Source organism: Shewanella algidipiscicola (assembly GCF_900380485.1).
Taxonomy (GTDB): Bacteria; Pseudomonadota; Gammaproteobacteria; order Enterobacterales; family Shewanellaceae; genus Shewanella; species Shewanella algidipiscicola.
Window position 1 is genome coordinate 1 of the sequence record NZ_OXJV01000002.1, and the last position, 57,671, is coordinate 57,671.

The window sequence follows — 57,671 nt, forward strand, 5'->3', positions numbered from 1 at the left end:
ATGTATTCATGTTGTGATACATGCTTATGCATGTGGGTTTCCCCATTCGGACATCGTTAGCTCAAATGCTTGTTACTAGCTCGCCAACGCTTTTCGCAAGTTACTACGTCCTTCATCGCCTCTGACTGCCAAGGCATCCACCGTATACGCTTAGTCACTTAACCATACAACCCAAATGAGTTTCACAAGGAAACCAACTCTTTCAAGCGGGTAAGCTTGAATGTTGTATCGCAACTAATGGTGTTTACTTTCGCCAAAAGAATACTCATGAATTATCATTACAATAATTCGGCACTTGATTTAAGTGTTTGAGAACTCAATTTTAATTTTCGCGTCAATGCTACAAATAANCACGTACAAGTACGCCATTATCCCTTTCACATTAACACTATCAGCTTTCCAAATTTTTAAAGAACAAGCATCGCCGTTAAGACGTGCCACCTGCTCTAACAAGAACAAGTTATCTGTGTGAACACTCAGCAAACATTAAGTTAGTCGTATAGGTAAGGAGGTGATCCAGCCCCAGGTTCCCCTAGGGCTACCTTGTTACGACTTCACCCCAGTCATGAACCACACCGTGGTAAACGCCCTCCCGAAGGTTAAGCTATCTACTTCTGGTGCAGCCCACTCCCATGGTGTGACGGGCGGTGTGTACAAGGCCCGGGAACGTATTCACCGTGGCATTCTGATCCACGATTACTAGCGATTCCGACTTCATGGAGTCGAGTTGCAGACTCCAATCCGGACTACGACAAGCTTTGTGAGATTAGCTCCACCTCGCGGCTTTGCANCCCTCTGTACTTGCCANTGTAGCACGTGTGTAGCCCTACTCGTAAGGGCCATGATGACTTGACGTCGTCCCCACCTTCCTCCGGTTTATCACCGGCAGTCTCCCTAAAGTTCCCACCATTACGTGCTGGCAAATAAGGATAAGGGTTGCGCTCGTTGCGGGACTTAACCCAACATTTCACAACACGAGCTGACGACAGCCATGCAGCACCTGTCTCAGAGTTCCCGAAGGCACTAAGCTATCTCTAGCGAATTCTCTGGATGTCAAGAGTAGGTAAGGTTCTTCGCGTTGCATCGAATTAAACCACATGCTCCACCGCTTGTGCGGGCCCCCGTCAATTCATTTGAGTTTTAACCTTGCGGCCGTACTCCCCAGGCGGTCTACTTAATGCGTTAGCTTGGGAACCCAGTGTTCAAGACACCAAATTCCGAGTAGACATCGTTTACGGCGTGGACTACCAGGGTATCTAATCCTGTTTGCTCCCCACGCTTTCGTACCTGAGCGTCAGTCTTTGTCCAGGGGGCCGCCTTCGCCACCGGTATTCCTTCAGATCTCTACGCATTTCACCGCTACACCTGAAATTCTACCCCCCTCTACAAGACTCTAGTNTGCCAGTTCGAAATGCNATTCCCAGGTTGAGCCCGGGGCTTTCACATCTCGCTTAACAAACCGCCTGCGTACGCTTTACGCCCAGTAATTCCGATTAACGCTTGGACCCCTCGTATTACCGCGGCTGCTGGCACGAAGTTAGCCGGTCCTTCTTCTGCGAGTAACGTCACACCTAAACGCTATTAACGCTTAAGCTTTCCTCNTCGCTGAAAGTGCTTTACAACCCGAAGGCCTTCTTCACACACGCGGCATGGCTGCATCAGGCTTGCGCCCATTGTGCAATATTCCCCACTGCTGCCTCCCGTAGGAGTCTGGGCCGTGTCTCAGTCCCAGTGTGGCTGATCATCCTCTCAGAACAGCTAGGGATCGTCGCCTTGGTGAGCCATTACCTCACCAACTAGCTAATCCCACCTAGGTACATCCAATCGCAGAAGGCCCGAAGGTCCCCTCTTTTCCCCCGTAGGGCGTATGCGGTATTAGCAGTCGTTTCCAACTGTTATTCCCCTCGACTGGGCAGCTCCCTAGGCATTACTCACCCGTCCGCCGCTCGTCAGCAAATTAGCAAGCTAATTCCTGTTACCGCTCGACTTGCATGTGTTAGGCCTGCCGCCAGCGTTCAATCTGAGCCATGATCAAACTCTTCAATTAAAGTTTTGGTGAAACCCGAAGGTTTCGGCTCAATGAATTCTGATTCCGTTTCAAAGACTCGGAAGAATCTTAAAAACGTTGTACATATTGCTATGAACACTCATTGTTACATTGATTTAATTCTTTGATTGCCAACCCGAAAGTTAGGCAATTTCGATTAACTCAACACCTGTGAGTGTCCACACAGATTTCTTGTTTCATCTTGTTAAAGAGCGTTGCTAACATGAGAGAATCAATCTTTCATTTAGCGGCCGTTGACGCTAGGTCTTTGGCTTAGGGATGCGTATTCTACACTTCCCGTTGTTTCTGTCAAGTGATTTTTAATAAGCTTTTCAACTTGTTCACTTTAAACTCAACTTGCTGATTCACTGCATTCATGTCGCTTAGCGACGCTGTTTGCCGTGTCAGTGGGGCGCATTATAGGGCGTTATCAATTACGCGCAAGGGCTTTTTTAAAGAAAACTATTACTTTTGCACTGTTTGAATGCTTTTTAGCCTGACTAGCTACTTTTTACCCATTATACTGCTAGATTCTCGCTATTTTAGCCGTGTTAAGGACTACCCAATGGCAAATTGTTTACGATCTTATAAGGGTATCAGCCCGCAGTTTGATAACAGTGTCTATATTGACCAAGCTTGTGTATTGGTTGGCGACATTTTTTTAGATACCGATGCTAGTGTTTGGCCTTTAGTGGCAGCTCGTGGCGATGTGAACCACATAAGAATTGGTAAGCGCTCAAATATTCAAGACGGCACTGTATTGCACGTGACCCGTAAATCGGCCGCGCGTCCGCAGGGTCATCCGTTGATTATTGGCGATGATGTCACTATTGGTCATAAAGCCATGCTGCATGGTTGTCAGTTGGGGGATCGTATTCTCATTGGTATGGGAGCGATTATTCTAGATGGGGTGATCATTGAAGATGATGTGATCTTGGGAGCGGGCTCTTTGGTTCCTCCTAATAAGACGCTTGAGAAAGGCCACCTTTATGTGGGAAGCCCTGCGAAAAAGATCAGAGCCTTGACCCAAGATGAATTGAACTTCTTACCACAATCGGCCGACAACTATGTGCGGTTGAAGAATGAGTATATAGAAGAAGCGCTACAGAACTTACCGACTTAAATTGAATTAATCACTAAACAGCCCTGCTCATCGACCGCTTCCCGGTCGATGAGCTCTTGTGCTGTATCCTCTATATCGAAGCGAAATTGTTCAAACAGGTCGATAGCCTGCTGAGGCTGACCCCCTTCCGTGCCTGATAATGTCTGCAGTACCGCTAGGCTAATATAACAGTCGATCGTCATCCCTTGTTGCTGCGCGACAAAATGAATGGCGCTGCGCTCTGCATCCCATTGGCAACTGTCGCTAAATATGACGCTTTGATTCATGCCCTACCCTTTACCACTTTAAAAAATTACTAAATTACAGGTTTTACTGCGCCTAGTGCTAGCTTAATTGCTCGCGCAAGCTAGCGAGTACTGGGATAACATCAGGTTCGACTCCACGCCACAAGGCAAAGCTTATAGCCGCTTGGCCGACAAGCATCCCGAGACCATCAATCACTTGCTTGGCACCTTGCTTCCGCGCCCACAGATTAAAGGCGGTAAGCTGCTTGGCATACATCATGTCGTAACAAGCGGTATGAGTACCGACTACCGAGCTTGGTAATGCAGGAGCTTCACCGCTTAGGCTCGATGATGTGGAGTTAATCACCAGATCAAAAGGCTGCTCTAGCTCATCTAGTCCCTTAACCTGAATATCGCCAAAGGGAGCAAATAGCTTGGCTAAAGCGATGGCTTTCTCATGAGTACGATTATGGATAACTATTGAGTCGATGCCACTATTCAGTAAAGGAAGGATAGAGCCTCTTGCCGCACCACCAGCCCCCACGAGTAATACTTTCTTGCCATGAAGCTTGCCGAGATGACGCTGCAGATCGGCAACCAGCCCGATGCCATCGGTATTGTCACCTCTTAATCGACCGCCTTTTAATACGCTTAAGGTGTTCACTGCGCCAGCCAGTTTGGCCTCTTCGCTAAGTTCATCGCATAAGGCAAAGGCCTGCTCCTTAAAAGGCACGGTAACATTGGCCCCTTTGCCACCATTAGCAATAAATTGCCGTAAACAAGACTCAAAGCCATCGATTGGCGCGAGTATCGCTTCATAACTTACTGCTTGCCCTGTGGCTGCGGCAAACGCTTGATGAATCGCGGGCGATTTACTGTGACCTATTGGATTACCCAATACGGCATATCTGTCTGTCATCGATTGACTCAGTTTTTTGACGATGGCATCAGTCTACCCATGGTTTATCTGTGAATCAAAGCCAAAAAACCAAGTGTTACTTATTTATAAGCTGCCATTGAAGCGCTAAAGGCGCTGGTTGATCGCTTTGAACGAATAAGCTAGTGTGCGCTACCTATAACAAGGCTAAGGTAGTGGCAATTTTGGCAATGAAGTGGTTAACAAAGTTAATATCTAAAAAGCAGGAGCAACGAGATCCACAGCAGTCGAATGCTTACGATCGTATCGGTGGTGAGAAAGTCATTGCGGCATTAGCAAAACAGTTTTATGTGCAGATGCAGAGCAATCCTGAAACTCAGGCGCTGTTAGCGATGCATCGCTCACCTATCGCCGAATCGGAGCAGAAACTGTTTGAGTTTTTAAGTGGCTGGCTAGGTGGCCCACCGCTGTTTGAGCAAAAATACGGTCATCCTGCTCTTAGGGCAAGACATATGTCTTTTGCTATCGATAGTGACATGCGCGATCAATGGTTACTGTGTATGAAACGCGCTATTGAGCTAGAGATTAAACAGCCCCAACATAAAGAAGCCATCTATCAAGCCATATCGACTCTTGCCGACCATATGCGTAATCGATAAAGATGACGTAATAACCCACAAAAAAGGAGCTTATTAGCTCCTTTTTACTGTGTTACTTAGCGCCTAACCAATCTCTTGGCGCGAGGTAATCGCTATAAAGCAGCGCCTCTGGACTACCCTCTTCAGGGGTGTAAGCATATTGCCAACGCACTAATGGCGGCATAGACATCAAAATAGACTCGGTACGACCACCGGTTTGCAGCCCAAATAAGGTGCCTCGGTCATACACTAAATTAAACTCGACATAGCGCCCGCGACGATAAAGCTGGAAGTTACGCTCGCGCTCACCATATTCAGTGTCTTTGCGGCGTTCAACTATAGGCGCATAGGCGTTTAAAAATCCCTTACCCACCGCTTGCATAAAGGCAAAGCTCGTATCGAAGCCTTGCTCATTGAGATCATCAAAGAACAAGCCACCAACACCACGGGTTTCGTTGCGATGTGGCAAGAAGAAATAGTCATCACACCATTTCTTGTATTTAGGATAAACATCATCGCCAAAAGGCTCACATAACTCTTTGGCACTTTGATGCCAACCAATGACATCTTCTTCAAACGGATAATAAGGAGTGAGGTCGAACCCACCACCAAACCACCATACTGGATCGGCGCCCTCTTTTTCGGCAATAAAGAAACGAACATTAGCGTGTGTGGTTGGGATATAAGGATTTTTGGGGTGAATAACCAATGACACGCCCATCGCTTCGAAACTACGGCCCGCCAACTCAGGACGATGCGCCGTGGCCGATGCAGGCATGGCGGCTCCCGTCACATGGGAAAAATTAACCCCGGCCTGTTCGAACACTTGTCCATCGGTCATCACACGACTGGTTCCGCCGCCCCCCTCTTCTCGCGTCCAAGAGTCAGCAATAAACTCAGCCTTACCATCGAGGCGCTCTAAACCTGCGCATATCTGCTGTTGCAGACCGAGTAGGAATGCTTTGACCTCACTGGTAGTTGGCTTACTCATATTTAGTCCTTGTTATGGTTTTATCTGATTCAACGTAAAAGCAGTTTTATCTCAAAATCTTGCCGCTGTTTTATCTCAAAATCTTGCCGCTAATGGCATCGATTATCGTTGAGGGCTTTAGCTCACGGCCTAACTCGCCTGTAACCAGCGCATCGATTTTGCCATCAAACTGCAAAATCACCTCTGCTGCCGTCATCGCAGGATCTTGGCCCGTCAAATTGGCGCTGGTCGAAACAATGGGTTTACCCAGAGCTTGGCATAAGGCTTGTACACCGGGATGATTAGAGACCCTTACCGCCAATGAATTAAATTGGCCGCAGAGTAACTGAGATAAGTTAGGTTTAATGGGCATGATAAAGGTGAAGGGCCCAGGCCATTTGTCGAATGCTTGTTGCAACTGCTCGGCACCAAGCTGCGATTCGTCAATGTAGGGCTTTAGCTGTGAAAAATCGCTAGCCACTAAGATCAGCCCTTTTTGCCAAGGCCTTTGCTTTAATTCAAGCAACTTTTGGATGGCGCTGTCATTATCAGGATCGCAACCTAAGCCATATACCGCCTCTGTTGGGTACGCGATGACACCGCCTTGTAAAACAACATCAACTACCGCATGGGGATCTTGCTGCAACATTTAGCCTAACCTTCTCGTCGAACTTATTTAGACGCATTATCATTTTCAATGAGTCGAGATTATACAGAGATGGCTAATACTGACAACGCTGTAAACATAAGCGCCTATAAAGGGCGTTTATATTTACATGCCTTTTGCGGGCATTCCACACGCATACCGGCCGCGCCTTTACGCTCGACCAAGATACCAAACCCACAGTCAGGGCAGGTTTCTGCCACTGGAGGATAATTGACTAAGAATTTGCATTTAGGGTAAGCGCTACAGGCGTAAAATGTTTTACCGAAACGACTGGTTCTATGCTCTATGACTCCCTTTTTACAACTGGGACAAGCAATCTGCGCCTGCTCATCGTCATGATCATGCTTTTCAATATGAGTGCACTCGGGATAACGAGTACAGCCGATAAAAATACCAAAACGACCGGATTTAACCGCTAACTCAGCACCACAGTCAGGGCATTCAGACCCCTCAATGACCTGACTCTCTATCGACTCATGATGCACCAATGGCCGAGTGTAATCGCAAGAGGGGTAATTATTACAACCGACAAACCCACCATGCTTACTGTTTTTTATCGACAACTCACAGCCACACTTAGGGCAGAGTTCATACTCTTTTTCTAACGCGTGCTCGTGAGAGCTAAACAGTTGTTGATCTATTTTAGACATGCTTTCCTCAATGGGCGCTGTTGCTGATATTCAGGTATTTTAATCCCTAGGGTATGATGTTAATCAATGATCATCTGCCACTAAACCTATGGTGATTTAAACTCAAAAAGGAGGCTATCGCCTCCTTAATGTGTTGCCATTGCTATGTCGATTATGAATGGAACCGACCATCTGGCTGCTCAAAAATCAGATCTTCCATCTGCTCATAGGCAGATTCGTTACCTGGCACATTAAATAATACCATTAAGATAACCCACTTGAGATCTTCTAAAATCAGTACAGGTTCATCCAGTTCCATGACGCGATCGATCACCATCTCACGGGTTTCGACGCTCAATACTTTTATCTGCTCTAAAAACAGCAGAAAGCCTCGACATTCGACATCGAGTTTTTCCATCTCATCTTGGGTATAAATACGAAATGACTGCTGATCATGATTGCACAAATAGGGCTGATCGCTTTCTTGCAATGAAGCCAAATGCTCTAACCAAGACAAGGCCTTGATAATTGCAGACTGATGAAAACCAGCGCGGGTTAACTCTTGCGTCAACTCATCCTCGTCGACCAACAGCTCAACTTCACCGTGAACATAGTTTTCAAATAGATACATGAGGATATCAAACATGGCTAGCTCCTCTTAAGTCTTATATAACCACCGGGTACCGCTGAAACCCAACCTTGCAGTTCAAGTTCAAGCATTTGCTCTAGTACTAGCTCTATCGTTTTTCCACTATGTTCGACCACCACATCTAATGGTGTGGCCTCATAACCTACACTAGCTAACAGTGAGGTAAATGGCAAATCAGAAGCTAACTCCCCCCCTATATGGTGGCGACGATGCAACTCTTCAAGGTGGAAATTCGATAAAGGTGCCAGCTCTTCAATAATATCGGCCGCACACTCGACAAGTTTGGCACCATCACGCAGTAAATCATGACAACCTTGGTGATCGCCGGCCAAAATATTCCCCGGCACAGCAAACACTTCTCGCCCCTGCTCTAATGCCAACCTAGCGGTGATTAACGAACCACTTTTACGCGTGGCCTCAACCACGAGTACACCTAACGACAGGCCGCTAATTATACGGTTACGTTTAGGGAAGTTACCAGCATAAGGTTTCATATCTGGCCAAAACTCACTGATCACGCATCCTTGCTGCACAATCGCCTGATATAACGTCCTATGGCGCTTAGGATAAACCACATCGACCCCAGTCCCCAGCACGGCGACCGTAGGCCCCTTTACATCAATCGCCGCCTGATGGGCCGCACCATCAATACCTGCAGCCATGCCGCTTACTACAGCAATGTGTGCATGGCTCAGCTCGGTTGCCAATTGGTAGGCGGTTGAAAGCCCCGTTTGAGACGCAGCACGACTGCCTACAACAGCAATACTTGGATGCAGTAAAACAGTTGGTGAACCTTTAACAAAAAGTAAAGGAGGAGGATCTGTGATATCGAGCAGCAAACTGGGATAAAGCGGGGAAGTTTGACAAATAATATGATGATTATCGGCTTTAGCCAGCCAGTTGAGCGCCGCTTCGACACGGTTAAAATCAGGCGCAAACGAGCGGTTAAGCAGCTGCTCTGGCAAAGGTAGTGCATGTGGTTCATGCTCTACCCTATGCCTGAGCTCCTCTACTTCCATGTAGTTTAATAATTGTTTAATCCGAGCGGGTCCAAGCCCAGATACCGCACAAACAACTAGCCAATCGACCAGTTTGTCGTCTATTTATTCACCTTGTAATAACGTGTCGGGTTGCAGCAACTTGTCGTTCACCCGCACTGGCTTTTTATTGAGTAAAATCAATCCAAGACTCACCTTGTCAAACACTTTAAACACCATGAGTTTGCCATGATAGATATCAGGCATCTTAATTTCGTTATCGGCAGAGAGACTTGAAAGAAGGTCTTCATAGGTGCTGCGATCTTCAGGTTTTACCGGCATCCCATCGCCGTCGATCACTATGCCTTGGCCATCTCTGAAAATTGAATATACGTGACCGGGCTCGACACCACTGTTACTGCCTTGATCGAGATACACCACATCGAGTTTACCCACTTCACGAAGATTACCTTCAGCAGCCAATACCGAAGCGGTCGTTGTCGCGGCTTTAGGCATAAAGTAAGCCGACATTAACGAGTCATCATCAATAGGTAAAATACGGTAACCCGCTTTGGTCTCTCGAATATTACTCAACAAACGGACTTTTGATATTGGACCAGACTCGACCACACGACCACTGGCGGTCATGATCACCTCTTGGCCTAAGTTATCGCCCGACTCCTGCGCCACAAACTGACGTCCAGGCGCATACACGCCCAATTTATCACCCACGATAAGCTCAGCTTGAACATAAATAATGTCATTAATAATGTGATGCTTAGATTCACTTTCTCCCCCCATTACCATGGGTTGTTGCTCAAACCAACGGCTATCAACCACTCGGTTTTGTACTAGATACGCTTGGATTAAGGATAAATCAATCGCCGGAATGGCACCATCTTTGGCCATGATGCGCCCTTCAGGGCTTTTACGCACATGGGGTTTAACCACTAATCTGGGTTCACCATCGATAAAGACTAACGTCAGCCTGTCACCAGGATAAATTAAATGGGGGTTGGCTATTTGTGGGTTTGACCCCCACAATTTAGGCCAACGCCAAGGATCATTAAGGAAGTGTGCCGAAATATCCCAAAGGGTATCGCCTTTCTTTACTATGTAGGAGTCAGGATGACCAGACTTCAATGTCAAAGTATCAGCGAAGATAGAGGAACAACTTAATATCAATAAACCGAGTAAAATTAGTCGTTTCATGGGGGGTATCCATGCTGTTTGCTCTTTAAATAGAGCTTTTGCTGTTATTGAATGCCACTAAGGATTAAAATTAATCTATTAGCTTGAGTCAGTATAACTAACTGGCTCAAATTTGACAGACTTGTTAAGAGTTTATGTATGAGCTTACTAAAAGTATTACGTTTTCCAGATGAACGCTTACGCACTATTGCGGAGCCAGTGACAGAATTTACCCCCGAGCTGCAAACACAGATCGATGATATGCTCGAAACCATGTATGAAGAAAAAGGCATCGGGCTAGCGGCCACCCAAGTCGACTTTCATAAGCAACTAATAGTCATGGATCTACAAGATGATATAGAGCGACCCAAAGTCTTTATTAATTTAGAAATTCTCGAAAAAAGCGGTGAATTTACCAATGAAGAGGGCTGCCTATCGGTACCTGGGATTTATGCTAAAGTCGATCGCGCCGAGTATGTAAAAATAAAAGCCCTCGATCGCCATGGTAACGAGTTCACTTTAGAGGCTGATGGGCTATTTGCTATCTGTCTGCAACATGAACTTGACCACCTCAATGGCAAGTTATTTGTCGATTATCTGTCGCCCCTGAAACGGCAGCGCATTAAACAGAAGCTTGAAAAAGCCGCCCGTCTCGAAGCCAAGCAAGGATAAGTTGCACTTGAAACCACTCAATATCATTTTTGCGGGCACGCCAGACTTTGCTGCCCGCCACCTACAAGCGCTGATCGAATCTGAGCACAATGTCATCGGGGTTTATTCTCAACCTGACAGACCCGCAGGGCGCGGTAAAAAGCTGCAAGCAAGCCCAGTGAAAGCATTGGCACTTGAGCACAATATTCCGGTGTACCAACCTAGTAGTTTGCGCACACCAGAGGCACAAGCTGAATTGGCCTCATTGAATGCCGATATCATGGTAGTGGTCGCCTACGGATTGATTTTGCCGCAAGTGGTACTCGACACACCACGATTGGGTTGTATCAATGTACACGGCTCAATACTGCCTCGCTGGCGAGGTGCAGCGCCTATCCAGCGCGCACTTTGGGCGGGCGACGGCGCCACTGGCGTGACCATAATGCAGATGGATATTGGCCTAGATACCGGTGACATGCTGCTTAAAACCCATCTGCCCATCGAAGATAGCGACACCTCGGCGACCCTCTATGAAAAGCTCGCTCAACAAGGGCCAGGTGCACTGATTGAAGCGCTAGCAGGGATAGCTCAAGGCACGCTCATTCCAGAGCCACAAGATGAGACTCTGGCCAATTACGCTGAAAAACTCAGCAAAGAGGAAGCGCTGCTCGACTGGAGTAAACCTGCCGTACAACTGTGGCGTGAGATCCGAGCCTTTAATCCTTGGCCAGTAAGCCACTTCAATCATATGGATGCCAGCATTAAGGTATGGCAAGCCGCCGTTGGAGAGCATTCAACTGACGCCTTGCCAGGGACCATTTTAGCCGCCGATAAACAAGGTCTTACCTTGGCGACGGGTGACGGGACCTTAGTGCTACAAACCATACAGCTCCCAGGTAAAAAAGCGCTGCCTGTGGCCGAGATCCTAAACTCTCGCGCCGACTGGTTTACTCCCGGCACTCGACTGCACAATGGCGCAGACAACCTTGAGGCTAACTCGTGATGAATTTACGCGCGTTAGCGGCCAAAGTGATTTTTCAGGTACTGGAAAAAGGCGTGTCATTGTCAGTCGCTCTGCCCGAGCAACAGCAGAAACTGAGTAGCGCTAAAGACAAAGCCTTATTGGCCGAACTCAGCTATGGCGTGATGCGTCATTTGCCTCAGTTAGACAAACTAGTGAGCGATTGCATGAGCAAGCCGATGAAAGGCAAGCAACGTATCGTCCACCAGCTGCTATTAATTGGTTGCTACCAACTGTATTTCACTCGTATTCCAAGCCATGCGGCCATTTCAGAAACCGCCGAAGCCTGTCGACAGCTTAAATTCGATGGTTTAGTCAAAGTGGTTAATGGTGTATTGCGTAACCTACAGCGTAATCAAGCACCACTGCCAACCGATAACGACACCCTGGCCTTTAATACGCCGGCGTGGCTGATCAAACGCCTTAAAGCAGCCTATCCAGACACTTGGCAACAGGTGATAGAGCAGAGCCATCAACGTCCACCTATGTGGCTGCGTAATAACGCGTTATCACAAACGCGCCAGCGCTACCTAGAATTACTCGCTGAGCAAGAGATTGGTGCCACTGCAGGCAACAGCGACAACGCCATTTTACTGGACAGCCCTAAAGATGTGGCCCTACTGCCCGGCTTTAGCGACGGCGCAGCATCGGTACAAGATGGCGCAGCCCAATGGGCGGCGACCTTACTGGCACCGCAGGCCAACGAATTAATACTCGATGCCTGTGCCGCGCCCGGGGGCAAAACCTGTCATCTGCTAGAAATCGAAAACAGCATAGATCTCGTCGCCGTAGACTTTGACGCCAAACGACTCGAACGGGTACAGCAAAATCTAGACCGTTTGTCACTGCACGCCAAGGTGATCCACGGTGATGCCGCCAATATTGACTCGTGGTGGCAAGGGGACAAATTTGATCGCATCTTACTCGACGCCCCCTGCTCCGCCACTGGCGTAATACGTCGTCACCCCGATATTAAGTGGCTTAGGAAACAAGCGGATATCGAAGAGTTAGCCACGCTGCAATCACAAATTTTAGATCACTGCTGGCAGTGGCTAAAACCGGGTGGCACACTGCTATACGCAACCTGCTCTATTTTGCCGCAAGAAAATGCCGAGCAAATCAGTGCCTTTGTGGCCAGAACGGCGGACGCCACGCTCGAGCCCATCACGCAGCAGACTCATCGCGACGATATCGGCTGGCAAATCACGCCAGGACAAGACAATATGGACGGGTTTTATTACGCACGTCTGCTTAAAGGGTAACGTTAGTTTATGAAAATTATCATATTAGGTGCAGGGCAAGTTGGCGGTACATTAGCCGAAAACTTAGTGGGCGAAAATAACGATATCACTATCGTCGATAACGACAGAGAAAGATTGCGTTCCCTACAAGACAAGTACGATCTTCGCGTTGTACTCGGTCATGGTGCCCACCCCGGCGTACTCAAAGACGCGGGAGCCGAAGACGCCGATATGTTAATTGCAGTAACCAATAGCGATGAGTGCAATATGGCCGCCTGCCAGATAGCCTATTCACTTTATGGCACCCCGACGAAAATTGCCCGTATTCGCTCAGAACAATATCTTGCTCTGCGTGACAAACTGTTTATTAACAGTGAAACCAAAAACAGCGAAAACCGCCCACGTGGCGGCTTTATTATCGATGAACTCATCGCGCCAGAGCAGCTGGTCACCTCCTACATTCGCCGTTTGGTCGAATACCCGGGGGCATTGCAGGTACTGGAGTTTGCCGAAGGGCGCCTAAGCTTAGTGGCAGTGCGCGCCTATTACGGTGGCCCGTTAGTCGGTAATGCATTAGCGGCACTGCGTGAGCACATGCCAAATATTGATACTCGGGTTGCGGCTATCTTTAGGCAAGGCCGCGCGATTATGCCGCGCGGCACCACGATTATCGAAGCCGACGACGAGGTCTTTTTCGTAGCCGATAGCCGCCATGTACGCGCGGTGATGAGCGAAATGCAAAAGCTCGATAACAGCTATCGCAATATCATGATCGCCGGCGGGGGCAACATAGGCCTAGGGTTAGCGAAACAGTTGCAGCGCAATCATTCGGTCAAACTGATTGAGCATCGACAAGATCGCGCCGAAGCGCTATCAGAAAAGCTAGAAAACACCACGGTATTTTGCGGTGATGCATCAGACCAAGAGCTGCTGCTTGAAGAACATATAGATCAAACTGATGTCTTTATTGCCGTAACCAATGACGACGAAGCCAACATCATGGCAGCACTGCTGGCTAAACGTATGGGCGCGAAAAAGGTGATGGTGCTGATCCAGCGTGAAGCCTATGTTGATATTGTGCAAGAGGCCAATATCGATATCGCTATTTCACCCCAACAAGCTACTATTTCGGCACTGCTTACCCATATTCGTCAAGGGGATATCTGTAACGTTTACTCCCTCAGACGTGGCGCAGCTGAAGCCATTGAGGCCATTGCCCATGGCGATCCCAGCACCTCTAAAGTGGTGGGTAAACAGATTGGCGAAATCAAACTTCCCCCGGGTACAACCATAGGCGCCATTGTAAGAGATGAAGAGGTCTTGATGGCCCACGATAGAACCATTATCGAACAGGGCGACCATGTCATCCTTTTCTTAGTCAATAAGAAGTTTGTCGGTGAAGTTGAAAAACTGTTTCAACCTAGCGCCTTCTTCTTTTAATCGTATCTTTAACTCAGCGGCAGCTCAATATGCTTAATATTCGGCCATTACTGTTCATATTAGGTGTTTTTCTGTCGACGCTGACCGCCTTTATGTTTATCCCGCTGCTCTTCGCCCTATTCTATGGTGAAGAAACAGTGGGAGCCTTTATGATCGCCTCATTGGTTACCGGCACTTGTGCAAGCGCCTCGATGCACCAAGGACACAGAGACAAATTGCGTCTTAATATACGCGATATGTTTCTGCTCACCAGCCTCACCTGGCTGATTGTTAGCTTGTTCGCTGCCATGCCTTTTACCCTGTATCACGGCATTAACTACACCGACGCGTTCTTCGAAACCATGTCGGGGATCACCACCACAGGCTCGACGGTACTATCTAACTTAGACACCATGGATCACAGCATCCTTATCTGGCGATCACTACTGCAGTGGCTCGGCGGCATTGGCTTTATTGTAATGGCAGTGGCTATTTTGCCCTTCCTTAACGTCGGTGGCATGCGACTATTTCGTACCGAGTCATCAGACTGGGGCGAGAAAGCCGTGCCCCGCACGCAGAATATGGCCAAACAGTTATTTTTTGTCTATGTGGGGCTGACTGTAGCTTGTGGCGTCGCCTATCACCTCGCCGGGATGACCTGGTTTCAGGCCATAAACCACGCCATGACCACCCTTTCGACTGGCGGCTACTCTACCTCCGACAGCTCGATGGCGGCCTTCTCGAACTCGGCGCATTGGGTTGGCACTCTGTTTATGGCAGCGGGGGGACTACCGTTATTAATGTTTGTGCATTCGCTGTCGCAGCGTTCGGTAAAAATATGGGATGATGATCAGGTTAAAGGCTACCTATTATTTTTGCTGTGCGTCTCTTGCAGCCTCGCCTTTTGGCTTTGGCAAGGACACGAAATGACGCCTATCGATGCCTTGCGCCTAGCCAGCTTTAACGTGGTTTCCGTAGTCACCACCACAGGTTATGGCCTCACTGACTATACCGCCTGGGGAGCGTTAGCCAACGTTGTCTTTCTGTTTTTAATGTTTGCCGGTAGCTGCTCGGGATCGACATCGGGGGGAATTAAAATTTTCCGCTTCCAAATTGCCATCTCCATCATGCGCGAACAACTTAAGCAGCAGTTCCACCCTAACGGCATCTTCAAGGAACGCTACAATGGTCGCGCTATTAGCGAAGATATCATACGTTCACTAGTCACCTTCGTACTGCTGTTTATGCTGGTTATCGTGACACTGTCGGTCATACTCGTGATGACAGGGCTCGATCCGACCACCAGCTTTACTGGTGCGATCACCGCTGTGACCAATGTCGGCCCTGGGCTTGGGCCTGTCATCGGCCCCGCGGGAAACTTTGCATCACTGCCAGATGTGGCTAAATGGGCATTGGCGATCGGCATGTTACTGGGGCGCTTAGAAATTTTGACCGTGGCCGTACTATTCCACCCGCATTTTTGGAAATATTAACCTCAGTCTTAGCCGCGAAATTTATGCCACATTTGTCGCTGGGGTGGGGTGAGAAAGCTCCACGCCAATACCCGCGTTAGCTTATTGCCTTGGGTCATCTCTATGGTTTTCACCGTGACGGCGCCGAGCCGTTGCAGCGCGTTATAGCAAGGCGTTACGTTCTCTTTTTTAGACACTAAACTGCTAAACCATAAGCATTGCAAGGCAAAGGTTTTACTCTCATCGATCATATCCAATAAGAACCTCAGCTCTCCCCCTTCACACCATAACTCCGCCTTCTGACCACCAAAGTTAAGCTTAGCCGTAGGCTTGCTGGCCGATGTTGCGTGCCCTTTAGCAAGACGGTTGGCAGCAAGGTTCGCCAACTTGCGCTCACTACCGGCAGCGGCCTGCGCCAATGAGGCATGAAATGGCGGGTTACACATGGTTAAATCGAAGCGCTCCTGTGGCTTGATAACGCCATTGAAGATGGCCTTGGGTGTGCTCTGCAGACGTAGGTTGACCTTCCCCTGTAGCGACGGGTTACGATCAATAATAGTGTGTACATTAGCTATCGATAGGGGATCGATGTCGCTGGCCACGAAACGCCAGCCATAGGTTTGTGCACCTAAAATAGGATAGATGCCATTAGCCCCAGTGCCTATGTCTAACACCTGAATTTTTGTGCCTTTCGTTGGTTTAACTTGAGGACGGTTTCGATGTGTATCCGCTGTACTGTCCTCGGCTAAGAGATCGGCTAAGTGGTGCAGATAATCGACCCGCCCCGGGATGGGGGGACACAAAAAACCGGCAGGGATATCCCAATAATCGATACCGTAATGCAACCGAAGTAAGGCTAAATTCAAAGTTTTAACCGCCTGTTCATCGGCGAAATCGATCGACAAATTACCGTAAGGATTCGGGCGTACAAACGGACTTAGCTGCTCCGTCTTGGCGCTCAAGGCGTTAAAGTCATAGCCATTACCATGCACGTTTCGCGGATGAAGCCCCTTGCCACCTTGAGCCTTGCTAGCTGGCATCTGGTTAGGTTTTTTATGTGATGATAGCGTCTTTTTCACTAACTTAGCCTTATTGGTTGGCTTAATCTAGCTCGATTTCGCCGATGTTGGTTTAGATTTACGGTGGGCACTTGGGGGGGGATTCGTCGCGTGCCAAGGTTTATCAGGCAGAGTCATAAGCCATTACCATTAAAGAGGTGTCCACGCAGGATAGGCTACGTGGCCACAGACAATGCTGAGTTAACTAACCGCAGTCAGTCATACAGATATTTGGTAAACAACATATTGACGACCAAAGGTTTACCCACCTCTTGTTGCAATAGTCGATTGACAGCCTCATAGCACTCTCGACGGATCTCCTCTTTGCCCACTAATGATTTCACCTTGTCTTCTGTTTGAGCGCCTAATATCTCTAAAATTGCCGCTCGCAGCAAGGGATCGTGATGTTGCAACACCACGAGGTCTTCTGGGGCTTTAACCATCAGCTCGACGCTAATTTTAACAAAGCCAAGTTTCTTGCGATTGGAGATATAGTTGGTGACAATATCGGGGGTAAAGCCGTAATAAGCATAAGTATCGACAACATCATCTTTGGCGGCAAAAGCGCTATGGCTCATGCTACAGCTCGCCAACAGTAACAGTAACAATGCAAACTGTTTCATCTTTGGTGGGTACTCCCTAATTGTTTAAGCTCGCCATTGTCAGCTGAAGCGGCTTTGTCTTGATTCTATTGATACTCAATTATCGCCACATTTTGCCAATACTTTAATTACCGACATCATAGTTCCAGCATGATAAACTGCTGACGTTTGGGAGTATAGTACCGAGAATCCAATGAGTGTAACGAAATTAAGCTTTCCCTATGGTGAATCTCTTCACTGGTATGCCGCTGATAAGATTCCGCACCTGCCGCCTTCTCCCCTCAAAGATTGGCTACTCGCCCCGGGTAGTTTAACCCAAAAGCTTAAGTCTCACTGCGGTCAATTTGAGGTAAAAGTCTTGGGTGAAGATATTCTCAGCCCCTTCGCAAATGAGATGCCACAGCAAGAACAGGCCTGGATTAGAGAAGTACTACTGTGCCTTGACGGTTTACCTTGGGTCTTTGCCCGCACACTAGTCCCCGGCGGTATGCTCGACAATGCTCAGTCTGACTTTTTAACCTTGGGTAATCGCCCCCTTGGCGAACTGCTGTTCAACAGTGGTGAGTTCATGCCAGGTAAAATTGAAGTGGGTCAGTTTAACGCCTGCAGCAGCTTAGCCAAGCTTATCGAGTCCCTGCACCAAAGCAGTGAACATACGCTCTGGGGCAGAAGGCGTTATTTCAGCCATAACGAGCAGCAGCTTATCGTCAGCGAAATCTTTTTACCGGCGGCGCAGCGCCTTATCGAACAACATAGACTCGAATAACCCTTATTGCTGCTTACGCCCACAAAATCGATAACCGAGCAATAATAACAACGACAGCGCCATCCAGCCCAAACTACCACCGCCGCCAGAGTCGGAACCGGTATCGTCATCACGGATCGTCGCCACGATAACCGTTTGCGTCACACTCGATTGATTATTGCTGCCATCGGTAACCGTTAATGTCACCTGATAGCGCCCAGTATTGGCGTAGGTATGAGTAGGAGAGATATCGGTACTGCTACTGCCATCGCCAAACGCCCACACATAGCTAAACGGCCCACTGCCACCGGATGTGGTATTGCTAAACGCGACCCTTAACTCGGTCGCCACATAATCAAAATTAGCACTGGGCAGGTTGACAGATTCACTGCGGTATTCAAACCGCACCCTAGCAACGCTAGAATCTACTTGCTGTTCAATAACCTCCATAGTGAGCCCTAATACTGGTAACACTAAACCTGACTGTGGTTGTAAGGGCGCACTGTAATCACGGCGATCATCGAACAAACTGATAGCCGATAGGTGATTGTCATTAAAATAGCGTGATTGATTGAACATGCTGAAAGTCGCATCGCGGATCTGCACTTGCGTGGCGGCGTTGCCAATTAAGTTTTGATCTGCGTCCACCACGCCAATCAAGCCTCTGCCCGGATGATTGCTGACGTTGTTATCGACCTCACTCAAGTTTTCCAACCATAACAGCACACCGGGCTCATAATCGCGACTGGCCAATCCGGCATCGAGACCATTATGGCTGCGAAGTTGCACTAGGTAACGGCGCTCACCACCGGGGCGATTGTTATCAATTCGCACAAACCCCCCGGTTAACTGCATCACTCCGGCAGCTTCTGCGCCATCGAAATAGAGGCGATTATTACCATCAAATAAACCAATATCGTCAACCACCAAACCATATCCACCCACAGCTTCATCTGTGCGGTACACAATACTTAGTTGCCTACCCGTACTGCCAGCGTATCCAGAAACATCAAACGTCAAGTCGACCCAATTATCCACGCCCTCAGCCGCGCCGATATCCGCCGATGTGCCGGTGATAATATTGGTCGCACCATTAATCCCATTACTGGATCGAGTGTAATTACCCTTAAGCACTACACCATCGATCATCACCTGAGCATAATCATAATTAAGCTCAATATCCCAATGCGCCTTCATCTTAAGGGTCAAATTATTACTTGCTGGAAAATCGATATTCACCGCTGCCGCGGTACTCAGTAAATTGCCTTGATTGGAATAGTATTGATAAGCGCCAGAATAGGGCGCCTTAAAGGTAATATCGACCGCGGGTAGCCTCAGGGCAATTTGATTGACTTGGTCATAATTAACCGCCTCGACAAGGCGCACCTCTTGACCACCAACAGGGATGCTGTCGAGATCGACTTGTAACTCTCTCACCCAGTTACCCCGATATTTATCCTGTAGATAAGAGCGAGCATAGGGACTAAAACCCACAGGCTGGGTACCAGCAAGTTCACCCGACCAGCTGCCACTCGACATGATCGACCAATCCCCCACTGGCGAACCATCGCCAGTGTTGGTGGTGTCATATTCATCGGGCAAACCCAGTGCATGGCCAAACTCATGCACGACAACGCCAGCGGCGGCATCTATGGGCTGAATCGTATAGCCAAACACTTTCTTGTTAGTGCCGGCAATGGCATATCCTGGAGCACCGGCGTGATAGACAAAATAACGATGCGACCAAATGGCATCGCGCCCCAGCACGCCACCCCCCGCCTCTTCACCAATACTGGAGTGAAACAGCATCACATGATCGATATCACCATCGGCCTCATTAAGATTACCATCGCCATCCAGATCATATGGGTCTTCCACGTCATAGGTGTCGATTTCGGCTGGAGTCATATTAGCTAAGGCCTGCGTCACCGCCTCTTTAACTAATTCAGGCACGGCTTGATCGTTATCACTATTATTGGGGTCATTTTCACCATAGTAAGCCGCATTTTGGCTAGCGGTATACCAGCCCTTAACGTTACCCGTAAAAAATAAACTGCCGCCAGAAGCCGCTTGATAATATTGATAAGCACTGATGAGGTTTTGCCCCTGCGGCCCAGCAAAGCCCGAGGTGGAAAACATCAGATCTTGATAATGAGCCCGCGGATAACTGGGATAATACATGCTGGTATCGCCAGCAGATAAGCGATTGTTGTCGTAGGGTAGATCGGGGAAATCAATCAAGATACCTAGCACTTTAACGGTTTTACTTATATCCGTGTCGGCGCGGGCGGCGGCAAAACTCATGGTGCGAGTGGATGGCTGACTCTTAGATCGCAATCTTTGCTGGCGCTCAAGGCGGCTCAAGATAACAGCCGTATTCTGCGGGTAGCCCTTAGCTCTGGCCGTAAAGGCCGCAAGCGCATCACGGCGCTCGGCGTCACTGGCATCACTGGCCAATTCACCTCGTTTGACCAGCCAATAGAGAATGCGCTGCTGATTGATCACCCCTGCATCGGCCAATCCCCCAGAAGCATCGCCACCGCGCACGAGCGGGGCGGCAAAGCTACTTGAAGCCAGCAAAAGTCCTGCCCAAAAAAACGCCGAGAGTTTTCTTGCAACACACTGATACTTCATTGTATTCCCCCCACACCGAGCGGTAATAAATCACCACAGTCATGAGCTAATCTGCACCAGCAGATATGCCGTATAGATTGGTTTATAGTGTTTATTCTAGTCTGCTAGGCACTAAAAGGATCACTATCACAGCCAATACACCATTGTGACGCTATGGCAATGGTTAGGGGGTAGTAGACAAAAAGGGGATTAAATAGTCACAGGGCTTAGGGTACGCGTTAACACAAGGCTTACCACATTTGCAGGCAAGCCTTGATACTACAACTAGTTAACTTGCCCCGTGTGCGCCATATAACTGGCTATACCATCGAGGAACATCTGCACCGAAATCATCACCAACACCATTCCCATTAGGCGCTCGACAGCGGTCAGACCTTTGTCGCCCAGTAGCTTAGTGAACCCTTTATAGAAGAGTAGGATAACCGCACTGGCTCCCCAAGCACCTAACAAGGCGAGGGTCCAATCCATCATGCGGGTGCTATCGGTATGGGCCAATAAAATTAAGGCCGCTAATATCGACGGTCCAGCCATGAGTGGAATCGCCATTGGCACGATAAATGGTTCTTCGCCTGCAGCTAATCCCACCACGCCACCGGGTTGGGGGAAAATCATCCGAATGGCAATCAAAAATAAGATGATACCGCCAGCGATGCTCACCGACTCAGAACGCAAATTAAGGAAGTTCAATATAGCTTCGCCAGCATACAGAAACAGCAGCATAATGATCAGCGCAAAGATTAACTCCCTGATCAGGACTCGGCGCCGCTTCTTTGGCTCAATATGACGCAATATGGAGGCAAAAATTGGCAGGTTGCCAAGCGGGTCCATAATCAGAAACAACATTACCGCAGCAGAAAATATGTCCATAACTCAAATATTGGTCAAAAAAATTTAAGCCCCATTGTACAACTTATTCTCAATATTTATCAGCAAATAGCACAACAAATACAGGTTTTACACAACATCTTTAGCCCATGAGCTGCGACGCTTATCGCCTTGGCTATGTAAATTAAATGATGCTGCGCGCTAATTATTCGATTGGACAGGATAACACTGGTATACTATCTGGCTTTCTAGACTCCCTTGTTAACACTAAATATGTACTATCTCGTCGCCAGTTGTATTGCACTCCTGCTAGGCCCACTGTTCTACCGTTTCTTTACCACGGGAACAGGCCTGCAAAAAGGCTTAGATGGATTTATCTTTGTCTCGCTAGGCGGCTTAGTGTTAATCCATATTCTGCCTGAACTATTAGAGCACGGTGGCTTCTTAGCCATAGTGTTTGTGATCATAGGTTTGTGGGGCCCCACCCTGAGTGAGCGCCTCTTCCATCGCTATTCTGAAGTGACCCATAACCTCACACTAACGCTGGGGATCACAGGCCTATTGCTACATACCATGACAGATGGTGGCGCCATGGTACTAGCCCAACAAGAGGGCAACTCGGCGCTACTGGCCTTGGGGGTGATATTGCACCGGCTGCCGGTCGGCTTGGCCATATGGTGGTTACTTAAACCCCAAGTAGGCAGCCGCTGGGCGATGGCGGTATTGGCTAGCATGATGCTGCTTACAGGCGTCGGCTACTTCGCGGGCGAACAACTGCTTAATCACCTCAGCCTAGATAACACTGTTTATCTGCAAGCCTTTGTCACTGGTTCCATTTTGCATGTGGTACTGCATCAACCCCATGGTAACAATATCAGCGACAAACAAGGTAAATATGAATACCAGGCCGGTATTGGCAGCCTGCTCGGTATCGCCTTGCTGTTTATTCTGCTCGCCATGGATTCAGGTGGACACGAACATCATGATCACAGCCACAGTACTGAACAACTGATGCAATGGCTAATGACCTTGGCGCCTGTGCTGATTTTGGCCTATGTTATCGCCACCTTGCGCTATCTATTGGGTTTATCGCCACAACACCCACAATTAGGCAAGCGCTGGCTGCAACGACTGGCAGGCCCAGAAGCGCTAGTGATCACCTTACTATTGCTGGGGCCAAGCCTGGCGATGATCCAACTGATCGGCCTAACCCTTATCGGTCTGCTACTCACTCTGACTAGAGTACAGCTGACCGACCCTCATCAAGGACTACCTATCTCGGCGTGGCGTTTTGGCTTCGCCCATTTAGTGGATAGAAGCGCGCCGTGGATCATCCTCAGTTTGATTCTAGCCAACCTTATCGGCCACCCATCAGTGCCACTCGAAAACCCATTGGTGCAAGTGCTGGTGCTAATGGCGCTGTTTTTACCCATGCGTTTTTGCAATCTTGGCGGCGCCGTATTAGCCTTATCGCTGGCCTACAGTGGCTGGAGTATCGAGGCTATCATGGTCGCACTGCTCGCCGCACCGGTATTTAATCTGGCGCAACTAAAACTGATGAACTGGACCCAAAGATTGCTATTAGCCGGACTGATTATTATTTGCCTATTAGGCACCCATTGGCTGATCCCGCAGTGGAGCACCATTATTGCCCTGCCACAAAACCTGAATACCGCAGCCTTAGCCGTTATTGCCTTCCTGTTTGGCGCAAGCTTACTTAGGTTAGGGCCACGTAAATTTATGGCGCGCATCACCTTGTGGACACCAAAAGTTCACGACCATCATCACCATGATGATACGGCTCATGCACACGCTGATGACGCCATAAGCGCAAAACCTGAGCAGCACACTCACAAACATCATCACCATTAGTCAGGCGATGATGCCCATTTAGATGGCTTTTATGACGCGACAAAGCTAAATTAAAGCCATCATTTATCCTGTGAGTTTGAGCTAATGTGCATTCTCTTTGTCGCGCTTGGTGTACATCCTGACCATCCGGTTATCATCTGCGCTAACCGCGACGAATTCCATGTACGCCCCACAGAACCCGCCCACCTCTGGCCGGGTGAGCATCATGTGTTGGCAGGCAAAGATCTCCAAGCGGGTGGTAGCTGGTTAGGCATCAATCAACAGGGCGATATTGCGGCGCTGACCAATATTCGTGCACCAGAGCAGCTGCATACCGATAGTCGCAGCCGCGGGGAATTAGTGATCAAGGCGTTAAACGAACCGAGCCGCATCACCCATGACTGGCTCAGCGAACATCATCAGCGCTACAACCCATTCAACCTATTGTTTGGCCACCGCGATCAACTCTATTGTTACCACAGCCTAGATAACAGCCTTAAACAACTGACGCCCGGCTTTCATGCCATCAGTAATGGGGCCTTAGATGATATTTGGCCAAAAATGGCTAAAGGCACTCGCGCCTTGGAGCAACAGCTGTCACAAACGACGCCCCCCAATATCGATGCCCTGCTCGCCATTATGACCGACCAAAGCCAAGCTCAAGACAGCGAACTGCCACAAACCGGCATCGCATTAGAGTGGGAAAGACTGCTGTCGTCTATCTATATTAAACACCCAGAATATGGCACGCGCTCGACCTCGATTATCTTGCAAGATAACCAAGGCAATAGCGAGTTTATCGAGGTGCGATACGATGGCAAGGGGCGCAACCTAGGGCGGCAGCGCTTTACCCTTAGCCCAGAGATAACCGCTTAATCAGAGGTATGATCATGGGTGATCACCCATTTATCATCGATCTTTTCGACCAACAGGGTAAACACACCGTTGGGCTGATCTTTTGCCCGCGTCAACTCCCAGCGCCCGACCACTAGGGCCGCATAGTTGCTGAGCATTTTGATCTCATTAATGGTGAATTTTAGCGTGCCTAATGTCGCCTTATCCGGGTAGTTTTTCTTATAGGCCGCTAATGTCTCTTCCCAGCCATAACGAAATTTATTCCCCGAGACAAACCGCACCTTGTCATTGTGCCAATAACCCTGCATATACGCATCTAAGTCGGCGCGATTCCAAGCGTCTTGCTGCTCGGTGATCACCTTAGTGATCTCATCGGTAGGCACTGCCTGCGCCGGAAAGACCAACAACAGTACCAGCATTAACCATGCATTTTTAACCATGATGTACTCCATCGGGAGAAATTAAGGTGTAGTATATAATAAACTACTGTAAGACATTATCAGTTAACCAAAAAAACACCCAATTGCATTATTAAAAGAGCTAAAATTATGCTGCAAACCCTGTGTAAAACACTACTCAAGTTGATGGGCTGGAAAATTGACGGCGCCTTACCGACCACACCGCAATACATTGCCATTGTGGCCCCCCACACCAGTAACTGGGACTTTATTATCGGTGTATTGGCCCGTGGCGCTCTGGGGCACAACATCCATTTCCTCGGTAAACATCAGCTATTTATTCCACCTTGGGGCTGGTTGTTTAAGGCCATTGGCGGCACGCCAGTGGATCGGCGCAAAAATAACAATCTAGTGGACGCCGTGGCACAGCTGTTTAAAGCTGATGCCCACTTTAAGCTGGCTCTAGCGCCCGAAGGCACCCGCAGCCCCGTCACGCGCTGGAAAACTGGCTTCTACCATATTGCACTGGCAGCCGATGTCCCCATTGTCACGGTCGCACTGGATTTTGCCCATAAAACCGTGGTGATCCCACCCGCCATAAAAGTCAGCGGTGACATAGCACAAGAGATGAGAACCATCTTAGATTTCTACCGTACCATCAAGGGGCGCCACCCTAAAACCATTCCCGATTACAGCGCGCAAAAATAGCCACGGGCAGGTTTGCTAAAGCGGAGCGCTCTGGTTATAGTGCGGCCACTGCCCACTTTATCTACTAGCTTTACGATGAATTTCGATACCTGGTTACTGTACCTGTTTGCCGTCTTCTTGATTGCCATTTCACCGGGCACCATGGCTGTGCTGTCGATGAGCCACGGCATCCATTTCGGTAAAACCCGCAGCTTGGCGACGGCGCTAGGCAGCGTCAGCTCAGCGTTACTCTTGATGTTAGCCTCTGCTGCGGGGCTGGGCGCACTACTCAGTGCCACAGAGCATGGTTTTGCGCTGCTTAAATATTGTGGCGCTGCTTATCTGCTGTTTCTTGGCATTAAACTCATCATGGCCAAGGCCAGCGCCCAAGGGCTAGATCTGCAATATATCAAAGGCAAAGGATCGCCTAAACAAATGTTTAAAGAGGCATTTTTAGTGGGTATCAGTAACCCCAAAGATCTGCTCTTCTTTGGCGCACTGTTTCCACAGTTTATCGACATCCATCAGCCCCAAATGCCACAACTGGCCATATTGGCGCTCACCTGGGCGGTGATAGATTTTAGCTTTGTGATGATCTATGCCAGCATGGCAAACATGCTGGCTCCTAAACTCAAATCCAGTAATCGATTGCATTGGTTCGACAGAGTCAGTGGTGGCGTGTTTCTTAGCCTCGCCACCATTTTAGTTACCAGAGAGTGAGCTTGAGGGCATAATCCCCTCAAGCCGTCACAGATTAAAGCGGGCGCTCAGTCTTTAGGCTACGGACATCCCCTCCGGTAGGTGATTGGAACGCTCGCAGATTGAATTGCGGTAGCACTGCATAAATATGATCGAATATATCCGCCTGAATATCTTCATAAATAGCCCAGCGGGTATCGTTGGTGAAAATGTAGATCTCTATCGGTAAGCCTTCGGTTGTCGGGGCTAATTGACGCACTAACAGCGTCATCTCTTGATGCACTTTTGGGTGTTTATGCATGTATTCCAGTAGATAGGCCCTAAACGTGCCCACATTGGTTAGGTTACGGCTGTTAACTGGCATATCACCATCTTCGACATTGGCGTTAAACTCGGTAATTTCAGCCTCTTTACGAGCCAGATACTCTTTTAGTAAATTAATTTTACCTAAGCGTTGCTTCTGCTCTTCATTGAGAAAGGCTATCGAATCGATGTCGATATTTACCGCACGTTTAATGCGTCGCCCACCCGACTCTTGCATGCCACGCCAGTTTTTAAAGGCATCAGACACCAGCGCATAAGCGGGGATCATGGTGAGTGTACGGTCCCAATTACGCACCTTAACCGTGGTCAATGACACCTCTTCGACCGCACCGTCGGCGCCATATTTGTCCATCTGGATCCAATCACCAGGACTCACCATACGGTTGGCGGCAAGTTGGATCCCCGCAACAAAACCTAAAATCGTGTCACGAAACACCAACATCACCAAACCGGTGGCGACACCTAAGCCGCTGAGGAAGTACACCGGAGACTGCTGGGCCAATACAGAGATAGAGATGATGATAGCCACAAAGAACATAAACAGCTTTAGCAGCTGCACAAAGCTCTTAATCGGTAAACGTCGACTGATAAGATTAACATCGGCAATCTCATTCAGCGCATCCAGAGCACAATACACCCCGCGCACAAACAAAATAACGACAGCGACATCTAGCAGACGGTCGACCAAACCGCTCAACAGTGGGTGCTCCACTAATGCCAGTGGCAGTAAGATACTTAAAATCAAGGTCGGAACCAACAAGGCAAACTTCTCTAGCACCTGATGGCGCATAAAAATGTCATCCCAAGTGACCTTAGAGCGCATTATCACCAGATTCATAGCTTGCACCACACCACGCTTGACAATCAGGTAACCGATAAGCGCGATCAGTAAGCTCCCTAGCAACATAATCCCAGTAGAGACGCCATCGGCTGGGGTGTCGATACCAAAATGAGCCAGCCATTGCGACACATGCATGCGTAGTTCTTGATCCAAAATATTTATCTCCTGAGGCGAAATGTCTCGCGCCGCTAAACCGTTAACATCGCCATATATGTGGCGGGTCATCCATGTGTATCAGCTCACTAACAAAATCATTACAAATACTTATTTTTAAAGCTGTTTTAATCCTATTGCTCGACTGTAATATAAAGCCGAACAACAATCCATTTCTACGCCATAAGAATTGCCGCCATGACAACCCTTGCCGAAGGTGTTTACTGTAAGGCGAGATGACACACAGTAGCCGATACTCGTTAATCTCAGCCCTGAAAACCTAAACTCGCGCAGTGGCTTACCCTATCTGAGGCATAAAAAGCCTATGTTGCTTGATATGGTGTATAAATTTTCTCTCAGTTTGTCTATGCTAGCCTCCTCGGCAACCCTAATTGAATCGGTTTAACTCCATGTATAAAGCACTACCCTATTATGCCGCCTTGGCCATGATGCTGATATCGCTATCGACGCTCGCTAAGGATATGGCGCCAGAGCCAGTAGCTATTGTCACCCTTGAAAATGGCGCTAGCGTCAAACTCAATGATGACTTTACTTGGGAATATGTGTTTCTAGAAAACCAACCCACAGCACAAGCCCCAAAAGATACGCCTACAAGCACAGCACCAAATACGCCCGAGTTCAATGCTGCGGCACAAGGTGCAACAGTCGCGACCGTCACCACCGCCGAGGTCGCCAATAGCTTAAGCCATCGCGCCATCGAGCAGTCAGACCTGCTTAAGTCTACGGCAAAAAATGGGGTTAAAATTAGCTACCTAAATAGCCAATGGGACAGTAAGGGGCGCCTAGGACTTAGCTTCGAACTTAGCAGCACCAGCCCAGAAAGTTATGTGATGATCGAGCTAGAAATAGGCTTATTTGCCGACTCAGGTCAGCTAATCAAGAAGGAGACGGTTGAAGTGTGGCAGGCCATTTTTAGGATGCCCGAGACCTATCTTCGCAAAGGTCAAACCCGTAAGAGCGACACGTTTTGGATTGAAGGGGTAGATAAAGCTCAGTGGAGCAAGCAGTTACTGACACTCAAAATGAAAGAGATGGACTCACGCTAAGCCAGCTTATTCACGCTCAAATTAACATCACTGGTCTAGTTATTGATGAGACCAAAGTGGCGCAGTCATCCATGCTTGCGCCACTTTGGTTAGCACTTCACATTAAGATGCGATACAGCAAGTCACTTACATCATGGTATCGGGCATCTTAACCGCTACCATATGACCTCTAGCACAAAGGGTTCCGCCAGCAGACAATGTAATGTCGACCACCACTTTACGCGGTTTCACCTCTTTAATCACACCAACAAGCGCTAACTCTACGCCCATTGGTGTAGGTGCTAAGTAATCAATATTCAGCGCCGCGGTCACAAATCGCGGCGGCTCAATATCCACCTCCCCCATCTGTTGCAAGGCGCGCTGAGCGGCAGCACTGGCACTGCCGGTACCATGGCAATCGATAAGCGAGGCAATAAGCCCACCATAAACAAACCCCGGAATGGCTGTATGAAACGGTTCGGGCATAAAGTGGGCAACAGTCTCATCCCCACGCCAATAGCTCTTCAATTGATGGCCCTGACTGTTATTACGACCACAGCCATAACAGTGGCTTAAATCATCAGGATAGGCATCCTGAAACGCGACTCCTTGCTGCATCTATACATATCCTCTAACAGTAATAGCGAGTCACCACGCTATATCGATTCGCCCCCTTGAACAATACCAACTTAAGGCTTAATCCCAACAGCCTATGCGCCATCAATTGATTCAAACCGAGCGAACCCACCGGCATATGACCGCCTAAAATACCTCTAAAAGCTTGCCATAATACCCGCTGGCAAATACGCGTTAAAACGTGCCGCCAACAGTAACTCGGTGGCCGACTCGATATCAGGGCCAAAGAAACGGTCTTTATCGTAATAGGTGACTAACTCACGCAGCTCCGCCTTGGCTTTGGCGACCGCGACACTGGGCTGCAATGGCGCTCGGAAATCAAGCCCCTGCGCCGCAGCGAGTAACTCCACCGCCAGAACACCACGAGTGTTCTCTGACATATCACGCAGACGACGGGCCGCAAACGTGGCCATCGATACATGATCTTCTTGGTTAGCCGAGGTCGGTAAGCTGTCAACGGACGCCGGATGTGCGTAAGTCTTGTTCTCTGATGCCAAGGCTGCCGCAGTCACTTGCGCTATCATAAAGCCTGAATTGACTCCGCCATTTTCGACAAGGAATGGCGGGAGTTTTGACAGATTTGAGTCGATCAGCAGTGCAATACGACGCTCGGCAATCGACCCCAGCTCGGCAATCGCAATCGCCAAGTTATCGGCAGCCATTGCCACAGGTTCGGCGTGGAAGTTACCGCCAGAGATAATGTCGCCAGTATCTTGGAACACTAATGGGTTATCGGTCACGCCATTAGCCTCAACCGCCAGCACATCGGCAGCATGTCGAATTTGGGTCAAACAGGCACCTAATACCTGCGGCTGACAACGCAGAGAGTAAGGATCTTGCACCTTCTCACAGTTGACGTGATCTAGACTGATCTCCGACTCATCACCTAATAGATGACGGAAAATTGCTGCCGAATCGATCTGGCCTTTTTGGCCACGCGCCGCATGAATACGAGGATCGAACGGACTACGACTGCCCATTGCCGCTTCGACACTCATGGCACCAATCACCGAGCTAGCGGCAAATAGATCTTCTGCGTTAAACAACCCTTCCAGTGCTAATGCGGTCGACGCCTGTGTTCCATTAAGCAGCGCTAAACCTTCTTTGGCCGCCAACTCAATGGGTTTAAGACCTGCGATTTCAAGACCTTCAGCAGCTGAAATCAGCTCACCACGATAACTCATCTTGCCTTCACCAAGCAGCGGCAGACACATGTGTGACAGTGGCGCTAAATCGCCTGATGCCCCCACAGAACCTTTCTCTGGCACACAAGGGTAAACTTCGGCATTGACCAAGGCGATAAGAAAGTTAATCACCTCAAGTCGGATACCAGAAAAGCCACGGCTCAGGGAATTAATTTTGAGCACCATCATCAGGCGCACAGTCGCATCGCGCATAGGTTGGCCGGTCCCCGCAGCATGAGACAGCACGATAGAACGCTGCAACAACTGCAGATCATCATTACCTATTTTGGTGTTGGCCAGCAGACCAAAACCTGTGTTGATACCATAGACAGTGCGACCCTCATCCAAGACTCTTTTCACTAAGTCGGCGCTGGTATTGATATCGGCAATGGCACTCGGGCACAGCTCAAGGCTCACTTTACTGCGGCTAATTTCGCGCAGTTGTTCTAGGCTAAGGGTGCCCGGTTTTAATACTAAATGATGCATAAATACGCTCTCTTATTATTGTTATTATTTATTTGCTGTGGTGAGCATGGGCAGATCTAAGCCCTGCTCGGCGGCGCATTGCTTAGCAATATCGTAGCCGGCATCGGCATGACGCATCACCCCTGTTGCAGGGTCATTCCACAATACACGGCCTAAACGCACGGCGGCATCATCGCTACCATCGGCCACAATCACCACACCCGAGTGCTGACTAAAGCCCATGCCGACACCACCACCATGATGCAAGGAGACCCAAGTGGCGCCACTCGCTGTATTGAGCAATGCATTCATCAAGGGCCAATCCGATACCGCATCGCTGCCATCAAGCATAGATTCGGTTTCACGGTTAGGGCTGGCAACAGAGCCTGAATCTAAGTGATCGCGACCAATCACAATTGGCGCCGATAGTTCACCATTTTTAACCATCTCGTTGAACGCTAACGCTAAACGCGCACGGTCTTTTAATCCCACCCAACAGATACGCGCAGGCAAACCTTGAAACGCAATGCGCTCGCGCGCCATATCCAGCCAGTTATGCAGCTGCGGGTTATCAGGAATAAGCTCTTTGACCTTGGCATCGGTTTTATAGATATCTTCGGGATCACCAGACAGTGCCGCCCAACGGAATGGGCCAATACCTTCACAAAACAGCGGACGCACATAGGCAGGCACGAAACCGGGGAAATCGAATGCGTTCGCTACGCCCTCTTCGAACGCCATCTGACGAATATTATTGCCGTAATCGGTCGTCGCAGCACCAGCCTCTTGCAGCGCTAACATCGCCTTAACTTGTACCGCCATCGATTGCTTAGCCGCCTTAACTACCGCAGCTTCATCTTTTTGACGCATCTTAGCAGCCTGCTCTAGCGTCCAGCCCTGTGGTAGATAGCCGTTAAGTGGGTCATGGGCAGAGGTTTGATCGGTCACCACATCAGGGGTAATGCCGCGCTCGACCAACTCGGCAAACACATCGGCAGCATTAGCAAGTAAGCCGACTGATACGGGAGTGCCCGCGTTGTTCGCTGCATCGATCATAGCTAACGCTTCATCTAGGTTAGTGGCCTTTTTATCGACGTAGCGGGTGCGTAGGCGGAAATCGATACGCGTCTCATCAACCTCACAAGCCAGCACCGAATAGCCCGCCATTGTGCCTGCTAAAGGTTGGGCTCCGCCCATGCCGCCAAGGCCGCCAGTTAAGATCCATTTACCCTTAGCGTCACCACCAAAGTGCTGCTTAGCCATAGCAACGAAGGTTTCATAGGTGCCCTGCACTATGCCTTGGGAGCCAATATAGATCCAAGACCCCGCGGTCATCTGGCCGTACATAGCCAAACCTTTTTTATCTAGCTCGTTAAAGTGTTCCCAGTTAGCCCAATGCGGTACTAGGTTTGAGTTGGCGATGATCACGCGAGGCGCGTTGCTGTGGGTCTTAAATACGCCCACTGGCTTACCAGACTGCACCAACAAGGTTTCATCGTCTTCTAGCCGCTGCAGTACTTCGATGATCTTGTCATAACACGCCCAGTCGCGCGCCGCTCGGCCAATGCCACCATAGACCACGAGGTCTTCTGGACGTTCGGCCACATCGGGATGCAGGTTGTTCATCAACATGCGCATCGGCGCCTCGGTAAGCCAACTCTTACAGCTTAATGTTGTGCCGTGGGGCGCGATAATGCGACGGCTTGGATCGTGTCTATTGGTCATGGGTTTTCCTCAATTTGTGTTATCTCATCGCTTAACGCGATTGTTATATTTAATATTTTTGGTGTTACGCTCATTTCATCAGGCAGGCGTTAACGGTTAAAGGTCAAATGACCACCTAAACGGAAACGACTACCCGGGTGGATAAGCCGCGCAAAACTCACCACACCTTGGCGTGACCAGGTGCGACGTAAGATCTGCAAACAGGGCTCACTGCCTTCAATCTGCAATTGCTGTTGCTGTGACGGATTGGCAAGGATCGCCTCGATGGTGTGACGTGCCTCGGTCAAGGGCGCCACAAATGACAGGTATTCATGAGGCGTTTGCAAAGTGTAATCTTGCTCAAGGTAATCAGGCGCCAGTTGCGGATTAACATAGCGTTCCTCCAACTGTAATGGCACACCCTGCTCGCAGTGCACTAACAGTGAGTAAAATACAGGGCTACCCTCTTCGAGCCCCAAGGCTATCGCGGTCTGCGCTTGCGCCTGAATCTGTTTTAGTTCAAGTTGCTGCACGCTATAGCCATGACCGCGGTCTTTGATCTCATCGGCTATATTGCGAATCGCCAGCATCGACGACTGCGACTTTAGCCCAGCCACAAAAGTGCCTAGCCCTTGAGAGCGCTCGAGCACGCCCGATTCAGTGAGCTCTGTTAACGCCCGTCTGGCCGTCATGCGACTACACTCAAACTGCTCGGCTAACTGATTTTCAGACGGCACGCGGCTATGTTGTTGCCACTCACCGGTTTCAACCTTGGTCAGAATGAATTGTTTAATCTCAGCAAACTTAGGCGTAGCCATCTAAGCTCCTTAGGCTTATGGTGATGACCCCATCATCTTGATGCACACTGTGATAGGGCAATATCACTTTAAAAGTGATTAAATTAACCGCTATAATCCTAGCTTGTATATACAAGCAAGCACAAGCTAGCTCACACAAATTAATGATCGCGACATGTTTAGGTCGCACCTTGAGGGAAATATTATGTCTTGGGATCAGGTTTGGATTGACGTCAACATTGCGACAATGGATCCAGATATTTCAGTGCCTTACGGTGCAATCACCGATGCGGCTCTGGCGGTAAAAGAGGGCAAAATTGCTTGGGTTGGCCCACGCAGTGAGTTGCCGCAATTTGACGTATTGTCAACCCCAGTTTACAGAGGTAAAGGCGGCTGGCTGACCCCGGGCATTATCGATGCCCACACTCATTTAGTGTTCGCGGGTAATCGTGCCAATGAGTTTGAACTGCGCCTGCAAGGCGCCAGCTACGAAGAGATTGCGCGGGCGGGCGGCGGTATCATCTCGACAGTCAAAGCCTGCCGTGACGCATCAGAAGCCGAGTTATTTGACCTTGCAAGGCAACGTCTCAATGCCCTAGCTAAAGAGGGAGTAACCACGGTCGAGATAAAATCAGGGTATGGGCTGGATACCGACACCGAACTCAAACTGCTGCGCGTTGCCCGTGAGCTTGGCAAGCATCATCATGTGGATGTAAAAACCACGTTTTTAGGCGCCCATGCGATCCCGCCAGAGTATAAAAATGATAGCGACGCTTATGTGGATCTCGTTATCGACGAGATGCTACCCGCGGTGATAGCTGAAAACCTTGCCGATGCCGTCGATGTGTTTTGCGAAAATATCGCCTTTAGCCTAGCGCAAACGGAGCGCGTACTCAACGCCGCCAAAGCGGCAGGGCTGGATATCAAGCTTCATGCCGAGCAGTTATCTAATTTAGGCGGCTCGGCTATGGCCGCCAAGCTGGGCGCTAAATCGGTGGATCATATCGAATACTTAGACGAAGCGGGCGTAAAGGCCCTCAGTGAAAGCGGTACCTGTGCCACCCTGCTGCCAGGCGCATACTACTTCCTGCGTGAAACCCAGATGCCTCCTATCGACTTGTTGCGCCAATATCAAGTGCCTATGGTGCTCGCCAGCGATTACAACCCCGGCTCATCACCGCTGTGTTCGAGCCTATTGATGCTCAACATGGGTTGCACCCTGTTCCGCTTAACGCCAGAAGAAGCCTTAGCCGGCATGACACGCAACGCCGCCAAGGCGCTGGGTATTGAAGAGAGTGTCGGCGTATTACGCGCTGGCATGCAAGCCGACTTCTGTCACTGGGATATCACCACCCCAGCCGCACTGGCCTATAGCTATGGGGTTAATGTGTGTAAGGATGTGGTGAAAAAAGGCCGATTAGTGCATCAATAACTTTCACTTAACCTAAGCGATGAGGCTGACTCATCGTTTAGATTGAGTTAGCCGAAAGTAGTTTGATACTCGTTTTAGGGTTAGATAACCATGGCCTATTAGTTATCTTAATTGCCTGCCGCAGATGCGGTATAGGGACATACCAATGTCGTGATCACATGGATGTGAAAGAACGGCCTAATGTGCAGATACCGCCTCGACACGGTGAGTGAAGCGCAGCTTCTAGCTCACGAACGAGAGGCATGGATGACGAACTGGCAGTTAAACAGGGACGTTGTTCGAGCCCTTCCCTAGGCACTCTGCGGTAGCATCTGATGTGGATTAACAAATGCAGCGATGACATATATGTCAAAGAGCTGCCATGCCACCGAAGGCCAAACGCGTGCTTACACTTAGTCATCAATCTCTTCGATTGGACTTTTTGTTTCGCACATAACCATTTCGTATACTTAGCACCACTTGAATAACTTAATGATTAATTCAACTCATCAATTTTGACTCTTTGGCGAATATGAGAGTGTGCTGCCTCTGAAATATCGCACCCCATCGACTTTCGCCCCAAATTTTTTGCAGCGATTAAAGCAGAACCAGAACCAAAAAATGGGTCGGCGATTAACTCATTGGGGAGAGAACTTTGCTTTATCAAAATTTCTATCAGCTCGACAGGCTTTTCAGTCGGGTAGCCCCGATGCACTCTTTTATATTCCAAAACATCGGGTATGCCAAGATCGTTTAACTTACGCTTACCCTTCTCAAAAAAAAGAATAAATTCATATTTAGCTCGATAGTGATAGCCCATACCAATCGCGAGCTTATTCCAAACTATTGGTTTCCAGAATTTAAAACCAACTTTCTCAGCTATTGGCTTCACATAAAACATAGTTTCTTGATCGCAAAACAGATAAAAATGAGCGTTTTTCTTTAATACACGATAAATTTCAGTGAACAGCTCCTCAAAGCGTTGATTAGGAAAAATATCAAACCATTGGTTACTCGAACCATTACTGACTTTTAAACGAGTTGTGGTTCCTATTTTCCTATGTTTTTCAAGAGATTCATATGGTGGGTCAGTCACAATAAGATCAACGCTCGCATCGGCGAGCGTTGATAACCAACTTATAGCGTCATCACGAAATAACTGCATTAATACCTGCTAAAAAGTACTACAAGAACGTCCATGCGAGTGTACTGTTGAAACAATGCCTTTGTCTAACCCCCGACAATCAATGCAATAACTTTGATGTCCATCAGGATTTCTTACCGTTACACGGGCAGGAGTTTTGCCAAATTGAGCAGGATATGGATGAAACACATGCTCCCCCCCATTGGCAGCCGAACAGTGCGGACATGACTTAAATTTTTGACCAGTTTTGAAATCAATTTTAGTCAACATGCCACTATTTAACTTAGATCCACAGCAAGCACACCCCATATAAAACTCCTTTTTATATTGAACTTTTAAACTATTAAATCAACGTGATACAGTGAATAGGATAGCGATAATAAAAACGCAGATTACATGTATCTATACATAACCCTGTTCACTATTTAGGCTGACAGTAAGATTAAGACCAAAAAAGAATCAATGGCAATGATTTCTAACTTCGACACTGATTTTTATGACATTTCTGCTAGTGCTTTTTAACAAACCAACGTTCTCGACCTCAACGCCCCCTTGATCTCACGAAACAGAACATAGAATAAAATAAGATAAATTAGTCATTTATCTATAAACACGCAGGCTCAAAACCAATGCATCTAGCTTCGCCGATACATTAACATGCACTGATACCCACAATATTTATTTGGCGGCATTAACCCAAAAGGGTTAATCGAAGAGACGATGAACATACCTGCACATAAGCCCGCTACAGGCGATTAATATCGATGAAAGAAAGGCCCGCATACATCTAAGCCAATATAATTGCAGTCAGGTATGTCTAAAAGCGTTGAGAGTCAGCCCACTCCTTCGCGGCCTATTGCCTCACAGCAATCAGACCGCAACGAGCAACTGAGTCTGTTAGCCTTTTCCCTGACAACAGCCACTTCCTTACTGAATCGGCGAACATAGAGCTAAGCCTCAGCCACTAACTAGTACGCTGATATTTTGTCTCAATAGCCCCCTTGCCGCCCACAGACTAATCGAAATAATGAAAAATACACTCAAGGTGATACAAAAGAGCCACACTATAGGTTGAAATAGAGACACCCCCATCAACGTCTGACTGTGGTGCTCTAATAGCAGAAAAGTCCACAACGTCAGCACAGTAGCGATAAAGGTTAATAGCATATTACCCCATACCATTTTCGCCATCAGCGTCTCTTTTTTCGCCCCAACGGCTAACATTACTCCCCACTTCATCTGCTCGCTTTTTAGGCCATAACAAAATTTATTATAAAGCGTAAATATCACTAGAAAGATGATGAGTGAAGCCATGGCACAGGAGGTTATGAACAGTAGTTTGCCGGCAACGTCCGTATCTTCAATTTGCTGCACTAAGCTTCGCCCGCCAGCATAAGTCAGCCTTGGTGATTGCAATGAGGCCCAATCATTCAAGTGAGATGCAATCACATCCTTATTGCTGCTTTTACTGTAAAACACAGGGGCTATTCGGCTGGCAAAGAGTGGATTTTGATCTTTTAAGCTCAGGTAAACTAAAGGCTTAGGTTTGGCTGCTATACCAAAATGAGGAGAATCCCCCACAATACCAGCTACGCGAACATGCTTTTCATAGTAAAAACCAGACAATCTTAGCGCTAACCCTTTGGCAGCCTTCCAATGACTTAAACCTAATTCAACAGCGAGTTGTGATGCCATTGCGTGGTTTATCATTACCGCATTTTCAGCCAACACTCCTCGTGCTAAAACGGGAATACCCAACAGACTAAAAAAGTTATGAGAAACATATAGACCGTTGATGGGTTTTTCGAGCCCCACCCCAGTTTCTGATTGATATTTTAGCGATGGAGCACCGACTTGAGTGAAGTGACGGGAAGAGAGTGCGACCGGTGTCCCACCAAGGCTCCACTCACCGTCAAGCTGCTCTGAGGTTAAAGCTATACTTAAACGACCGTCAACATTAGGCTGGTAACTTTTAACGTCTTGAGCAATGACCACAGATGAATACTTGCGTAGTTCCTGATGCATTAGGCTTAAAGAGATCACCATAACACCCATAATAACGGCAAGCTGCAATACGAGTATTACCTGGCTAGCACGCCGTTGCACCTTGCTCATATGTCCCTGCCTACCTCGAGAAAACATCGTGGTTATTGAGCCACTTAACGGCAGTAATGCACAGCAAACAAATAGTGTGAGAGAGCAGAAAATGGCAAGCAGCCAAAGCCAGATGTTAAACTTAACCCCGCCAATAAAATAATCCTGATACACACCGATTGTACCAACATAGTGAGTCACTATGCCCCCTAGCAAAGGGCTTAGCGCCGCCACCAAGACTAATGCGGGTATACTCTCCCTCAATAACTGCCCCATTAGCGCAATTTTGCTGCCCCCTAACGCCAACTTTAAACTCATCTCGGCACGACGCGTTATGCCCTGCTGAGTATACGCAGACACGATACCGCTAAATATAATAAAACCGAAACCAAGCAGCAGTAGCAGGAGTATCCATGCCTGTCTCTGCAAAATATCACGACTATTAGGGTTGAGCTCTATACCGCTGATCAACCAAGGGCGATAGTGCTTATCGACAAATCCACCTTCAGGCCTAGGTGTTTGCAATCTTAAATTGATATAGGCTTCTTGGAGTGACTCAATATCTGTCTTTTGTGCCAACAGTGCAAAGCCATAGCGATTGTTTTTCGTCTTCAAGAAGAGCGCAGGATTGTCAGCAAACATATCTGGGACGCCCAACTGTAAATAGGTATCCGGTAGCCAGATATCGACGCCAAAATCCCCCAGTTGCTCCATAGCCGTGGGTGCTATTCCTGCAATAAGAAAAGCCGCATCACGGTAATATAAACGACTGTCGCTTAGCGAAGCATTCGGCTCAACATGTTGTTGCCAAAATCGTTTTGACACTATGCCTTTCTTTGATTCAAAATTTTGCATCGTGAAAGGTTGAGGTAATCCAAGCAACTCAATGGTATTTTGTGAGTAAAAGCCAATAGTTAACCTTGGTAGTTCTTTTAGCCCTATAGTCACCACACTCGATTGAATCGCTATACTGGCGACGCTATCGACACCCGCAAGTCGGGCGACTAAATCTATGTCGTAGCCCGAGGTCGGTTGTAGGTTGCCACCAAGATCTTGACTTGCAATGGTCATCATAGGCTGCTGACTGCCAACCCATGTGGGGCGATCGCTACTCAGTAACCAGAATAGATTGAACACAAAACCAATTAAGCTACAGAACAGGCATAGACTTGCAATTAATAGGCTCCAAACCCCACGCTGACCACGCCACTTTCGCCAACCATAGACGAGATCAAACAGCATGTTTAAACTCCATAGGAGACATGGAGGCGACTTCCCCATCATGAATTTTATATGCCTTCTGGCAACATGCAGCAACGGCAGGATCATGGGTGATGATCAGTACCGTTTTCCCCTCTCGATTTAGCGCACTAAGTAGCTCCATTACATTATCTGAATTTGTCGAATCTAGATTACCCGTAGGCTCATCGCATAATATAATATCGGGTTGGCAGATCAATGCTCTGGCTATCGCGACCCGCTGTTGTTGCCCACCCGACAGTTCTGCAGGGTAAAACAATTTTTTATCCTGTAATCCAACCTGGCGCAATACATCATCAATCCTTACTTCATAGTCAACGCGACTAATTGACTTATTAAAACGTAAGGGAACCGAGAGATTCTCGCCTACCGTCATGTCGGCAATTAAATTAAAGTTTTGAAAGACCCAGCCTATATGCTTATTTCTAAGCAGGCTAAGTTGATAATCTGATAAGGTATTCACATCGTGGTCACAGAGAAAATACTGCCCAGAATCAGCCTTATCTAATAAGCCCATAATAGAAAGCAAAGTAGATTTACCACTACCAGATTGCCCTAGAATAGCAACCATCTCTCCGCTATAGACTGAAAAGTCGACCTGCTTTAAAACATGATTATTTCCTGCTCCATTAATAAATGACTTATTCAATCCCGTCAGTTTCATTACACTATTATTCATAAAGATCGGCCATCAAAATTTCGGAGGAATTTGCGAGGTGTTTAGGTACTTTGAGTAAAATCTTCTCCCCTTGGAATACACCATTTAATACCTGCATCTTATCCCCTGCAATATCACCGATAGTGACATTACGCTGTTGAAATATAGCGTTTACCTCATCGAGTACAAAGATAGGATATTCACGGTGAGCCCGAACGACGCCAATAGGTCTATCAACCACTAGCGTATGTTGATACTCGGCAATAGCAATCTTAGCCGTTACATCGATATTTGGCCTTACCGCCATAGGCAGATTAACGCTAAAACCGATATCCAACTCAACACTACCATTATTAACCGTGGGATCGACGCGAGAAACCTCGCCGATGATTTCAACCCCCTTAAACTGAACCTTGGTGAGCAAGCCTGGATTAACATATTCGGCATCAGCAGCGGTAATATTAATACGAGCATAGTAAGAAGAAAGATCCGCAATCATGCCGACCGCTTGGCCCTCTTCGACATGCCGACCTATCTCTAAGCCATCGGCTAACTCAGTTAACATTCCCGTCATACTCGCTCGGACATTAAGCTGTTCGACTTCAGATACCAGTAACTCTCTCTCTTTAATGGCTTTCTCTAATCGATACCGAGTAGAATCCTCAATCGCTTTTCGTGTTTTTTGTAGCGTCTGAAAGCGACTTAATTCCATTTGCAACATGGCGTCCTCTTGCTCCCATGCAACCTGCGCCTTGTGTAAGTCCAGCGTCGAAATGACCTGATTATCCTTTAGCCTTCTATGGGCCACCAACTCTGCATCCGCCAAAGCCAACTTCACCTTGGCTAGCCGAATGTTGCCGCGTTGATCCTCTAACGCCTGCGCTGACTCAGCCTCTACTCTTCGCTGATTAGCCTGCTCTTCTAATAACGCCAACTCACTCGTTTCCATTAAACGCAGCAATTTAGGGTTATTGAGGCTCAATATTACTTCGCCTTCAGCAACTAAACTGCCCGGTTTTTTAAATACCTCTATTATATGCCCACCACTGAGTGCATTAATGCCACGCTGAACTCTTGGAACAAACTTGCCATAACCAGAAACGGTAACATTTAGAGGAGAATTGATAACGACTGCGACTGGAAAATGACTATTGGTGTTATCGGAAGAGAAGGCCTGACGACTGGCTAAAAAAATCAGGATAAAAACGGATGAGATCCCAACTGCGGCAAAAAAAAACCAGCTGGCTTTATTTAAACGGCTTCTATCCTTAGGGATTTCAAACATAATTAAATTCCATTTAATGCTATTGTTCCCCTCAACAATACGAGTAATTATCCAGAATGACAATAGTAAAAACAGTTGACACAACAGTTAACATAAAATAGCGTTATAAGCTGGAGATATGGATGTACTCCTAACATTTAATCATTTAATCATTTAACCATTTAATCATTTAATCATTTAACCATTTAACCATTTAACCATTTAACCATTTAACCATTTAACCATTTAATCATTTAATCATTTAATCAAGGATGAAAAAGATGTATAAAACTATCTTACTTTTCTTAACTCTCGTCTTTAGTTCTTATAATGTGATGGCCTCATGCCATAACATTTGAGAAGATGGTGGCGGTGGCAGTATTTTCTGCAGCGTAAAAGACGAGGTTCTAGAGTGCGTAGACTCTCTTGGCTAAATAAAACTAAGTAGAGGACATCGTCCCCTACTCACCTTAAATTAGAGACGACTATGCGTATCATATTTATATTAATCCTTATGTTCATGTCTATTAATGTTAGTGCCAACTCATCCCAATTAATCGCTCTGGGTCAACAAAACAAATCCTTAATGTTAGAAACCGTGGCCGCTAAACAAAAACATAAATTTCCGGCACTCTATGTATACGATTCTCAGCAACAAGTCTTTCTCAGCAAACCGGATGCTGAAGCCTACCTGCTCACATTAAACAATCAGCCGCTTTGGCCTAAGCTAACGGCACAATGGACGAAGAACACCAGCCAATTTACAGCTTCCAACCAACTGCTGGCCAAGGCGCTACCTATGTTAAAACTAGATAGAGCCTATCTAATCCTGTACGACAACCTCCCAGCCTCTATGTTAAAGCAATTGGAGCCTATGGATCCGGAGCTTTCGCAGAAGGACAACCTACTTAAAACGGTCTTGGGTCAGCTAGATAGTGCTAGGAGCTATACGACCTACTAGGCAAAACGTCTAGGTATGGTCTGCAATATGTAAGTGTCAACTTGGGGACGCGCCGCTAGGCCGCTTCATTGGCTGGGGCTTTGGTCGCAACATCTTGGTTATGCTCTTGGATAAAATCTTCCATAAACCAGGCACAGAAGGTGTGGCGACCATCGACATCGGCCTTGCTGTAAATAGAGGAAGCCTGCTGGCGTACGGTTTTCTCTTTGGTTTGCCTCACCTCGGCAATCTCTTTAAAACTTAAGCCTTTTAACAAGAGAAAGGCAACCTGTTGCTCGCTCTTAGTGAACCCCCAGGTCGCAAACTGACTGGAGACTGCCTGGCTATATTCTTGCCGAGCGGAGCGCATCTGGCTGGTCATGTTATCTATCTGCTTATCGGCTTTGGCTAGCCGCTGGGCTAAGGTTTTCACCTGCCGCGAACGGCGCATCAAGTCATGACTTAAGTAAACGGTCGCGATGACAGTAAGCAACACTAAAATCCCCTCTTGAGCTATATGCCAAGCAGGGATATCAAGCTGAAAGTCGGCGACAATATCAAGCAATTTAAACAGCATGATTAGCACCAACAACACAATAATGACGACATCCTTTTTCATGGGAACTTCTACTCCATCAGCAAGATCAATGACACCTAATAAGTTGATTTGATATCGCATCTATTTAGGCTCTATTTCGCTACGAGCTGTACAACTTTCAACCTACCAGCAGCATAATGAGGCCTATGATGATAACCAAGCGCCTTATCGACGCAATTTGGGCACCACAAGGAAAAACAAATAAAATCATAAAATTAACTTATGGGACATATGTACCATAAGCGTTTTTATGATACATCTCCCCCAAGACATCAGTGTACCAAGCCTTAGACTAACAGCACACTTTAAAAGCAAAGAAATCGCGTATGTCTGTTGTAAAGTCTTGTATCAAGATATGTCTGTTAAGCGTGTTAAGTTGCACGAGTATTCTCGGCCATACGGCCACAGGCAATACCCCACCTGAGCGCCCATTGTCTCCTCTGCTCCAGTTAAGCCAAACCAGATTACAAGCGTCACAGCTCAATAGCACAACGCTTAATGATGAGCGCGCACTTGAATTAAGCGCATCTTCTTGGCTAAGCGGCCTACCTAGCATCAGCTTGAGCCATTTGGGCAGCCTAGATAATGGTAACAGTTACGAGCAAGAAGTGTCGCTCAACTTACCCCTTAAATCACCGGGCCAACACGGAAGTGATAAACGCTTAACGCAGCTGAGCCAAGCGATTCAGAGCCAGCAATCAGCCTTACAAAGTTTGTACCTATCGGGATTACTCAGGCAAAGCCTGTGGGCGCATCGCATTGCCTCTGTAAAGCTTAAGCAGTTAGCGCGAAAAACAAACTTACTGCAAAAGTTACACGCCCAGCAAAAACGGCTTACCGATGTGGGCGAGTTACCGCTGGCGAATCTGCTACTGCTTGAGCGCGAGCTGGTTGATATTGAGCTTGAGCAAATTGATATTCAGCAGCAACAAGATGAAGCCCATGCCCTCTATCGCCAACTGACAGGACAAGATGAGGTTCCCACCCAGATAGCCGAAAGCCAGCGCCCGCTAGCCAATGGCAATTCAGATTTAGCCCAGCATCCTCTATGGCAACTGCAAACGTTACAACAGCAGCAACTGCTGTTGATCATCAAAAGCCAGCAAGCGGGTGAACAAGACCCTTGGACTGTGTCGCTTACGGCAAAAAACACGTCTGACGATCAAGTCGATGACCAGCAATTGGGGTTAGGTATTACAGTGCCACTGGGCTTTAGTTCGGCGCTGTCACAAGGTGAGCTATCACAATGGCAGCAAGCACACACAGAGCAAAATCTGGCTCGCGATCGCACCTACCTAGAGTTAACGACCCAAATCGACAAGCTCACCCAGCAGCAAGGTAATTTACAACAGCAACACGCCCTTTTAAGCCGTGGCTTGTCATTAAGCCGCACCATTACCGAAGAGCTCGCCAAAGTAAAAGACCAAGATCAGGTGAGCTACGAGATCTGGCTGCGCCGTTATGTGGACGCTCTCGATACTGAGTCACGCTTAACGCTCAACCAAGTGATGCAACAACAACTTCATTCTCAGCAACTGCAAGCCTTAGGAATTTCATTATGATCGCCAAGTATGGCGCAAGCCTGTTATGTTTATCTGCCTGCCTATCCACCAGCTTGGTACAAGCCGAATCGTTAGCCCTAGCGGCTTTAGGCAACTTAGAACTGAGCTATACCCAACCGCAAAAGGTCGCGAGCTATGAAGGTAGCCCACTACCGGCACAAGTTGACCGTTTACCGGGTAACGATTACTGGGTGAGCACCCCTGAAAATATCCAGCAGGTCACTTTCTTGGTCGGTCAGGGACAGATTGTCACCAAAGGACAAGAGATTGTCAGGTTAACAGGGCCAGAAGTGTTTCATTATCTTGCACAATTTGAGGCCACCAGCAGTCTGTATCAGTTGGCTAAGCAGCGCTATGACCGTAATAAGCCGCTATTAAAAAATGGCAGTATCAGCGCCGAAAAGTGGCGTGAGATCAGCCAAGATTACTTTAGCAGCCACCTCGAGTTTGAGCATATGCAACACTTTATGGAGATGGTGCACAGTAAAGATGCCACTACCGAGTCGTTAGTGATCAGCGCCCCCGTGGCCGGTATCGTTAAACTAAACACGCTCAACAGTCCCTATATGGCTGACTCACAGCTGTTTTCACTGGTGCCAGCAGACAGCATTCGTGTACAAGTTAATGTACCGATGAGCCAGTCGACGTCACTCTCGGCCATCAATATTAACCAGGGCCATATCGCCATCGATTCGATGTCAGCCATCGCCGACGGTGCATTTGTGGGCGCATGGTCAATGCCGGTACCAAAAGAGTGTAACCTGCTGTTAGGCCAACAAATCACTGTGATACCCGAGTATCAAAAAGCGGTATATTTACTGCCGAAAAACAGCGTATTTAGCTGGCAGCAAGAGACCCAAGTGTTTACTCAAACCGCAGAGACACTCACGGCCATCAATATCGATATATTAGGCTCAACCCCACAGCAATACATAGTCGCCAGCGACCAAGACTTGAGCCAAATCCAAGTGTTATCTCAGTCGGTTGCCGCAGTAAAAGGCATAATGCTCGGCCTAGGAGGCGAATAATATGCTGACCTCTGTGATCCGTTTTTCGCTGACTCAGCGCCTGTTTGTGCTGATTGTGGCGCTGATCTTAATGTTAGCCGGTGCTCGCGCCTGGTTTGCCATTCCGCTCGATGCTTTTCCCGATATCTCGCCGACCCAGGTCAAAATTATCCTCAAAGCGCCAGGCATGACGCCTGAGGAGATAGAAGCGCAGATCACCGTGCCCATTGAAACCGAGTTATTGGGTATTCCTAATCAGGCGATCTTACGTTCGACCACCAAATATGCCATCAGCGATATCACCCTAGATTTCACCGAAGGTACCGATATCTACTGGGCACGCCAACAGGTGAGCGAGCGCCTTGCCGCGGTATGGGACAGCTTTCCCGAAGGCGTCTCTGGCGGCGTAGCGCCTATGAGCACCCCGCTGAGCGAGATTTTTATGTTCTCGCTAGAAAACCCGAATCTGTCGCTGATGGAACGCCGACAACTGCTTGAGTGGGAAGTGCGTCCGCTACTGCGCACTGTGGCAGGCGTGGCCGATGTGAATATTCTGGGCGGATATGCCAAAAGCTTTAGCGTCAACCCCAATCCTGCGGCGATGGCAGCAGCAGGAGTCAGCTTTGCCGCCCTGCAGCAGGCGATTATCGATAACAACCATAATGAGGGTGCGGGTAAGCTTACCATAGGCACAGACACCATTATTGTGCGTGCCGAAGGGCGTATCGACGATATCGACGAACTGGCACAACTGGTGATTAAGGCCGACGATGCCAAGGTTTATCGCCTACAGGATTTAGCCGATATTCAGATAGGTCACCTTGCCCGCTATGGCGCAGTGACCAAAGATGGTGAAGAAACGGCAGAAGCGCTGATCATCGCGCTAAAAGACACTAACACCGCCGACGTGGTCAACAATATCAAAGCTAAGCTGGAGCAGATCAGTGCCAGTTTGCCCGAAGGGAGCGAGATCAACACCTTCTATGATCGCGCCAACCTGATCAACACCGCTATCGATACCATTTCTAACGCACTGTTCGAGGCGGTCATTTTAGTGATTGTGTTGCTGGCGCTATTTTTAGGTAATGTGCGCGCCGCGCTTGTCGTGTCGCTATCTTTGCCACTTGCGGCTTTAATGACCTTCTTGATGATGGACTTTTTCAACCTATCAGCCAACCTAATGAGCTTAGGCGGCTTAGTGATCGCCATCGGTATGTTAGTCGACTCCTCTGTGGTGGTGGTCGAAAACATGGTCAACCTTATCGCCACCAAACAGCGTTTACCTCGGCTGCACCTCATCTTTCGTGCCACCAAAGATGTGGCGATCCCAGTGGTGTCAGGAACGGTTATCGTGATGATCGTCTTCTCGCCGCTGCTCACTCTTACGGGGCTTGAAGGTAAACTCTTCACTCCAGTGGCTGTCACCATAGTGTTTGCCATGCTCTCGGCGCTGGTCTTGTCGCTCACAGTGATCCCGGTTATCGCCTCTTACTTAGTTAACGAAAAAGCGGCGCAGGAGCCCAAGGCGATCGAAAAGCTCAAAGCGGCTTATCTTGCCAGCCTTAAGAGCACGATTGTCTACCAAAAGCCCTTTATGATTGTCGCTTTTAGCTTACTCATCATCAGCCTAGGTCTGTTTAGTCTGGTGGGTAAAACCTTTATGCCGACCCTAGATGAGGGTGACATCATCTTACAGTTAGAAAAATCACCGTCGATTTCGCTCGAGGCCTCTATCAATATCGATAAACAGATAGAGCACACCCTGCTAGCCAAGGTACCCGAGATCAAGCAGATGGTGGCCCGTACTGGTGCCGATGAGATAGGTTTGGACCCTATGGGGCTTAACGAGACCGATGTGTTTTTAGAGCTAGCGCCGCGCAGCGAGTGGCGCTTTGACACCAAAGAGCAACTTATTGATGCTATTCGCAGCGAACTACTCAATTACCCAGGGGTAAACTTTAACTTTACCCAGCCCATTCAGATGCGGGTATCTGAAATGCTGACCGGCAGCATTGGCGATGTGGCAATTAAGGTCTTTGGCAGTGATATCGACACACTTGGCCAGCTAACCGGTCAAATTGAGCAGTTAGTCAGCGCCACCAACGGCAGCATAGATGTCAAAATGTCGATGATTGAGGGCAGCCCCTTTATCAACCTGACCTTAGACAACGAATTGGCCCGAGGCTTCGGCATGAGCACCATGGAGTTTGCGCGCTACCTTAAGAGCCAGCTCGAGGGCGTTATCGTGACCGAAGTGCTGCAAGGTAAAAAACGCACTCCAGTGTTGATGGCCAATAATCAAAGCAGTTTAAGCAGCATTAATGAGTTGCAAAATCAGCTATTGGTGATGCCAGATCATTCGCTTAGACGCCTGACCGATGTGGCGACACTAAGTTACAAAGAGGGGCCCATTTTAATTGAACGCGAGCAAGGCGATCGCTTTTCGGTGATCACCACCAATGTACAAGGTCGCGATATTGTCAGCTTTGTCGAAGAGCTGGACGCTAAAATCGCCGAACAGGTTAAACTTCCCAGCGGCTACAGCGTCAGCTTTGGTGGTGAGTTTGAAAACCAGCAACGTGCCACCAACAACTTATTACTGGTGATCCCCATTGCAATCGCCTTGATCACCTTAATTTTATTTACCACCTTTGGCTCATTGGCAAAATCGGGCTTGATCCTCGCTAACGTGCCGTTTGCCATGATGGGCGGTATTGTCAGCCTGTATCTGTCGGGGGAATACCTGTCGGTACCCGCCTCGGTTGGCTTTATCGCGCTGCTGGGGGTGGCGGTGCTCAACGGGGTCGTGATGGTCAGTTATTATGAGCAAACTAAACACCAATTTAGCAGTCTGTTAGTGCGAGTAGAGCAAGGCGCAGCACGGCGCTTACGCCCGATCTTGATGACGGCAACGACTGCTATGTTTGGCTTAATGCCATTAGTGTTTGCCTCTGGGCCCGGCGCTGAAATTCAAAAACCCTTAGCCATAGTGGTGATTGGTGGCTTGCTCACCTCGACGATCACCACCTTATACCTATTACCAATCCTCTATTACTGGCTGGAGAAACGTCAATGAGCCCGAAGCAGATGTTAGTGCTGATCGCCCAAAACGAGATAAAAGACGATATCGTTGATACCTTGATTGAACTCGATTTTTTATCCGGTTTTAGTTTGGGCAATATCTGCGGTTTTAGTCGCGAACACAGCCACTTTAATATTAAGGAGCAGGTGGAAGGTTATCGGGAGTTTTGTAAGTTTGAAATTATGCATCCCAACGAGCAACAAGAGGCACTATTGGCGGCTATTACCTTGGTATGCAAACACAATCCATGCCGCTACTGGATAATGCCCATAACGCAAACGGGCACCCTGTGCTAAACCAAGCTCGCCGCCCACGTCAGCTTAACAAAGCCTGCGTGGGCGGCAAGTCCCCAACTCACTAAACACTATGTGTTGCCAGCTTAACGTTAACAACGCTTAAGGCTTAGCGCTACCTTGCTTGAGCAATAGCTCGGCCTTAGCCCCTAGGTACACATAAATCCCCAGCCCCACCAGCAAACCAACCACAGCAAACATCATCCAGATAGCGGGTTGAACATATTTCATCTCACCCAACGATGCCTTAAACATGGTCAGCAAGGCCTCGATAGAAATAGCAATTAAAATGGTGGAGATAAAACGGGTGATGGTGCGCCGCGTCGAGCTATGACGGAAGATATCTTTGTGCATCAACACCTCCTCTTCCAATATGGTTTTGCCCAAATCAAATACCGCCAGCGCCAAGGTGATAAAGATAATAATGCCAAAGGGTTTAATTGAGCCACTGGGCACTCGCCCGTCAGCTAACAGCGAGGCAATGTCCACCGCAGCCATACTGATCAGCACCATCACCATAATAAACAGTCCCAGCACCAGCGCGCAGTAGACACTTTTAAATAAAGGGGTCGCCTTACGACGAGCGCTATCGCCCATCATAAATTCGATCAATTGAGTCAGATTCACATCGACCACGATATAACCTTGCTCGCCGTTATCCCCAATTCGGTAGGAGGCCGACAAACATAATTTACCACTGGCATTCGACAAGTAAGGATGGGTGATATTCAGCGTCTGGAGTGGTTGCGCCTTTGAAAAATAGGGCCGATGACTGCGGTTTAAGTTACGCCCCACGGGAATAGCCTGCACGACTCGATTAACAATGGCGACGTTATCACTGATCTGTACTCCATCGGCATCTAAGATATACAGCAACTCGATGAAGGGGTAGCTGTTGGCCATTTCGGCCATAGCCCGCACCCGCATCCCTGGGTCCGACAGCATCACAGGATCGCTAATCCCCACTAAAATCGACTCCAGCAGCTCTTTCACCAGCTGTTCATGTTCATGGTATCGCTCTATTACACTCAAATAGCTCATGGCTGCCATAGCTTGCTCCAATAATGCCCATAAGCAAGGCCTTGCAACTATGACGCCAATGACAAAGCAGCGGCCATAATCTCCGATTGGGTCGACGCTAGCCAAAGTGCGGCCTCTCATCAACCCCCTACTAATAACGGCTATACCACTCATCGAAACGCACCGACTGAGCCCGTTCGCACCAAAGTGGGGCATCATTAATAGATACAGCCTCGCTGACCACTAAGAGAAAAATGAGCAATTGACGCCGAGCACAGCTCAAAGGTTTTGTCGCTGCGAACTAAGTGGGTCAATGACTTACACTGCAAGCTGATTTTACCTCTTGGACTCGCAGCGCTGGCCAAATAAGCTAGCCAAATTGGGGAAATCAGCTTAGGATCGGGGTAGCTATTGAGGCGACTAATTTTAATGCAATGTGGAGTAAGCCAACATTATGGGTATTAGAGCCATAGTTGTAGATACCGCGGGTACAACAACCGATCTTAACTTTATTAAAGACATCCTTTTCTCTTATTCTGCGAAGGCGCTTCCCGATTTTATTAAAGAAAATCAAAACAATGTGTTAGTTGATAACTGCATTAGCGATGTAAAAGATATCGCCCTAGAACCAGAAGCATCTCTGGATCGTGTCGTCGAAATTTTACAGCAATGGATAGATGAAGACCGTAAAGCAACGCCGCTCAAAACCCTGCAAGGCTTAATCTGGAAACAGGGTTATGATAAAGGCGAGTTTAAGGGCCATATATTTCCTGACTTTATCGATGCCATTAAGCAATTTAAAGCCGAAAACCTGCGCGTTTACAGCTTCTCCTCTGCCTCGGTAGATGCACAAAAATTGCTTTTTAGTCATAGTGATGGCGGCGATTTGACCGAATATTTCAATGGCCATTTCGACACTCGTACAGGCCATAAGCTCTTTAAGCAGGCCTATAGCAATATCATCAACACCATCAGCTTAAAACCCAAGCAAGTGCTGTTTATCTCTGATTTATTAGAGGAGTTAAAAGCCGCCGAACAAGCGGGGCTGCGCACGGTACAGATGGTACGCGACACCACCCAGCGCACTGGTGAATACCCACAAATCACCAGCTTTTCCGAGCTAAAACTGCAAGACTAAACAGTGATTTTACCCAGCAAAAGGCATCGTTAACGATGCCTTTTTTGATCCATTCACCCCCCCTTGTTGCTGACGAAACATACTGTTATGCTCAATTAAACATGCGTTTTAATTTGAGTCCCAATAACAGCAACAGGAAGTAAGCCAAGTGGAACAATTTACCAAGCGGTACCCCATTCGCAGCCAAATCAATGTCGCCTGGGGAGAGATGGATGCACTGCAACACGTTAATAATGTGGTTTATTTCCGCTATTTCGAAATCGCTCGAATCAACTTTTTTAATCGCTTTTTCCCGCTCGATGAGATGTATAAATCGGGTGTTGGACCTGTGATCAGCGACAATAGCGCACGCTATAAGCGGCCGGTGACCTTTCCCGACACCTTGCATGTTGGTGTGAGCATTAGCGATATACAAAGCGATAGGTTTACCATGCATTACCATATTTACAGCGAGCAACAACAAGCGATTACGACTACGGGATCTTCAGTCGCTGTGATGTTTAATTTTCATAGTCAAACTAAAGCCGAGCTAACCCCTGAGTTACTTGCTGTATTGCATGAACACCAACAAGACGCATAACATAACCACAGGCGCCTCGGTCGCAGCGTTAGCTTCATTTTCACAAACTAAAGTCGAGCTCAAGTTAAGCGAGCCCCCTGAGTTACTTGCTGTGTTGCGTGAGCACCAACAAGACGCATAACATAACCACAGGCGCCTCGGTCACGATGTTGAATTAGGTGCCCCGGGATTAAATGAGCCGTTGATGCTCATCCAATTTGGTCAGTGTGAGGCCAACAATATGAGTTAGCACAAGGTGACAGGAACGATAATGAGTCAGGCTAATAACATTGGCCACAATACAGGCCCATTGTTAGCCATCAAGCATGACCCGATAATCGATATGCAAGCTTTATAACGGCTCGTTAAACAGCAATACCAAACCACCACCACTTAAGCCACTGTTAATATTGAGTGTAATGCCTAGGCCAATATTCTCTATCCAAGCGGCCAATGAAGGAGTTTCGATTATCCAGCCAGCCCCCAACTCATAGTAATAACGCGTCCCCATCGGGTCGACCACATCACCACTTAAATCGACTCGCTTAACCTGTAAAATTAACTCATTACGTCGAGACCATACGCTGGGTAGCCCGTAATGAAATATCAGTGTATTGCTAAAGCGACTCACCTCGGGTGACACAGACTGCGCACCATTATCAGTCAACACAGTGCGGCCATAGGCATAACGAAACGCGCTGATAAATTCCCATTTGTGGCCAAACAGCTCACTGGTATAGGTAAATTCAACATTGGGATCGACCATCACCGCACCATAACGAGTATTCACTATGATGCCATCTAGCAGCGCCCGCTGCGAAGCCAAGATAGGGTCGCGATATTCTAAGTTATTTTCTAGCCACAACAACTGCCCACCAGCGCCAAAAACCACCTGCCAACGAGGCGAGAGATGATAGCGCCAGCGATACTCAGCCGCTAACAGATAAATAGTATCTTCTATTGGGCTGATCAACGACGGATCATCAATACCTATGATATTGTCATTGGAATGAACATAGGAGAACTGCACAGCACTCGATACCAGCCAGTCGCGATCGAGCTCACGGGGCTGACTTTCCCAGGGCAAAGAATAGTTGCGTAACTGACTGCGCCGACGCAAAGAATCGGCATCACCGACATTAATATCGCCAATCGCCCCTACATCGATAAATGCATTAGGATCAAAGTCGACAATACCTAAGGTGATCAAATTCGCATCCGTGAGTACAATCGCACTCGTCACATCGCCACTCACCTTCGCCTCGACAACCCTGCGCACAGCCTCCTCAACCTCCGATGCCGAGAGACTCCATCCGATCAAAATCAAACCGAGCGTCGTTAAGCAACGCAACATAATGCCCCCAATTAACCATCGATGAATCAATTGCACCTCGTCAACATCCAACGCCATATGACTTTCCATTGATGAGATGTTGCACTCAGGCGCCTGCTTAATGAACCAGCACCATGGTAAGAGATAGCATAACCTTAGATAAAGTAGCCGCAGCGCAGTGATGACATCTCACACTTATCCTTGATACGACTAACGAGACGAACTCACGCACAGAAACTATGCATTTCCTTTTAATACAACAACTTAGAATCTATAGCGGCGATTAGAGATACCTTGGCTATCCCAAGTTCAGATTACATAGCCCGATCGATAAATACAACCAAGGCTCCCATGACACAGATTGATAAGCACAACACAGGCATCACAGCACTAAACGTGCTAACGTCAGCAGAGCCAAGATATCAAGGGAATACACATGAGCCAGTCAACCATTTTACATCAGGCCGACAAACAGAGATTTGTGATTTTAATCGATGACCAGCAAGCACTGCTTGAATACCAGATTGAGGACGAGCATATTGATTTTAATCGTACTTACGTACCCGACGCGTTGAGAGGGCGAGGACTAGCCGAACGTTTAGTGCGCCATGGGCTAAAATGGGCCAAGGCACAACAGCTCACCATCAGTGCCAGTTGCTGGTATGTACAAAAATTCTTGCGCTAACCTACTGATGATACATTGCCGTCGTGACCACATCCCCCAGCACACTCGTTGATCGCAACGGCGATTAAAATCGCTTAATCTCCGCTGCGCTGCGCTAAGGCCTGCTTGACCATGTCGGGGATCGGCACGCTCTGATTAGCACCATAATCATAATGCACCAAGGTGGTTTGAGCTTCAGCGGTCATTTTCCCCGCCTGCCAGCACTGCTGTGTCACCTCAAAACTACTGTTACCAATACGGCTCACCCATGTTTTTACCTCAACAGGCTGACCGAAGAAGGTAGGCAAGGTATACGCTATGGTGAAGCCCGCCACAATCAAGTTCCACTCTTCAAGATTCAAGCTAGGATTAAACAAGCTAAAAATAGGCTCACGCCCCACCTCAAACCAAATGGGGATCACAGTATTGTTGATATGCCCCAAACCATCGGTTTCATTGAAACGTGGGTTGAGGGTTGCGCTAAAAAATGTCTCAGCCACAAAAATATCCTTATTATGTCATCATAGATAGCGCATACCTTACCAGCCAATGGCCACAATGTGAAAAGCGCATGACATCAAATAGATATAATGCGCTTAATCTCATTCTAGCCCATGTGTATTCCAACTAGGGGCGATGAATTGACCTTATTATTGAAATAAGGGTTTAAACATCGGGGTCAGCAACTTATTACCGTATTCACTTATATGATTAGAATCATAATAAAGCGAATGCCCATCCTTAGTCCCCATACATTGCCCATTGGAGCAAAGATAAGGCAATGGATTAAGCACCTTAGCACCGCAAGCGACCGCCGCTTGGTCCTGCGCTTGCCAAATAGGGGCGTGGCGCCGCATATAGGCTTGCTCGGTAATAAAAATATCTCGCTCTGACTTAGCAAACATTAAATGTCGAGCGCGAACCTTGGGCACATCAACATCCATCTCAGGGAAGGGACGCACTAGGTAAACGGGCCGATATTGGCTTAATTGACACACAGTCTCTGTCTGCTTTATCACAAAATCTTGATAAACATCGTCACGAGTTTGCTCCGTGTTTTCGCCAAAGTAGATCACTGGTGTGTTATGAAAAGCATGCGGTTCGTTATAGCCAAAAACGCTACCCGTTAACCGAGAGATTAAAATAACGGGTATCTCACTTGGCGTCGATAAAGTATCAAGCACGTGTTGATTAAACTGCTCACACTGAGAAGCATGAACGCGGCTCTTAGCACCGATTACGGTGGAGCAACCATTATAGGTCATCTCCACCACGCTACCTTTATCGGCCGCGGCTAACGCCACACTCGATATCACCGCATTAGCATGGCTATCACCCACAACCACAGCTTGTACCTCTCCATTACCATGTATACAGCTTGGATCTGTAACATTTCGTTCAGAACTTAAAAGGCACTCCTCCAATCTCGGGTGACGGTCAAACGACTCTTGGCTAGCTTGCTCTACGACCTGAGGTAATCGCCCCTCAATATCCATATGCCGCGTGGCCACCGCCGATAACTCAACGAATAACAGCATGCCAAATAATACCCATGCCGCCTTTTTAAGGCTAAATTGGCCCAGCCAATTGCTGCAACGCATCTCGATAAACCGATACGATAACTCACCCAATATCAACGTAAGCAAGATGCCGGCAACGATCCAGATAGGATTGCTTTGCTCACCCGCATAGGCAAGAAACACAACGATAGGCCAGTGCCATAAATAGAGTGAATAAGAGATCAATCCCACACGGGCAAGCAGTGGATTTGCCGTTAGAGGAGAAACTTGACGGTTAGCTGCGAGCACCAATATAGCACCAAGCACAGGCACTAAAGCATACCCACCCGGCCAGGGCGTTGCGCCATTAAAACCAAAAATAGCCGTTAATATTAACCCAAACCCGCACAACTCGATGACTTTACTGGCCGTCTGACTCAGCCTCTGATGCCTCATCACCCACCAAACAAGCCCACCCGATACCATCTCCCATGCCCTAAAGGGCAACAGATAGAATGCCGCACTAGGGTTAGTCTCAACGGCATACACAGATAACACGAAGGAAACGAAAGCAATGGCCAGCAGAGAGAATAATACAGCCTGTTTACCACGCCAACGCCAGGCCAACATCAATACCAGCGGCAATAACAGATAAAACTGCCACTCAACCGACAATGACCAGCTGTGTAGCAACCATTTTTCATAGGAAGCCGCATCGAAATAACCAGCTTCACTATAAAACTTATGATTAGAGATAAATAATGCAGCACCAACAATATGGGTACCCAATTTTTGATAATCGAGTGTGGGTAACCAGAACCAACCAAAAACCAATAACACTAAACATAATGCGGCTAACGTAGGGAAGATTCGTTTAGCTCTCGCAAACATAAAACGGCCAAACGAGAAGCTATTACTTTCTAAACCGGTCACAATAATCTGTGTCATTAGGAGTCCCGAAATCACAAAAAAGATATCGACTCCCGCAAATCCACCAGCAAAACCTGGCACACCGAAATGAAATAGAATGACTGCAACAACAGCCCAAGCTCTCAGCCCGTTAATGTCATAACGAAACTTTTTAGGCAATACACCCGACATAGATAAATACTTCCAACAACGCGCCCCATGTGAGGCAAGAAAGCCGGCGATTATATACCTAAACCCTGATAAGCAGCAGCGACAGATGTTTAACACATGACGATAAGCAAAAAAAATCACCAACTTTTTTGAGTTGGTGATTGGTCTCTCGCAATCAAGACACAATAAAGTGTTGATCGCGCCTATTGTGAGCAGTGATTATTTACCGTACATGGCATTAATTTCGGTGGAGTATTTATGATAAATCATCTTACGGCGTAGTTTCATGGTGGGGGTGATAAGCCCTGCTTCCATAGAAAATGCCTCGGGTAACAGAGTAAACTTTTTGATCTGCTCAAACCCTGCCAACTCAACCTGCAAATGCTTTAAGCGTTGTTCAAAATGCTCAATCACATGACTATGACGCAACAGCTCAATAGGCGACTCATAATGCAGCCCTTTGTCTTTGGCCCAAGCTTCGAGCGAGGCAAATGCCGGCACAATTAAGGCGGTCACATAGTTTTTAGCATCGGCAATAATGGCCACCTGTTCGATATAAGGACAACAACCCACCTTGCCTTCGACACGTTGCGGCGCAATATATTTACCATTTGAGGTTTTCATCAACTCTTTAATGCGATCGGTAATAAACAGATTACCTTGCTCGTCGATATAACCTGCATCTCCGGTTTTTAACCAACCATCTTCAAAACTGGCTTCAGTCTCTTGCGGGCGATTGTAATAGCCACGCATCACAGTATCGCCGCGAACTAAGATCTCATCATCTTTACCTAACTTGATCTCCACTTCAGGCAGCACCTTACCGTTAGAGCCCGCCAAGCGATTAGCTAAGGTATTACAGGTAACGGTTGCCGTGGTTTCTGTCATGCCATAGCCACATAAAACAGGAATATCAATAGCATGGAAAAAGCTCGTCACCGTTTTGTCGAGCGCCGCGCCCCCACAAGGCATAAACTTTAAGCGCCCACCCAGTACTTGCTGCAACTTGCTAAACACTAATTTTTGCGCCAGTTTATGCTGTAAACCTAACCACATCGAGCCTTTAGCGCGCCCTTGGCTGACTTCAAACTGACGCTCACCGACTGACATCGCCCACGCAAACAGTTTTTGCCTTGCCGCTGGAGCTTTCGCCACTTTGTCTTGTACTGCGCTATAGACTTTTTCGAGGAAACGCGGCACCACACACAGGGTATGGGGCTTCACATCGGCAATGGCCTCTTTGACCATCATGGGGTTTTGCAGGTAAACGTTGTGACCGCCACGGCACAACACGTAGAAGCTCCAGCCGCGTTCAAATACATGACTCAATGGTAAAAATGCCAGTGACACATCCCCAGGAGTAAAAGGTAAGATGGCGTCATGTTGGCGGATAACCGAGGCGATATTGCGATAATCGAGCATCACCCCTTTAGGGTCACCCGTGGTGCCAGAGGTATAGATAAGGGTTAACAGATCATCAAGAGAGGTCTGGCTCAGTCGCTGCAACAACTCGGCTTCAATCGCGGGATCCACCATAGGATTGAGCAAGCTGTCGAAATGATAGTGTGCTTGGTCAATCAGGGTCACATCTGAATCAAATACCACAATCTGAGTCAGCGTGGCGCAGCGCTTGGTGAGCTCGCAAGCCATCAGGTATTGCGCCGCATCGCCCACAAAAATCAGCTTTGCCTGCGCATCATCTATGATGTAAGCCGCCTGATCTATGGTGCTAGTGGGATATATAGGCACCACAACCGTTTTGGCT

At 47.9% G+C, this 57,671-nt stretch carries 50 protein-coding genes and 2 rRNA genes (1 of these 52 running past the window's edge); 22 read left to right on the top strand and 30 right to left on the bottom strand.

All coding sequences use genetic code 11. From position 1 onward, the window contains the following. Together DN599_RS06250 and DN599_RS06255 are read right to left on the bottom strand one after the other, a co-directional pair. Nucleotides 1-164 (bottom strand): 23S ribosomal RNA (locus DN599_RS06250); the annotation flags it as partial. Nucleotides 165-504: 340 nt separating this feature from the next. Then, nucleotides 505-2,047, bottom strand: a 16S ribosomal RNA gene (locus DN599_RS06255). A gap of 565 nt (nucleotides 2,048-2,612) precedes the next feature. On the opposite strand from DN599_RS06255, the gene DN599_RS06260 reads away from it, so the two are divergent. After that, nucleotides 2,613-3,170, top strand: a complete 558-nt coding sequence (locus tag DN599_RS06260) for a gamma carbonic anhydrase family protein (RefSeq protein WP_110456816.1) — start codon at nucleotides 2,613-2,615, stop codon at nucleotides 3,168-3,170. On the opposite strand, the gene DN599_RS06265 is transcribed toward DN599_RS06260, so the two are convergent. Beyond that, nucleotides 3,167-3,436, bottom strand: a complete 270-nt coding sequence (locus tag DN599_RS06265; RefSeq protein WP_110456817.1) for a DUF1488 family protein — start codon at nucleotides 3,434-3,436, stop codon at nucleotides 3,167-3,169. The genes DN599_RS06260 and DN599_RS06265 overlap by 4 nt on opposite strands. 58 nt (nucleotides 3,437-3,494) lie before the next feature. Then, nucleotides 3,495-4,313: a shikimate dehydrogenase gene (gene aroE, locus DN599_RS06270; protein ID WP_110456818.1), complete on the bottom strand. Its 819-nt coding sequence runs from the start codon at nucleotides 4,311-4,313 to the stop codon at nucleotides 3,495-3,497. Nucleotides 4,314-4,501: 188 nt separating this feature from the next. On the opposite strand from aroE, the gene DN599_RS06275 reads away from it, so the two are divergent. Then, a complete protein-coding gene (locus DN599_RS06275) occupies nucleotides 4,502-4,930 on the top strand; it encodes a group II truncated hemoglobin (protein WP_110456887.1) in 429 nt (142 codons plus the stop codon). Nucleotides 4,931-4,982: 52 nt separating this feature from the next. On the opposite strand, the gene hemF is transcribed toward DN599_RS06275, so the two are convergent. From hemF to DN599_RS06305, 6 genes are all read right to left on the bottom strand, one after another. Beyond that, nucleotides 4,983-5,900: an oxygen-dependent coproporphyrinogen oxidase gene (gene hemF / locus DN599_RS06280; protein WP_110456819.1), complete on the bottom strand. Its 918-nt coding sequence runs from the start codon at nucleotides 5,898-5,900 to the stop codon at nucleotides 4,983-4,985. Nucleotides 5,901-5,970: 70 nt separating this feature from the next. Then, a complete protein-coding gene (tsaC, locus tag DN599_RS06285; protein ID WP_110456820.1) occupies nucleotides 5,971-6,528 on the bottom strand; it encodes an L-threonylcarbamoyladenylate synthase type 1 TsaC in 558 nt (185 codons plus the stop codon). A 104-nt stretch (nucleotides 6,529-6,632) separates the two neighbouring features. Beyond that, nucleotides 6,633-7,196, bottom strand: coding sequence for a DNA topoisomerase family protein (locus tag DN599_RS06290; protein WP_110456821.1), 564 nt, complete (start codon nucleotides 7,194-7,196; stop codon nucleotides 6,633-6,635). Nucleotides 7,197-7,347: 151 nt separating this feature from the next. Next, the gene (locus DN599_RS06295) at nucleotides 7,348-7,821 is read right to left on the bottom strand and encodes a DUF494 family protein (RefSeq protein ID WP_110456822.1); all 474 of its coding nucleotides are present in this window, start codon (nucleotides 7,819-7,821) and stop codon (nucleotides 7,348-7,350) included. Nucleotides 7,822-7,823: 2 nt separating this feature from the next. Continuing rightward, a complete protein-coding gene (gene dprA / locus DN599_RS06300; protein WP_110456823.1) occupies nucleotides 7,824-8,843 on the bottom strand; it encodes a DNA-processing protein DprA in 1,020 nt (339 codons plus the stop codon). Nucleotides 8,844-8,927: 84 nt separating this feature from the next. Next, the gene (locus DN599_RS06305; RefSeq protein ID WP_110456824.1) at nucleotides 8,928-10,013 is read right to left on the bottom strand and encodes a LysM peptidoglycan-binding domain-containing protein; all 1,086 of its coding nucleotides are present in this window, start codon (nucleotides 10,011-10,013) and stop codon (nucleotides 8,928-8,930) included. 138 nt (nucleotides 10,014-10,151) lie between these two features. On the opposite strand from DN599_RS06305, the gene def reads away from it, so the two are divergent. From def to DN599_RS06330, 5 genes are read left to right on the top strand one after another with little or no spacing between them, the layout of a single operon-like run. Then, nucleotides 10,152-10,664 (top strand): peptide deformylase, encoded by a 513-nt coding sequence (gene def / locus DN599_RS06310; protein WP_110456825.1) that lies wholly within the window; start codon nucleotides 10,152-10,154, stop codon nucleotides 10,662-10,664. Between the two features lie 7 nt (nucleotides 10,665-10,671). Continuing rightward, nucleotides 10,672-11,646, top strand: a complete 975-nt coding sequence (fmt, locus tag DN599_RS06315; protein ID WP_110456826.1) for a methionyl-tRNA formyltransferase — start codon at nucleotides 10,672-10,674, stop codon at nucleotides 11,644-11,646. Beyond that, entirely contained in the window at nucleotides 11,646-12,926 is a 1,281-nt protein-coding gene (gene rsmB, locus DN599_RS06320; protein WP_110456827.1) for a 16S rRNA (cytosine(967)-C(5))-methyltransferase RsmB, read from the top strand. Before fmt ends, rsmB begins: the two co-directional genes overlap by 1 nt. A gap of 9 nt (nucleotides 12,927-12,935) precedes the next feature. Beyond that, nucleotides 12,936-14,345: a Trk system potassium transporter TrkA gene (gene trkA / locus DN599_RS06325; RefSeq protein WP_110456828.1), complete on the top strand. Its 1,410-nt coding sequence runs from the start codon at nucleotides 12,936-12,938 to the stop codon at nucleotides 14,343-14,345. A 29-nt stretch (nucleotides 14,346-14,374) separates the two neighbouring features. Continuing rightward, nucleotides 14,375-15,817: a TrkH family potassium uptake protein gene (locus DN599_RS06330; protein WP_110456829.1), complete on the top strand. Its 1,443-nt coding sequence runs from the start codon at nucleotides 14,375-14,377 to the stop codon at nucleotides 15,815-15,817. Between the two features lie 8 nt (nucleotides 15,818-15,825). Here DN599_RS06330 and rlmF read toward each other — a convergent pair whose 3' ends face one another. Further along, the gene (rlmF, locus tag DN599_RS06335) at nucleotides 15,826-16,902 is read right to left on the bottom strand and encodes a 23S rRNA (adenine(1618)-N(6))-methyltransferase RlmF (protein WP_420820855.1); all 1,077 of its coding nucleotides are present in this window, start codon (nucleotides 16,900-16,902) and stop codon (nucleotides 15,826-15,828) included. Nucleotides 16,903-17,069: 167 nt separating this feature from the next. Continuing rightward, the gene (locus tag DN599_RS06340; protein WP_239473246.1) at nucleotides 17,070-17,432 is read right to left on the bottom strand and encodes a flagellar basal body-associated protein FliL; all 363 of its coding nucleotides are present in this window, start codon (nucleotides 17,430-17,432) and stop codon (nucleotides 17,070-17,072) included. 217 nt (nucleotides 17,433-17,649) lie between these two features. Here DN599_RS06340 and DN599_RS06345 point away from each other — a divergent pair, with 217 nt between their 5' ends. Next, nucleotides 17,650-18,222 (top strand): chorismate--pyruvate lyase family protein, encoded by a 573-nt coding sequence (locus DN599_RS06345; RefSeq protein WP_110456831.1) that lies wholly within the window; start codon nucleotides 17,650-17,652, stop codon nucleotides 18,220-18,222. 3 nt (nucleotides 18,223-18,225) lie between these two features. On the opposite strand, the gene DN599_RS06350 is transcribed toward DN599_RS06345, so the two are convergent. Both DN599_RS06350 and DN599_RS06355 read right to left on the bottom strand, forming a co-directional pair. Further along, complete coding sequence (locus DN599_RS06350) at nucleotides 18,226-20,835, bottom strand: immune inhibitor A domain-containing protein (protein ID WP_110456832.1); 2,610 nt, start codon at nucleotides 20,833-20,835, stop codon at nucleotides 18,226-18,228. Between the two features lie 264 nt (nucleotides 20,836-21,099). Then, nucleotides 21,100-21,702: a YhgN family NAAT transporter gene (locus DN599_RS06355; RefSeq protein ID WP_110456833.1), complete on the bottom strand. Its 603-nt coding sequence runs from the start codon at nucleotides 21,700-21,702 to the stop codon at nucleotides 21,100-21,102. 231 nt (nucleotides 21,703-21,933) lie between these two features. On the opposite strand from DN599_RS06355, the gene DN599_RS06360 reads away from it, so the two are divergent. Both DN599_RS06360 and DN599_RS06365 read left to right on the top strand, forming a co-directional pair. Next, on the top strand, nucleotides 21,934-23,532 hold the full coding sequence (locus DN599_RS06360; RefSeq protein ID WP_110456834.1) for a metal transporter: 1,599 nt from the start codon (nucleotides 21,934-21,936) through the stop codon (nucleotides 23,530-23,532). An 84-nt stretch (nucleotides 23,533-23,616) separates the two neighbouring features. Next, nucleotides 23,617-24,387 (top strand): NRDE family protein, encoded by a 771-nt coding sequence (locus DN599_RS06365; RefSeq protein WP_110456835.1) that lies wholly within the window; start codon nucleotides 23,617-23,619, stop codon nucleotides 24,385-24,387. Here the strand turns inward: DN599_RS06365 and DN599_RS06370 are convergent. Continuing rightward, nucleotides 24,384-24,806, bottom strand: a complete 423-nt coding sequence (locus tag DN599_RS06370; protein ID WP_110456836.1) for a YybH family protein — start codon at nucleotides 24,804-24,806, stop codon at nucleotides 24,384-24,386. The two genes, DN599_RS06365 and DN599_RS06370, sit on opposite strands and share 4 nt — an antisense overlap. Before the next feature lie 108 nt (nucleotides 24,807-24,914). Here DN599_RS06370 and DN599_RS06375 point away from each other — a divergent pair, with 108 nt between their 5' ends. Together DN599_RS06375 and DN599_RS06380 are read left to right on the top strand one after the other, a co-directional pair. Next, nucleotides 24,915-25,472 (top strand): lysophospholipid acyltransferase family protein, encoded by a 558-nt coding sequence (locus DN599_RS06375; protein WP_110456837.1) that lies wholly within the window; start codon nucleotides 24,915-24,917, stop codon nucleotides 25,470-25,472. 75 nt (nucleotides 25,473-25,547) lie between these two features. Continuing rightward, nucleotides 25,548-26,171 carry a LysE family translocator gene (locus DN599_RS06380; protein ID WP_110456838.1) on the top strand — a complete coding sequence of 208 codons (624 nt, stop codon included), beginning with the start codon at nucleotides 25,548-25,550 and terminating at the stop codon, nucleotides 26,169-26,171. Nucleotides 26,172-26,205: 34 nt separating this feature from the next. On the opposite strand, the gene DN599_RS06385 is transcribed toward DN599_RS06380, so the two are convergent. After that, nucleotides 26,206-27,468 carry a mechanosensitive ion channel family protein gene (locus DN599_RS06385; RefSeq protein ID WP_110456889.1) on the bottom strand — a complete coding sequence of 421 codons (1,263 nt, stop codon included), beginning with the start codon at nucleotides 27,466-27,468 and terminating at the stop codon, nucleotides 26,206-26,208. A 410-nt stretch (nucleotides 27,469-27,878) separates the two neighbouring features. Here DN599_RS06385 and DN599_RS06390 point away from each other — a divergent pair, with 410 nt between their 5' ends. Further along, nucleotides 27,879-28,535, top strand: a complete 657-nt coding sequence (locus tag DN599_RS06390) for a DUF3157 family protein (protein ID WP_110456839.1) — start codon at nucleotides 27,879-27,881, stop codon at nucleotides 28,533-28,535. 126 nt (nucleotides 28,536-28,661) lie between these two features. Here the strand turns inward: DN599_RS06390 and DN599_RS06395 are convergent, their stop codons facing one another. The 4 genes from DN599_RS06395 to hutC all read right to left on the bottom strand — a co-directional run bounded on the left by DN599_RS06395 (nucleotide 28,662) and on the right by hutC (nucleotide 33,321). Then, entirely contained in the window at nucleotides 28,662-29,132 is a 471-nt protein-coding gene (locus tag DN599_RS06395; RefSeq protein ID WP_110456840.1) for a PaaI family thioesterase, read from the bottom strand. A 155-nt stretch (nucleotides 29,133-29,287) separates the two neighbouring features. Further along, a complete protein-coding gene (gene hutH / locus DN599_RS06400; protein WP_110456841.1) occupies nucleotides 29,288-30,820 on the bottom strand; it encodes a histidine ammonia-lyase in 1,533 nt (510 codons plus the stop codon). A 24-nt stretch (nucleotides 30,821-30,844) separates the two neighbouring features. Next, a complete protein-coding gene (hutU, locus tag DN599_RS06405; RefSeq protein ID WP_110456842.1) occupies nucleotides 30,845-32,524 on the bottom strand; it encodes a urocanate hydratase in 1,680 nt (559 codons plus the stop codon). A gap of 89 nt (nucleotides 32,525-32,613) precedes the next feature. Beyond that, nucleotides 32,614-33,321, bottom strand: a complete 708-nt coding sequence (gene hutC, locus DN599_RS06410; protein WP_110456843.1) for a histidine utilization repressor — start codon at nucleotides 33,319-33,321, stop codon at nucleotides 32,614-32,616. Between the two features lie 184 nt (nucleotides 33,322-33,505). Between hutC and hutI the strand changes: the two genes are divergently transcribed. After that, complete coding sequence (gene hutI, locus DN599_RS06415) at nucleotides 33,506-34,732, top strand: imidazolonepropionase (RefSeq protein WP_110456844.1); 1,227 nt, start codon at nucleotides 33,506-33,508, stop codon at nucleotides 34,730-34,732. Nucleotides 34,733-35,207: 475 nt separating this feature from the next. On the opposite strand, the gene DN599_RS06420 is transcribed toward hutI, so the two are convergent. The 4 genes from DN599_RS06420 to DN599_RS06440 all read right to left on the bottom strand — a co-directional run bounded on the left by DN599_RS06420 (nucleotide 35,208) and on the right by DN599_RS06440 (nucleotide 41,152). Further along, the gene (locus DN599_RS06420; protein ID WP_110456845.1) at nucleotides 35,208-35,876 is read right to left on the bottom strand and encodes a DNA-methyltransferase; all 669 of its coding nucleotides are present in this window, start codon (nucleotides 35,874-35,876) and stop codon (nucleotides 35,208-35,210) included. Between the two features lie 936 nt (nucleotides 35,877-36,812). Continuing rightward, entirely contained in the window at nucleotides 36,813-39,191 is a 2,379-nt protein-coding gene (locus DN599_RS06430) for an FtsX-like permease family protein (RefSeq protein ID WP_110456847.1), read from the bottom strand. Next, on the bottom strand, nucleotides 39,181-39,888 hold the full coding sequence (locus DN599_RS06435) for an ABC transporter ATP-binding protein (protein WP_239473244.1): 708 nt from the start codon (nucleotides 39,886-39,888) through the stop codon (nucleotides 39,181-39,183). Before DN599_RS06435 ends, DN599_RS06430 begins: the two co-directional genes overlap by 11 nt. Next, entirely contained in the window at nucleotides 39,881-41,152 is a 1,272-nt protein-coding gene (locus tag DN599_RS06440; RefSeq protein ID WP_110456849.1) for an efflux RND transporter periplasmic adaptor subunit, read from the bottom strand. The genes DN599_RS06435 and DN599_RS06440 overlap by 8 nt, the downstream gene beginning before the upstream one ends. A 466-nt stretch (nucleotides 41,153-41,618) precedes the next feature. Here DN599_RS06440 and DN599_RS06445 point away from each other — a divergent pair, with 466 nt between their 5' ends. Then, nucleotides 41,619-42,092: a hypothetical protein gene (locus DN599_RS06445; protein ID WP_110456850.1), complete on the top strand. Its 474-nt coding sequence runs from the start codon at nucleotides 41,619-41,621 to the stop codon at nucleotides 42,090-42,092. Between the two features lie 55 nt (nucleotides 42,093-42,147). Here DN599_RS06445 and DN599_RS06450 read toward each other — a convergent pair whose 3' ends face one another. After that, entirely contained in the window at nucleotides 42,148-42,690 is a 543-nt protein-coding gene (locus DN599_RS06450; protein WP_110456890.1) for a helix-turn-helix transcriptional regulator, read from the bottom strand. 305 nt (nucleotides 42,691-42,995) lie between these two features. Here DN599_RS06450 and DN599_RS06455 point away from each other — a divergent pair, with 305 nt between their 5' ends. Genes DN599_RS06455 through DN599_RS06470 form a run of 4 tightly spaced genes read left to right on the top strand, consistent with a single transcriptional unit; the run spans nucleotide 42,996 to nucleotide 48,616 of the window. Further along, nucleotides 42,996-44,231, top strand: coding sequence for a metal transporter (locus DN599_RS06455; RefSeq protein ID WP_110456851.1), 1,236 nt, complete (start codon nucleotides 42,996-42,998; stop codon nucleotides 44,229-44,231). Next, nucleotides 44,228-45,259, top strand: coding sequence for an efflux RND transporter periplasmic adaptor subunit (locus tag DN599_RS06460; RefSeq protein WP_110456852.1), 1,032 nt, complete (start codon nucleotides 44,228-44,230; stop codon nucleotides 45,257-45,259). Before DN599_RS06455 ends, DN599_RS06460 begins: the two co-directional genes overlap by 4 nt. Nucleotide 45,260: 1 nt before the next feature. Next, nucleotides 45,261-48,314 carry an efflux RND transporter permease subunit gene (locus DN599_RS06465; RefSeq protein ID WP_110456853.1) on the top strand — a complete coding sequence of 1,018 codons (3,054 nt, stop codon included), beginning with the start codon at nucleotides 45,261-45,263 and terminating at the stop codon, nucleotides 48,312-48,314. Beyond that, entirely contained in the window at nucleotides 48,311-48,616 is a 306-nt protein-coding gene (locus DN599_RS06470; protein WP_110456854.1) for a DUF3240 family protein, read from the top strand. Before DN599_RS06465 ends, DN599_RS06470 begins: the two co-directional genes overlap by 4 nt. Before the next feature lie 99 nt (nucleotides 48,617-48,715). On the opposite strand, the gene DN599_RS06475 is transcribed toward DN599_RS06470, so the two are convergent. Further along, a complete protein-coding gene (locus tag DN599_RS06475) occupies nucleotides 48,716-49,663 on the bottom strand; it encodes a PDC sensor domain-containing protein (RefSeq protein WP_110456891.1) in 948 nt (315 codons plus the stop codon). A gap of 424 nt (nucleotides 49,664-50,087) precedes the next feature. Between DN599_RS06475 and mtnC the strand changes: the two genes are divergently transcribed. Together mtnC and DN599_RS06485 are read left to right on the top strand one after the other, a co-directional pair. Further along, entirely contained in the window at nucleotides 50,088-50,771 is a 684-nt protein-coding gene (mtnC, locus tag DN599_RS06480; RefSeq protein WP_110456855.1) for an acireductone synthase, read from the top strand. Between the two features lie 148 nt (nucleotides 50,772-50,919). Beyond that, nucleotides 50,920-51,351: an acyl-CoA thioesterase gene (locus tag DN599_RS06485; protein WP_110456856.1), complete on the top strand. Its 432-nt coding sequence runs from the start codon at nucleotides 50,920-50,922 to the stop codon at nucleotides 51,349-51,351. A gap of 331 nt (nucleotides 51,352-51,682) precedes the next feature. On the opposite strand, the gene DN599_RS06490 is transcribed toward DN599_RS06485, so the two are convergent. Beyond that, nucleotides 51,683-52,741, bottom strand: coding sequence for a Solitary outer membrane autotransporter beta-barrel domain (locus DN599_RS06490; RefSeq protein ID WP_239473245.1), 1,059 nt, complete (start codon nucleotides 52,739-52,741; stop codon nucleotides 51,683-51,685). 358 nt (nucleotides 52,742-53,099) lie between these two features. Here DN599_RS06490 and DN599_RS06495 point away from each other — a divergent pair, with 358 nt between their 5' ends. Next, the gene (locus DN599_RS06495; RefSeq protein WP_110456857.1) at nucleotides 53,100-53,348 is read left to right on the top strand and encodes a GNAT family N-acetyltransferase; all 249 of its coding nucleotides are present in this window, start codon (nucleotides 53,100-53,102) and stop codon (nucleotides 53,346-53,348) included. Between the two features lie 74 nt (nucleotides 53,349-53,422). Here DN599_RS06495 and DN599_RS06500 read toward each other — a convergent pair whose 3' ends face one another. From DN599_RS06500 to DN599_RS06510, 3 genes are all read right to left on the bottom strand, one after another. Next, nucleotides 53,423-53,827, bottom strand: coding sequence for an acyl-CoA thioesterase (locus DN599_RS06500; protein ID WP_110456858.1), 405 nt, complete (start codon nucleotides 53,825-53,827; stop codon nucleotides 53,423-53,425). Between the two features lie 150 nt (nucleotides 53,828-53,977). Then, nucleotides 53,978-55,927, bottom strand: a complete 1,950-nt coding sequence (locus DN599_RS06505; protein WP_110456859.1) for an acyltransferase family protein — start codon at nucleotides 55,925-55,927, stop codon at nucleotides 53,978-53,980. Nucleotides 55,928-56,125: 198 nt separating this feature from the next. Further along, a protein-coding gene (locus DN599_RS06510; RefSeq protein WP_110456860.1) for an AMP-dependent synthetase/ligase crosses the window boundary here: on the bottom strand, nucleotides 56,126-57,671 show its 3' portion. 248 nt of this gene lie beyond the right edge of the window; only the last 1,546 of its 1,794 coding nucleotides appear in the window; its start codon lies off the right edge, out of view — the gene reads right to left on this strand; the stop codon is at nucleotides 56,126-56,128.

Coding starts and splice junctions, on each gene's coding strand:
- DN599_RS06460 (WP_110456852.1), top strand. CDS start 44,228: ATGATCGCCAAGTATGGCGCAAGCCTGTTATGTTTATCTGCCTGCCTA.
- DN599_RS06490 (WP_239473245.1), bottom strand. CDS start 52,741: ATGGCGTTGGATGTTGACGAGGTGCAATTGATTCATCGATGGTTAATT.
- DN599_RS06265 (WP_110456817.1), bottom strand. CDS start 3,436: ATGAATCAAAGCGTCATATTTAGCGACAGTTGCCAATGGGATGCAGAG.
- DN599_RS06390 (WP_110456839.1), top strand. CDS start 27,879: ATGTATAAAGCACTACCCTATTATGCCGCCTTGGCCATGATGCTGATA.
- hutI (WP_110456844.1), top strand. CDS start 33,506: ATGTCTTGGGATCAGGTTTGGATTGACGTCAACATTGCGACAATGGAT.
- hutH (WP_110456841.1), bottom strand. CDS start 30,820: ATGCATCATTTAGTATTAAAACCGGGCACCCTTAGCCTAGAACAACTG.
- DN599_RS06455 (WP_110456851.1), top strand. CDS start 42,996: ATGTCTGTTGTAAAGTCTTGTATCAAGATATGTCTGTTAAGCGTGTTA.
- DN599_RS06360 (WP_110456834.1), top strand. CDS start 21,934: ATGTACTATCTCGTCGCCAGTTGTATTGCACTCCTGCTAGGCCCACTG.
- DN599_RS06370 (WP_110456836.1), bottom strand. CDS start 24,806: ATGGTTAAAAATGCATGGTTAATGCTGGTACTGTTGTTGGTCTTTCCG.
- DN599_RS06470 (WP_110456854.1), top strand. CDS start 48,311: ATGAGCCCGAAGCAGATGTTAGTGCTGATCGCCCAAAACGAGATAAAA.
- DN599_RS06505 (WP_110456859.1), bottom strand. CDS start 55,927: ATGTCGGGTGTATTGCCTAAAAAGTTTCGTTATGACATTAACGGGCTG.
- DN599_RS06375 (WP_110456837.1), top strand. CDS start 24,915: ATGCTGCAAACCCTGTGTAAAACACTACTCAAGTTGATGGGCTGGAAA.
- DN599_RS06290 (WP_110456821.1), bottom strand. CDS start 7,196: ATGTCTAAAATAGATCAACAACTGTTTAGCTCTCACGAGCACGCGTTA.
- hutC (WP_110456843.1), bottom strand. CDS start 33,321: ATGGCTACGCCTAAGTTTGCTGAGATTAAACAATTCATTCTGACCAAG.
- DN599_RS06465 (WP_110456853.1), top strand. CDS start 45,261: ATGCTGACCTCTGTGATCCGTTTTTCGCTGACTCAGCGCCTGTTTGTG.
- DN599_RS06350 (WP_110456832.1), bottom strand. CDS start 20,835: ATGAAGTATCAGTGTGTTGCAAGAAAACTCTCGGCGTTTTTTTGGGCA.
- DN599_RS06365 (WP_110456835.1), top strand. CDS start 23,617: ATGTGCATTCTCTTTGTCGCGCTTGGTGTACATCCTGACCATCCGGTT.
- DN599_RS06345 (WP_110456831.1), top strand. CDS start 17,650: ATGAGTGTAACGAAATTAAGCTTTCCCTATGGTGAATCTCTTCACTGG.
- aroE (WP_110456818.1), bottom strand. CDS start 4,313: ATGACAGACAGATATGCCGTATTGGGTAATCCAATAGGTCACAGTAAA.
- DN599_RS06420 (WP_110456845.1), bottom strand. CDS start 35,876: ATGCAGTTATTTCGTGATGACGCTATAAGTTGGTTATCAACGCTCGCC.
- DN599_RS06275 (WP_110456887.1), top strand. CDS start 4,502: ATGAAGTGGTTAACAAAGTTAATATCTAAAAAGCAGGAGCAACGAGAT.
- DN599_RS06495 (WP_110456857.1), top strand. CDS start 53,100: ATGAGCCAGTCAACCATTTTACATCAGGCCGACAAACAGAGATTTGTG.
- hemF (WP_110456819.1), bottom strand. CDS start 5,900: ATGAGTAAGCCAACTACCAGTGAGGTCAAAGCATTCCTACTCGGTCTG.
- trkA (WP_110456828.1), top strand. CDS start 12,936: ATGAAAATTATCATATTAGGTGCAGGGCAAGTTGGCGGTACATTAGCC.
- def (WP_110456825.1), top strand. CDS start 10,152: ATGAGCTTACTAAAAGTATTACGTTTTCCAGATGAACGCTTACGCACT.
- DN599_RS06260 (WP_110456816.1), top strand. CDS start 2,613: ATGGCAAATTGTTTACGATCTTATAAGGGTATCAGCCCGCAGTTTGAT.
- DN599_RS06395 (WP_110456840.1), bottom strand. CDS start 29,132: ATGCAGCAAGGAGTCGCGTTTCAGGATGCCTATCCTGATGATTTAAGC.
- DN599_RS06305 (WP_110456824.1), bottom strand. CDS start 10,013: ATGAAACGACTAATTTTACTCGGTTTATTGATATTAAGTTGTTCCTCT.
- dprA (WP_110456823.1), bottom strand. CDS start 8,843: ATGGAAGTAGAGGAGCTCAGGCATAGGGTAGAGCATGAACCACATGCA.
- DN599_RS06430 (WP_110456847.1), bottom strand. CDS start 39,191: ATGCTGTTTGATCTCGTCTATGGTTGGCGAAAGTGGCGTGGTCAGCGT.
- DN599_RS06435 (WP_239473244.1), bottom strand. CDS start 39,888: ATGAATAATAGTGTAATGAAACTGACGGGATTGAATAAGTCATTTATT.
- DN599_RS06330 (WP_110456829.1), top strand. CDS start 14,375: ATGCTTAATATTCGGCCATTACTGTTCATATTAGGTGTTTTTCTGTCG.
- DN599_RS06355 (WP_110456833.1), bottom strand. CDS start 21,702: ATGGACATATTTTCTGCTGCGGTAATGTTGTTTCTGATTATGGACCCG.
- rsmB (WP_110456827.1), top strand. CDS start 11,646: ATGAATTTACGCGCGTTAGCGGCCAAAGTGATTTTTCAGGTACTGGAA.
- mtnC (WP_110456855.1), top strand. CDS start 50,088: ATGGGTATTAGAGCCATAGTTGTAGATACCGCGGGTACAACAACCGAT.
- hutU (WP_110456842.1), bottom strand. CDS start 32,524: ATGACCAATAGACACGATCCAAGCCGTCGCATTATCGCGCCCCACGGC.
- DN599_RS06450 (WP_110456890.1), bottom strand. CDS start 42,690: ATGAAAAAGGATGTCGTCATTATTGTGTTGTTGGTGCTAATCATGCTG.
- DN599_RS06295 (WP_110456822.1), bottom strand. CDS start 7,821: ATGTTTGATATCCTCATGTATCTATTTGAAAACTATGTTCACGGTGAA.
- DN599_RS06440 (WP_110456849.1), bottom strand. CDS start 41,152: ATGTTTGAAATCCCTAAGGATAGAAGCCGTTTAAATAAAGCCAGCTGG.
- DN599_RS06445 (WP_110456850.1), top strand. CDS start 41,619: ATGCGTATCATATTTATATTAATCCTTATGTTCATGTCTATTAATGTT.
- tsaC (WP_110456820.1), bottom strand. CDS start 6,528: ATGTTGCAGCAAGATCCCCATGCGGTAGTTGATGTTGTTTTACAAGGC.
- DN599_RS06475 (WP_110456891.1), bottom strand. CDS start 49,663: ATGGCAGCCATGAGCTATTTGAGTGTAATAGAGCGATACCATGAACAT.
- DN599_RS06340 (WP_239473246.1), bottom strand. CDS start 17,432: ATGAGCCATAGCGCTTTTGCCGCCAAAGATGATGTTGTCGATACTTAT.
- DN599_RS06380 (WP_110456838.1), top strand. CDS start 25,548: ATGAATTTCGATACCTGGTTACTGTACCTGTTTGCCGTCTTCTTGATT.